Source organism: Lactococcus nasutitermitis (genome assembly GCF_018403765.1).
Taxonomy (GTDB): domain Bacteria; phylum Bacillota; class Bacilli; order Lactobacillales; family Streptococcaceae; genus Lactococcus; species Lactococcus nasutitermitis.
In genome coordinates this window covers 1-57671 of sequence record NZ_BOVQ01000004.1, presented here as the reverse complement: position 1 = coordinate 57671, position 57671 = coordinate 1, and the positions used below count along the sequence as shown (strand labels likewise).

Here is a 57671-nt window from a genome sequence, read left to right as displayed (position 1 = left end):
AAAAAGGAGATAACACCAGTGAAGACTTTTGGCAACGTGCTGAAGGAGTGCTTGCTAGAGCTATCTTAACCTTTCTTTGGATTGATGGGAAAGACAATGATTATATTCCTCACTTGGGAATGGCAGCTGATATGTTTCGTAATATTGAGCGAAAAGATCCAAAAGTCCCTAGTATTGTAGAGGATTGGTTTGAAGAACAAAATATGCTCCATCCCAATAACTATGCTTACAAACAATGGACACTCTTTAATGATTTGTTCAAAGCTGAAACACGTGCGAGTGCTTTGGCGATTGCTGGTACACGTTTTTCTGTTTTTGACCACGATAAAGTGCAAAACATTATTGCAGAAGACACAATGGATATTGAGTCTTGGAATGAAAATAAGACAGCAGTATTCTTAGCTATTCCTGAAACAGATGATAGTTATAACTTTATCGCTTCAATTTTTCTGTCAACTGTTATGGAAAAACTCCGTAAAAAAGTGGATGAAGTATTGCAAGGAACGAGAGAACTTCCTGAAGGAAAAACACTTTTACACGTGCGTTTTATTTTAGATGAGTTTGCAAATATTGGACGTATCCCTAATATTGATAAAGCTCTAGCTACCTTTCGTAGTCGTGAGATGTCGATTGTGATTATTTTACAAGCTTTAGCTCAGCTCAAAGCGATGTATAAAACAGGTTGGGAAACCTTGCTCAATACCTGTGATAGCTTACTATTCTTAGGAGGCGATGAAAAAGAGACAACAAGTTATCTCTCACAGCGCGCAGGAAAGCAAACCATCTCTATTCGTAATCGGACACAGTCGTATGGAAGAAATGGTGGCTCTACTCAATATCAAAAACAAGCACGTGATTTGTTTACTCCTGATGAAATCGGACGTTTAAACGATAATACAGCCCTCTTATTTATCGCAGGTCAATATGTCTTTGAAGACAAAAAATACACAGTCAATGACCACCCCAACGCCTCATTACTGGCCAACGATCCAACAGATAGAAATTGGTATCGTTATCGTCGCTATATGGATGATGTAGAAGAATTTTTAGATAAAGTAGAGCCTGAGCAACTGGTTGATCATGGTGTTGTAGAAAATAAAGTAGCCTAGGAAAGGAGTAAAAATGGTAAATTATAACCGACACGACGGAATTCGTGAAGAAATAAAACAACCACAAGGATTAACAAGTCATGAAGAACGTGAGCGATTGCTGGAGGAAGCAAAAACTGCTGATATTTTTGACGTGGCACAACAACTTGGACTTAAACCAATGAAATCAGGAATGTTTGAGTGGAATGGGCATACCAGTTTTTGGCTTGACCGCAAGAACAATCGCTTCCAATGGTACGGTCAAAATTTGTGGGGAGGGCCGATTGAACTTGTTTCACTTATTCGTAATAATGCACAAACAAAAGAGGAACGTCAAAAATATTTCAGAGAGTCACTTGCGTATCTCACAAATACGGAATTTAAACCCTTTGATACTTCGAAAGTTCCACAAGCCGTTCCTTTTAATTATTATTTAACAGATGCGCCATCAAAGGAGCTTGCAGAAAATTATCTCAAAAATGAGCGGCAACTCTCTAGTAAAACAATAAGATTCTTTGAACAACAAGGTGTTTTAGCTCAATCGGAGTGGCGTAATACATTAGAAGATGATTCAACTTTTACAGAACCTGTCGTCGTTTTTAAACATTTTGAGCGCACAGGTAAAATGCTTGGGGGAAGTGTGCAAGGGATAGGATACTATCCAGAAATTCATACTGATCACAAAAGCGGACATTTGAAACGTGTCATCAAAAACTCAGGTGCTTATAGTGGGCTTGCAGTTAGAATAGGACGTCCTGAACGAATTGTGGTATGTGAAGCTCCGATTGATTTAATGAGCTATTATGAATTGCATCAAGACTCTTTAACTGATGTTTTACTTATTTCTAATGATGGGTATAAACCCAATGTCATTTCAAAATATATGTCAGAAATTCTGGGAAAACCTGAATTATCCATCAAGGAACAAGAAGAATTTTTGAACACTTTTGATAAGCTGACAGAGACGTTAGAAGGTGTCCCTCAAAATCTTATTACATTTGCTTATGATAATGATGAAGGTGGACGAAAATTTGTTAATAATTTCATTCAACAATATCCTAATGCCGTACATTACGCAGTGACAGATTTACCGCCACTTGCAGAAAATCAAGAAAAAAATGACTGGAACGAAATGCTCCAGCAAACAAAGAAGGGACTTTTACAAATGGAAACTACCGAATCTTTTTTTCAAATCTATGATGAAAATTTAAATAATCTTTTTAATCAAGGGATTCCTTATCCTGATGAGCCAACTGAAATTGAAAATGCTAGAGATTATAATGACACCTTCACTACTGATGCTTCACAAGAAGAAAAAGTATCAGAAGAACCAATGGTTAATGCTCAAGTTAGTACGTCAGATTCTAATGAAGTTGAGCAACCAAGAACTTATCTTATCAATGGAAAGCGTGAAAGTTTTGTGGCTAAAACGCCAGTTGTTCCCTTGGTTGAAACTCTCCCTCAACAAATTGAAGAAATTCAAGAAAAAGAGCAGGTCTTTTTAACAAAAGATGAATTAGATAAAGTTTTGTCAGAGCATTTTTCTAAAATTGAAGGACTTATTAGTCAGTTTAAGGAAAATGCTCCAACACTTCCTGTGCAGTCTCCAGAGGATGCTCAACAAGAAGTGCGAGGCCTTATAGTTCAAATTCGAGAACTCTTTGCTCAAATGCTTCATGTAGTTCAAGTAAAAGTAGAAGAAAAGAAGGGGCAAGTATCATCTTCTCTAAATGATGCTCGAATTAGTGTTAAAAACACTCTCCATGCCCCATTACTTAAAGTTGCAAATGAACTTAAAGAAGTTGGCGAACAAATGGAACAACGATTTGCTTTAGAAGAACACTCTAAGGTTAATATTAACCCTAACCCTAGGGTTAAGTTGGGAGAAAGCTCCCGTGCCCCAGAAGTACCAGTATCTGATCAAGTGGAAAGTGAGACTCCTAAAGTACGGGAAACTTCGGAAAAAGCGATGACTTCGCAAGAGACAAAACCTTCTTCAAAACCGTCTGTAATGAAACCAAAAGGGCAGGCTAATTTTTACAATCGTTTAGAACAGTCGAAAGCCGAACAAAAAGCAAAAATAGAAGCCGCTGCTGCAACTACGGAAACATCTATCGTTAAAGGAAAGGCTATTTAGGGAAAAGTGAGGTAAAACAAATGGAAAAATATATTGCAAAAATGAACGATGGTGCAGACTTTGATTATTCCCTTGAAGCAAAAGACTTATTTGAGGCAGATAGCCGCGCACAGCATTTAGCAGAACAACAAGGTTGGAAATATAGAGAAATAACAGTTGCTCATCAAACTGACGTACAACATCTAACAAGTCAATCCCCATTGGGAAAAGAAAGAACTGAAAAAATAGGCTCTGCTAAAGCTAAAAGACAAGTAAATTTTTATAATCGCTTAGACCAAGCAAAAGTCGAACAAAAAGGGAAACTACAAGCAGCTGCTATAACAACTAAAGAGCTACCTATCATTAAAGGAAAGGCAATTTAATAGGTAAATGATATGAAAACAAAAGAAAAACGAATTAGCTACTCTCAAAAAGGAAATAATGCCATTATCTATGCGGAAGGTATCATTGACACCGTCGACATTAGCTATCAAGAACTTGATTATTTTGAACGAGATGTTTTATTGCAATTTGACTTACCAGCATTGTCAGAGCGTGAATTGGTCGCTCTAACACTCAATCTTATCAATCAAATTGAAGCAACAACAGGAACACTTAAAGAGCTGGATTGGGACGATGATGACTTAAATTATTATCTCGAAGATTATGAAAATGAAAAAACAAGTTATCAGGTATTAGTCAATGAATGGGCGAGACGTGAGATTATTGTCCCTCGAAATGCAGAAGAATTTGATAGTGTCCAAATAGAACGAAAACAAAGTGATGCTCAGTTATTTAAACTATTGCTTATAGCAAGTTTAAAAGAAAAATCTGTTAACTTTAAAGCAGAACGGATTCAAGAAGAACAAGAAAAAGAAGCATCATCTTCGGCCTCTATCGGAAAAATTTAAGAAAATAAGGTTAGGGTTAATATTAACCTTAACCTTATTGTTTTTTTTGAAAGGATTTCATACGTCATGAAAAAAACAAAAGAAGAAATTATCAATTATCGCAACTATTTTATTGCTCATTTTCTTGAACTAGAACAACGTGAAAAAATAGCATTTATCGCTTTTAATCGTAAACATTTTGAACATCATGCTGATGCCGTTATTCAGGCTTACTTTCAAACTCCTTATGCCACATGGCTTCAAGAATACGATACTTGGAAAAAGGTTGCTCCCTACTCATCAGTTATCCAAGGTACGGAAGCAATAACCTTAATAATTAAAAATCAACCTCGTTCGTTTTACGATGTTTCACAAACTAATCTTATAGATTACCCTCTTCATCCAGTAAAATTGTCTTCACCTGAATTTCTGGATACATTAAGCAGTATTGTAAATGAAGAGTATTACGTGGAAGATTTGTTATTGGAAGCTCAGCAAAGAATTGAGCAATTTATTGCGCCTTTTCTACCCAAACTTAATCGTTTTACAGACGAAGAAAAGAAATTTGCGGTAAAAATTACATTATATAATCTGCTTGAACAGTATGGTTTGTTTGAAGATAATCAGAATTTAGAAAATCAAGTCAATAGCCAGACTTTGACAGAAATGGAAAAATTTCAAAGTTCCCCTCGACTTCTTGAAGCACTAAATTTAGGCAATAGCTTCGCTCGTGGTTTAAATGAGCAAATACTTAAAAAATGGAAAAAAATACTTCAAGAAGAAGCTGCTCAAACAGCTTTAAAAAATGAAGTTAAGGTTAAGGTTAATATTAACCTTAACCCTAACCCTAACCCTAGCCAAGAAATACAAGCAGAAAAAACGGATGAAATTATTATAAATAGTGAGTCTGAGTTTTCTGAAATGCTGGATATAGCTTATACAAAGCTTTATAACAGTTACTATGAAGCACAAAAACAAAAGAGAGCTGGAACTGATATTTCAGGAAGTTACGATGTTTTTGATTTTCGTACTCCTGCAGGTACAGCTCAACTTGGATGGAATATGATTGGACGTCGTTTGGGGACATCCGATGATTCAAAAGTAGAATTTTGGTTATCATCAACTGATCATACTTATAATACTAATCCTGCAACACTTCCTATTCGTTCTACGATAATGGATGTCTGGAAAGAGTTTTTGAGTGAGCAACCATTTAATGCAATAGAGGAAGTTTCCTCAACAACTGAAGAAAATGAACGCTCAATTATTACAGGGAACGAAACCCAATCTACACTCATCTCTAAAAATCTCCAGTCAGACTTTACAGCTACAGATGATAGTCAAGCTATATTGAGTATCAAAAAAGAGAATGATGAAAAGGAGCTTAGAGAGCAGCAAATTATCAATGCTGTCAAACAACTTCCGCAAGAAATGCTAGATTACTTAAATTTAAATCCAGATAATCGTTCAGAGTTTTTAATTACTGCTCATAGTGATTGGCAAAATGATGATAGGTTAACTATTTATGATTTTGATATTCAAGATAAAGAAGATCAGTATGAAAGCACGCCCTTGTTTGCTGTTGACTTTGATACAAGAAATTTAGAGATAACTAATCCCTGGCTATCGAGTTCTCGACTTAAAAATCTAGACCGTCTCTTACGTTCAGCATTGGGTAAAGAATTTGAATTAGAAGCTGATGAAAAGCCAGTTGTTGAACGATCTGCAGCACAAAATCAAAGTCCTATGGTTGAGCGCCTAAAAGCAGACTATATCAAACATTGGCGCTCACAAAATGAAGGAACAGCGGTTAAAGTCTATCTTGAAATTTTGGCAGAAATTGCTAGGGCTGATGGTTTGGGAGTAGATGTTGAAATGTTTCCTAGTTATCGGACGTTACCCCAATCTGAGCAGGAACATTTAATTCAGCTCGTTCAAGCTGCTTACGATGAGGTAGGCTATAAAACACTTGACAATCCGAACGGTTTAGACTGGGAAAGTTTTCAAGATTGGCGTGAACAATATGTCGAAGACAGGAATCAGCAATCTAAAAAGGTTGAAATTGCAGAAGAAGCAGAGCAGGAACTCGCTGTAGCTGCACAAGTTTATCAGCCTGGAAGCTCATCAGCTGAGCTAGGTCACCTTGAATCTCGTCTTTCTGATGGCATTTTTGATTTTATTGCCGCTGACAGCGATTGGTTTGAGTCGTTTGGCTCTTCATTTGTGGATATTCAAGTTTCTATCAAAGAGAAATATCAAACCTTTACTGTCTATCGACTGACGGACAAGGGAGGTTCGCTTCCGTTAGTTAAGATGAATTTGACTACGGGTGTCTTTAACCTTTCGGGCGATGATTTTAAAAATGAAAAACAAACTTCTGAGCTGCTCCGATACATTCGTTCAGAGTTGAAAGAAGCGGGGTATTTACAACAAATGGAGTCTGATAAATCTCTCCCAAAAGAAGCTGTGTCAGACGAAATAAAAGTAACCTCAGAAATCCGTTCTGAAATCGAAATTTTGAAAGAACATCCGCAGGCTTTAGATAGGTTCTATCCATACCTTTCAGAAATGATAACAGATGCGAATATCAAAATTTTACCTTACAAAGAATTAACTCTTGCTCAACAAGAAAATTTACGACTGAGTCTGCCATTTTTCGATGAAAAAGAAGATACAGCTGATGATAAATTTTACTACCAGATAGGGTTCGACTATGTCGTTTATTTTGAACTCTCAGATGCCTTGCTTCGCTGGTACAGCGATGAAGATTTAGCAAGTGGCACAATTTATGATGAAATTCCCAATGGGGGAATACTGAATGATTTGTACCTCAAAGGCTATCCAACTGCTTATGTTGAGGGACTACGCTCAGTTTTGCAGCTGGCTGAAAGAGATGGACGCCTGACGACGGAGCAAATTACCAACCTTGGCATTGCTGTCAATCACCATGAAATTCATGAGCAAGTGCATGAAAAAAATCAAGCTAGTCGATTTTTCAATGATTATCTGAAATTCAGGAATCGTGAGGGCTATGAAGTCATCACTACTGCTGAGGGGACAATTCTATCCCTGCAGATTGAAGAAAAGCCAGATCGTGATGAGGTTGCCACAATCGTAGATGGTAAATTAAATGTCTCATTCAATGCTGAGTTTTTGACTTCCATTCCTGATTTTAAAGAAAAACTTGAAAAAGGCTGGGAACGTTTCAATGTTAAGCGCCCAAAAATCCAACCACCTGTTCTTACAATGCACAACACTTTCAGCTCCCCTGCTTATGACTTTTTGGCAGAGTCTCACGATGATGTAGTGCTAAACGCTGAAAATATGCCTCGCTTGATTCGTGATGCAGCACACGCAAGAACGCTCGGAGAGGATGAGCAAATTCAGCTATCATTCTTTGTAGATAATAAACGTTATGATACCTTTTTTACAGACGAACGAGATATTCAATTTTATCGCACCCTAGCCGAGTTAGGAGATATTGAATTGAATGTTGAGTTTGATTTCAATGACGATAAAACTGTTAACAACAAGGATGAAAATGAGGAAGAAGTACAAGCAGAGTTAACACCAAGCACTTTCTTAGAAACTCTTAAAGAAGATTTTCAGTTAAGTGATGAGTTTGAAATCCTAGAGGACAATCAAGTTCTACGATTAGTTAAACAGCATTTCTGGGGCATGGAAACATTGATAACTGCCGAAAATAATGAATTTGAACTCTCTAGTGCATCCGATGGTATTTCTGGAGTCAAAGATTTTAGGGCAAAATTTGAAATTTTCCGTACAGAGTATGAACAAAAATTAAACCAGAATATACCGACTTCTATATCTCATGAGGTTAACCCTAACCCTAACCAAACAGAAAGCACCAATGTTCCAATAGATGAACCATTAGACTTATTTTCTTTTGCAACTGCTGATAGTTCAGACAATGATGCTGCGAATCAATTAAATAAACCTATAAGCTCGCAGGAAGCATCTTTAGAAAAACTAAAAGCATCTTATTTAAACGCGCTATCCATTCTTGATTATCATAAAATGATGGATAGCGGACAAATATTTTATGACCAAGAATATCTTCAATACTATGAATATGCTGCGAATCAACTTTTACAAGCTGATAATCATACGGAAATAAATGAGCCTTATGTTTTTGAATGGCTAAATAAAAACGATAAACAAGAAATTGAATCAATTATTCAATCTGCCTATAAAAAACATGGTTATTTAGCATTAACCTTTGATCAATGGAAAGAGGAGTTTAACACAGAAAATCAAGAAAAAGTTGACCAGGATAAAGCATCACAACACAAAAATTCCTCCAAAAATAAACAATCTGATGATATAGAAGTATCAACTTCTCACAAAGTCACTGTCCCATCAGAAGTTCAAACTGATAGTGCATCTAAAAAGGAAAGATTAGACTTCTCTTTTCCAGAAAATCTTGTTACTTTTTATCCTGGAACAGTTCAAGCAAAAATTGAAGGAAATATTGCTGCGCTTCGTCTCATCAACATTCTTAATTCAGAAATACGTTTAGCAACTGCCGAGGAACAGACAATTCTTGCCCATTATGTTGGTTGGGGAGGCAGAGGTGTTGTTGATGTGTTTGATGAAAACAATCCAAAATATGCTACGTACCGAGAAGAACTCAAGCAGCTCATTTCAGAAAAGGATTATCAAGCAATACGCCGTTCAGCGCTGACTGCTTATTATACTTCGCCAGAAATTATAAAAGCAATTTATGCCAGTTTGTCAGAACTAGGCTTTAAAGAAGGACGTATTTTAGATCCCTCTATGGGGACAGGGAATTTCTTTAGTGCAATGCCAAAAGAATTAAAGAAAAATTCTGAGCTTTTTGGGGTAGAAATTGATCCTATGACGGCCACAATCGCAAAGCAACTCCAACAAACAGTATCCATTCAAGAAAAAGGATTTGAAGACACCCGTTTTGCCAATAATTCTATGGATGTTGTAATAACAAATGTCCCATTTTCAGATAAAATTCATCCTTCGGATACTCATTATAATCGTCCGTATGTCATTCATGACTACTTTATCAAGAAGGCACTTGACCTTGTTCATGACGGAGGAATTGTGGCGGTCATTACTTCCAAGGGAACAATGGATAAAAGAGACTCCAGATTTCGAGAAGAGTTGGCTCAACAAGCGCATTTATTAAAAGCCGTTCGCCTCCCAGATACGGCTTTTTCAAAAATTGCTGGGACAGCTGTCACTTCAGATATTCTCATCTTTCAAAAGGATAGTTCGCTTCAATTCTCAAATCATAGACCAGAATGGCTTGAAACAGTTCCTTTAGCTGATGGTAAAGGAAATAAAATCTACTATAATTGTTATTTTGAACGTCATCCAGAACAAGTTTTAGGCGACTTTAAAATTGAGACTTATAATGGTGGCACATTATCTATCAAAGCAACGGTTGCAGCTGAGGACTTAGCACAAGAAGTACAAACAGCGCTTCATTTTGAGGAGGGAGAACACTTTGAAAGTGCTGCCAACGACCGTCCACTTTATGAGCTTGAAGAAAAATCAGAGACGAATGTTCCAGAACAAGTTTTAAAACAGATTGTGCCTTATACAATAATGATATTTGAGGGAAAACCTTATTATCATAACGGAGAATTTGTAGAGTTGATGCAAAAAACTTCGAGTGTCACTCTCAATATCAATGAAACACGTCAAAATCAATTAACACGATACAAGAATAATAAAGAACGTATCTACAAAGAGGAAGCGAATAAAAAAACAAACGACTATCTTGTTGAAGTCGTTGATAAAAGTCTCTTTTCTGATAATCCAGAATTTGACTCACTTGACCTATCACAAAAGGAAATAGAGCATTTAATTGAACATTCGACACTTGATAAGGGAAATGAAAGTTATCAGCTCATTAGCACTGATAAAAGGAATATTGCGTTGCTGAAGCAAAGTGTTGCACTGAGTACAAAATATTCTTATCACTTTGATTACTCCAAAGATGAAGTTAAGGCAATGTCCAAAATGATTGAACTTCGTTATACCTTACAAGATCTCCTTGCTTTACAGCATAAAGCAGACTATTCAACAACAGAATATGAAGCCCTACGTCTTCAATTAAATGAACAATATGATACCTTTATTAAAGATTTTGGGCCACTTTCTAATCAAAAAAACAGTTTATTGATGCGTCAAGATGATTACTACCAATTCCTAGCTTCTATAGAATTAGATGTTGAAGATGAAATTACAAAACAGCCTAAAAAAGCAAAGAGTGCTGTTTTTTTGAACCTACAATTCAGTCACAACATCCAGTCATTGAGGTTAAAAATGCAGAGGATGCACTTCTTGCCTCTTTAAATCACAAAGGACAGCTTGATTTTGATTATATGATAGCTCTCTATCCAAAGACGAAAGAAGCCATTGTTCAAGAACTGGGAGAACGCCTTTTTTATGTTGGAAAAGGAGAATATAAAACACGAGAAGATTATCTTTCTGGAGATGTCAAAACAAAGCTCTCAGAAGTGACAGTAAAACAAGAATTTTCAGCTGAAGGTAGAAATTGGAAGAAAAACATCGAAGCTCTCGAAGCTGTTCAACCCAAAGATATTACAATCAGTCAACTTAACTATAAATTTGGTACTCGTTTTATTCCAACTCATATCTATGAAGCCTTCTTAGTTGAAGCGTTGGGACAATCCCCCAATTTTTCTGATGCAGTAAACGTAGAGTATGACTCTCTAAGCGACAGTTATCAAGTGAGTATTCGTTATCGACAATCAGATGCCAATGCACATCAATACGCTGTAGGAAAAGTTGAAGGTGTTCAACTTGCACAGAATTTACTTAATCAAAAAACACTTGAAATAAAGGTACCCGATCCGACAGCTCCAGAAGGAACAAAACCTAAAATGGTTGTTGATCACGAGGCTACGACAGAACTTCAAGCAAAAGGAGAACAATTATCCAATGCTTTTAAAGAATGGGTGCTTAAAAATTCTCCGATGCAAGAAGAAATCATCTCTCTTTATAATGAAAAGATGAACCGTATTGTGCCAAAACAATATGATGGAAGCAGTCTAACAGTCAATGGACTTTCTAAACAATTTACGCTACGTCCCCATCAAAAGAATGCTATTATGCGTATTGTTCAGGATCAGCGTGCTGGTATTTTTCATGAAGTGGGTTCAGGTAAGACTTTAACCTTGCTTGCAGCCAATATAAAACTCAAAGAATTAGGGATTATCCAAAAGCCTATGTTTGTTGTTCCTAAACCTCTCATTGATCAATTCGGACGGGAGATTTATCAGTATTTCCCTGAAAGCAAAGTCTTGATTGCTCAATCCGAGGACTTTGACAAAGAACATCGCAAACGTTTTGTTAGTCGTATTGCCACAGGAAATTATGACTTTATCGTGATTGCGGACTCTCAATTTGGAAAAGTTGGTATGTCCAAAGCTTATCAAGAGCGCTATATCCAACAAGAAATCAATAAAGCTGATCTTCAAATGGCACAAGCCAAAGACAACGGACAAAAATATACTGTCAAAAAGGCAGAACAATTCCGAGCTGCTTGCCAGGAAAGACTGAAAAAACTTCAAAAAAGTGATACAGATACTTTTATTGATTTTGAAAGTCTAGGAATTGATATGCTTAATGTTGACGAAGCACAGGGATATAAAAATCTTGCTCCTCAAACTCAGCTCGAAGGAGTCAAAGGAATTTCTGATGCTCGTTCTCAAAAAGCAATGGATATGGATCAAAAAGTCCAGTATCTTCACAGTCAATACAATAATCGACGGGTTGTTTTTTCTACTGGGACACCGATTTCAAACTCTGTTGTTGAGCTTTATACTATGATGAAATACCTTTCCCCTGAAATATTAGAAAAGCATGGTGTGGCAAGCTTTGATAGCTGGACTTCTGATTTTGGTACGATTGAGTCTGTGTTTGAGTTAAACGTCGCTGGGAATTATAAGGTGAAACGACGTTTTACAAAATTTGGAAATATGCCCGAATTACGTAATCTCTTTCTTGAAGTTGCGGATATTCAGACAGCTGAGGATTTGGATTTACCTGTCCCAGAAGCGGAAACTATTATCCACCAATCCTCTACAACACCTGCTCAAGTGAATTATATAGAAAGTTTAGTGAAGCGCGCAGAAGCGATTGAAGCAGGAGAAGTAAAGCCTTGGGAAGATAATATGCTCAAGATTTTAAGTGAAAATAAAAAATTAACGATTGATATGAGAATGCTTGATGATGTTCAATTCTCTGAGGAAGATTCGGAAAAAATCAATCAAGTCGTTGAAAGTGTCTATAAAATTTGGGAAGAAACGAAAGCCCAACGCTCTACACAAATGATTTTCTCTGATTCTGGTGTTCCGCTAAAATACAAAAATAAATCATCTAAAAATTTAGATAAGAGTCAGAATAATTTTTCTGCTTATGATGAAATTAAGCGACAGCTAGTTGCTAAAGGTGTTCCTGATTCAGAAGTCCGTTTCATTCATGAAGCTACGGATGCGACAAGAGAGCAGATGATGCGTGATATGCGCTCTGGTAAGATTAGAATTCTTCTGGCAAGCACAAGTAAAGGGGGAACAGGTCGTAATGTCCAGGATAAATTAAAGGCTGTTCATCATCTTGATGTTCCTTGGAAACCAAGTGATAGTACCCAACGGAATGGACGCATTATTCGTCAAGGAAATGAAAATGACGACGTTCAAATTCATATTTATATTACCAAAGGTTCAATGGATTCATTCATGTGGCAAACACAAGAAAATAAAAAATATGTGGTTGACCAGTTGATGAGTGGACACTCTGATGTTCGAGAAATTGATGAAATGGATAATGCTTTTGGCCCTTCAGTGTATAAAGCTATTGCAACAGATGATCCTGTCAAAGCAGAATATATGCAATTAGAAATGCAAGTGGATGCTCTTTTTTCAGCTCGCAATCGTTTCTATGAAAGTAAAGCCGCTGAAGAAAAACGGATTGAAAAAGAGCGAGAAAAGCTCCCTGCTTTAGAGCAACGTGTGCCACTGGTTAAACAAGATATTGAGAGATTGGCTCAGAATAAAGATGCTGATTTTGAAATGACTTTGTTCCAAAATGGACGAGAAAAGCACTATGATTCGGAAGACAAGAAAAAAGAAGTTGCTGAGTTATTCAATCGGCTCGTCACGCAAAATGCGACAGAAGAAGTACAACTAACAAAAATTGCGGAATATCGTGGCTTTGAAATTTTTCATCAGAGTCATGGACGTTCTTCACAGGGAGAACTTTTTGAATTGGGAGGCGAAGAATTTCTTTTCAAAGGCGCTACAAGTTATCATGCTCAATTGACACTCACGAGTCTTCTTGGAACATTAGCAAAAATCAATCATTACTTGGATAAATTAAGAGATGATTTATATAAAACAACACAAGAAATTGAACGTATTCAAACAGGTATTACTCGGATTGAACAAGAAAGAAAAGTACCATTTCCACGTGAAAAAGAATTCATTGAAAAAAAGCAACGTCTTCAAGAATTGCGCAGACAATTAAATGATATCCCTGAATTGACTCCAGATGAAAAGTCAGAAACAAGTTTTTCTCTACATAATGATTTTCATAAAATAAGTGGTACAGTTCAAGGACAAGAACTGGAAGAATTGGAGGGCTATGACTCTGACTTTTTGAAAAACTTTGATTTGTCACTTCTTTCTGATTCTGAATTGGCTGTCCTTACTTTCAATCTTATTATTGATTATCAATCAAGTCTTGCAAGTCAATCAAACATTTTACCTGAGGATTGGAATGCACTTAAAGATGAATTTGAATACGAGACACAAGCGTATCTCCAGCTTCGTAATGAATGGAAACAACGAGGAAAAGATGTCCCGATTCGACTAAAAGGTGTCACTCAAGAGCCATTGGAACAATTTAAACGGCAGGTTTATGATTTTCTTAAAGAAGGAAAAGTTCTTCCTGCGATACAAGACTCTCAAGAAAAAGAGAGACAAAGAAATTACTCATTATAAAAATGAAAGGAGAGCTCTATGGTTGAAAATGAATTGACAAAAAATGATTCATTACTCTATTTAGAACTAGAACATTTTACTCATTACCTCTCATTTATTTCAGAAAATCTGCTCTATTCAGAAATAAATGTTCGCTTGATTCTTGCTCAACTCCCTACTGCTAAAAAAGTTCTTACCTTTGAGCGGTGGAGTAAAATGGGAAATGGAATAAAAGCAAAAAGTCAACCACTTAAAATTTTAACGCCTCGGTATATTGTAAAAAGAGATGAAAATAATCATTATTTGGCGACAGAAGATGGCGAAAAGATGATTGAAAAAATTGAAATTTTAAATCCCTGCTTATTCGATATTAGTCAAACGCTTCATCCCGAACAACAGAAATTTCCATTGTTTAATCTTCCCGAAGAAAGAAAATTGATGGAACGTGATGCTAAATTATACAGTGGGCTGAAAAAAATCATTCCTCAAAAAATAGTCTTTGAGCAATTAGAACGAGATGAATTTTCTATTTTTCTACCTGAAAATAACCGTCTTATTATCAAACAAGGTCTTGGTAAAGAGCGCACCCTACAAGAACTTTTTACTTGGCTCGCACAGTGCGAATTACTCTCACAAAAATCTCAACAAGATGATGAGATTCAACAATTTGAAGCACAAGCCATCGCCTATTCCCTATCACAACATTTCTTTATTTCATGTTCTGAATTTCGTTCTTTTGAAATATTAGAGCAATGGAAAAAATCGTCAATGAGCGCAGAAGACTTTCAAAAAATTCTTGAAATCATCACAACGACGACGCACGTTCTCGTTAAAAAACTGGATAAAACTTTTTCAGTTACCTTTGATGTTACTGCAGGTAAAAATCCATTTGAGACACGATTGATTGCGGCAAGAAATGAACGTTTAGGCATTATCAATCTTCCTGTTTCTTCTGTTATTCAACCTCCAGCTTCTTCCTCCATTTCATCATCAAGTGAGCCTATTAGTTCTAGTGCTGGTCTAAAACAACGTTTGTCTGTAGGAAATAAAACACTTGGTCAGAATGTAAAATCTCAAAGAAAGGAAGCAAATGGAACGAATGACGAATGATGAATTACAACTAATTGTTTCTGAAATAATGCTTAGAAATCCAGCAAGTGAAAAACCACGTTTGGAACTCCATGCAAAACAAATAACAAGAAGAAAACTCCTTGGAAAACTTCAATCTAAAATTAAAATGTTGGAAAAACAAAAACTTGATCTCAATTTAGAACAGTTAAAAATGGCTAAAACCATCTTACAAAAAATGTCTGAACAAGATATTACCATTCTTTTAGAGGATATTTTATTGGCTTATTCTGTGACCTAAAAAGGGGATTGGGGGAACCCCAAAAATTATAAGAAGCGCCGAATTCATTTTCGGCGTTTTTTATAAATTGTGTGTTATGATATCATAACACTATGCTTGCAAGTAGTGAGCCCTGTTTTTAGGCGAGGAGACAGCGTAGCGTTTATGGTCTCCTTAAAGGGGTGCAGGGGGAATTTGTCCCCCTGCCTATTGAAAGATATCATTACATTTTCAGAATACCATTTTGTGATATTGTCCCTCCCTATTCACTCAATAAAAAATAGAATATCTTATTAAATAGTGATATAATTATTTAACATGAACAATAATTAAGTAACTCTTCACTATTAAAAATTAATTCCTATAGGAGAAAATATATGAACATAAACAGAGTTATTGAATTAATAAAATACTATTTTAACTTTCGTGAACGTAGTAATATTGCAAGTAAAGAAAAAAGAAATTACTATCGTTCATTAGATAAAGATGATTTAGAAACTGAATATGATAGAGTTAAAACTAAATATAGATGGCATGAAGGACTTCTAAAATTATTTAAGGCTGTCATTGTTTTTATCGTTGGAGCTTCTTTTGTTACTGGATTATTTAGATTTACATTAGCCTTTGGTCACACCTTACCTCAGATACAGCATTTGACAAATGAAGAAATGCAAACGGCTCTTGGGGTTTTACTAATATTTATTATACTTATTATTGCAAGTTTAACTCTAGGAGTAGTTTGGTATAGTCGATACGTCAATAACTTGAGAACAAAGTTAGAATCAATTGAAAAAATTCAAAAAGAAAATGAGGAACGTGTAGATTGAGCGATGAGTGGATTGTAAGTTTAGGAAGTAAAATTTTCTTTCAGCTTTCGTATGTTGGATTAACAATATATTATTTATTTAGATTAAATGATTTAAATAATCAGTTGAAAAATAATGTAGATGTGAGCGATCCATTTAATGTTGTTACATACAATGGAGAGGCTGCAATTTGGTTTACAGTTGAAGCATTGATACTAGTTGCAATTGCTATTGGGTTAACAATTTGGTATTTTAAAACAGCTTCCAATACAGAAGGTTGGCAATTTGGAGTTCTTGCTTTAGTAAGTGCTATTCTAAATTTGGCTGCTATCTTCTTTATCTGGAATTTTATAAATAATCCTATTTTGAGAGCAGTTATAATTGTATTGGTAGCAGGTGCTGTTACCCTTGCAGCTTTAAATAACAAGTAAAAATTTTATAAGCGAAAAAAGTTTCCTCAGATGGAAACTTTTTTATTTGGAGAAAAATGAATAAACAAAACTTAAACCGTCCAATTCAAAGACTGGTAAGATTTAATAAAGATGAGAATGAGTATATAAAAGAAAAAATAAAAGCAAGTCCTTTTAATAATTTTCAAAATTTTGCTCGCATTCTCTTGATTACTGGGGAAGTCAAAATGGTAGATTATTCCGAACTCTCAAAGTTGAATTATGAGGTCAATAGAATTGGAAATAATATTAACCAAATGGCAAAACTGGCACATCAGTTTGATGAAATTTCTCCAGCTGATATTGAAAATTTACTTCATCAAGTCGAAGAATTAAAAGCAATGGTTTCAATAGAACTCAAAAAAGAAAAATTAAATGAAAGGAAATTTTAATGGTTTACACCAAGCATTTTGCAATTCATACTGTAAATAAATTGGGACAGCTTAAAGATTATGTAGAGGATGCCACAAAAACTTTAGTCGATAATAAAGAGAAAAATCATCTGGAAAATATTTTCCCTTACATGATGAATGATGATAAAACTTTGAGTAAACAATTGGTTTCTGGCTATCATATTTCTAATATCTACCAAGCTTCCGATGAATTTATTGATACGAAAAAACTGGCTGCAAAAGCAAGAGGGATAAATTATATTTTTAATCCTAAAACAAAAAAGCTAGAATTTCAGATGAGCAGTTTAGAAAAAGCAAAAAATGGAAAAAAAGCTGTCCTCGCTCATCACTTGGTTCAATCTTTTTCGCCAGAGGATGGACTATCTCCTGAAGAAATTCATGAAATTGGAAGGCAAACAGTATTAGAATTGACAGGAGGCGAGTATGAGTTTGTGGTTGCCACTCATGTGGACAAGAAACATATCCATAACCACCTTGTCTTTAATTCAACGAACAGTATTAGTGGGAAACAATTCGACTGGAAAATTACCGAAGTGAACGGCAAGCATAAGGATATGAGTAAAAAAGCTTTTGAAGAAATTTCTGATCGAATTGCTTCTGCACATGGGGCTAAGATAATTGAAAAATCTCCGAAAACGTCTCACGCTAAGTACACGCAATGGCAAACAGAGAATATTTTTAAGAGTAAGATTAAATCACGATTAGATTTTTTATTAGAACATTCTTATGACTTAGATGATTTTAAGAAGAAAGCTGATGCACTTCATCTTCACATGAACTTTTCTGGCAAGTGGGCAACGTATCGGTTGCTTGACGAACCACAAATTAACGTGACCAGATCTCGTGTCATGGATAAAAGCAAGGACGGGGAAAAGCCCCAATTAAATCGTTATAATTTAGAGCAAATTGTAGAGCGCCTCAAAATAAACACAGGCTACTTTTCGATTGAAGATATTATCGAAAAATATGAGGAAAAAGTAGAAACAGCAAAAAATGATTTTGATTTTCAAGCTGTTATTGAACCTTGGCAAATTGACCATGTGACAAATAAAGGACTTTATCTTAATGTGGATTTTGGTATTGGTCAACATGGCATTGTCTTTGTTGGAGGTTATAAAACAGACCTCTTAGAAAATGGAAATTACAACCTTTATGTGAGACGAAACGACTATTTTTATTTTATGGATCAAGAGGGAGCAGTGAATAATCGTTATATGATGGGCAGCACATTGATTCGTCAGTTAAGCTTATATAATGGGACAATCCCGGTAAAAAAAGAACGTGTCATTTCTACAATCAATGAATTAACGGATGCTATAAACTTCTTGGCAAGTCGTGGGGTAGATCAGGGAGGAGAACAATTAACCAGCCTTGAAAATCAGTTGATAGAGGCGGTCAATGAAGCAAAAGATAAATTGAATGAATTAGACGAGAAAATTTTTGAATTAGAAAATTTAGCCAAGCAGATTATGGAAAGAGAAAATTCAAATGAGAATTCAAAGGATGTTTCTGATTTGAACTTAGAACAGATTGAAACTCAACTTGCTTCTGTAAAATTGAGTCGTAGTATTTTGAAAGAAAAGCTTGACGAAATCGTCAAAGAAATTAACGCTTATCAAGAAATTTTGTATGCGGCAAATACAAATAAAGGCACACAAAATAATATTTAACAAGAGTATTATTTTAAAAAATTCATTGACCGTATTATTTTTTGTTTTTTCTGATAAATGATTGTAAAACTAAAGTGATAGTGGTAAAATGAAAGCATATTTATTTGCTTAAATGAAGCATAATTCTAGCGAAGTTTTCAATTAAATATCTTTATTCTAAAAAACAAGTTAATAAATAATGTTTTGGAAATAAAAATTAAGAGGTGTTATAAATGATGAACCCCAACGAAAATATTTCTGTTAAAATATCAGAAATGATAGAACAGCTTAATCAAAAAATGAATAAAACGGATGAAGACTTTATCATCATTGTTAAAAGCAATCTCAAGATTTTAAATTCTAAAAAGCTATATTTACTCGAACTTCTGGAACAAGACAAATTAAAATATAAGTCGGTATATGAGGATCGTCATCAATATGATGAGGGGATAAAATCTCTTGAAGCGACAGATCATCTTATCAAACAATATAGGGCTTCTTCTGATTATTCGGAAGACTTTCTTACTCAGCAACTTGGAATGACGGTTCAAAAATTCTATAAAAATAAAAAAGAAATTACAACACAATTTGCTTATATAGATGGGCAACTTGCCAATCTTCAAAATGATATTGACAAAGCAAATTACATGATTTCAAAAATGGAAGATATGGAAAATGAAATGCTCAATCTTTTTTCAGATGAGAAAAGTCTTGATGTGAAAAAAATCAAAGAAGCACTTGCGGACATTCAAAAGTTGTTAAAAGATGATAAATTGCCAGAGTGATGGAGGAGACGATGAAAAAACGAACGAAAGTAGTGCTAGGAATTTCTATTCCACTCGTTTTAATTATAGGAGGAATTACGATGACACAGATGAAAACGCCTTTTGATATTTTTTTGATAAAAGACTTTACAGCACAATCAAAAGAAAACACCAAGCAAATGCAAATTGACTATCTTAAAAAGCACGAAAAAGAGATGACGACATTTGTTATGAATCAAAACCAAAATCAAAGTCCTGACCATCAAATTAGAAGTGTTCAGTGGGATTGGAAAAGCGTAGAAGTACATGATGATAAAACAATGTTTGGAACGGACATTTATTTGACTGTAGAGGGGAAATTTAATGAGATTCAAAGTTCGAGTTTTGCGCTAGATTTCACTTTGGATAATGCTAACGATATACCTAGTATGAAAGCCGTTGATTTATCTCAAGCTTTTACAATAGACGGGGGACAGAAAGGCTATGAGTAATTTACAAGACTTTAATAATATATATGCAGATTTGGCAGAATCCGCATATACAGGTAAAAGACCTAACAATTTCCCTCCAAAAAGCAATAAAAACACTTCACAATATTTTAATTTTTCTAAACCTGTAACTAAAAATATTGGTACAGAGAAAAAACCTGTCTATCAGACTACCCAAGGTGGAACAACTCTTCCTAACAAAGGTGTCGTTTACCTCCAACCAGCTATCAAAGACCCTGATGCCAAAAATGTTTATACAGGTCAAGGGGGAGCAGTGGATGCGTTAGCCAAAAATATGGAAGCTAAAAGTGTTTTCGATAATACATCCACAGGCTTTCAGTCTTATTTTGTAACAGATACGGCAAAGCCAAAAGATGCAACTCAAGCTTATCTTGCCATTCGTGGGAGTGATGCGGCAAGTTTACAAAATATGAATGATTGGACTGGAAATAACCTTCCTTTTGCTGTAGGAAGTAAGGAAATGCCCCAAGCTAAAGATGCGACAAAGGCAATGAAAGCTGTCCTTAAAGAACTTCCAAAAAATACTAAATTAGAGATTACAGGACATTCTCTTGGTACAATGGTCTCTGTACAAGGTGTTGCTCAATTAGTCAAAGATGACCCCAGCGCACTCAAGCGTATCGGAAAACTTGTTCTTTTTGATGGGCCAGATTGTACACAAAGTTTAAAAAAGATGGGGTTATCTGAAGATCAAATCAAAAAAATAGGAAAGCTAGTGACTTACTATGTGAATCCTTTAGATATTGTCAGTATGCTCAATCGTACAGCTCCTATCAAAGAACAATTTGGAACCGTTCAGTATGTTGTTCCTCTTGATTTTGGAACCACTTTTGATAAAATAAGTGCGCACGATTTTGGGGAATTTCAATTAGATGCTAATGGCAATCCATTAGTTGCTTCAAAAGATTTCCACCCAGAATTTCTTGAAGCAGGAGAAAAACTTGCAACACTTGAAAGTACTGCATTAAAACAACTAAAAGCTCTAGGGTTAAGCGATAGTGCTGCTTCGACGTTGCTTTCTCTTGCTACCAGTGGACACCCACTTCGTAAGGGAACGGAAGGTTATGCGATTATCGCACAGTTTCAAAGCGATTATGCTGATTTAATAAAAAACACCAGACGTCAATCAAAAAATTGGGATACCGCACACATTCCAGACCTCCAACGTCAAATTAGTCATGCTACAACAAGTGGACAAAGAATATCTTTGCGTGCTGAACTCTTAGACACGGTAGCCCAGGATGCGGTCTTTCAAGCAGAAGATTATCGTTCAAAAGTAAAAGACCTTGTTTCAAAGGCAAAAGAGGATATCAAACAAGAAATACAAAGTACACGTGAAGCGGCTTATGATATTGCTGCTTATCTCTCCCCTTATGAAATTGATGAATTACTAAATACTTTTCAATTTTCAGATGTTTGGAGTGATGCAATAGAAGATGAGACAAAAAAAGCAGCTGATAATTACCAAAAAGAGGTTGAACAATTTTCTGCTACCTTATTAAAGGTTTCTCAAAATATTCAAGACACAGATAAAGAAAAAGCCTCAGATTTTACAAAGAACTTAAAAAACGTCCAGCAGGATTGGGGGAAATAAAATGCAAGAAGCAGTCACAGGGGGAAATTATGGAAACAATCCTTATCTCAATATCAATTTCCTTAATGATCAATTCACAGAAGCTATGAAGGCTCAAGAAAAAACAGCTATTCTAGCGGTTATTTCTGCTAAGAGAGCAACGATTGCAAGTAAAGGAAATACACTTAGAACAGCCTTACACCAACAGTCTACAGAGATGAAAAACTTGACTTCTAACACATTAACTGCAGGAATAAAAGAAGGACTATTAGGGAAAGCTGCAGATGCAGCAGACGAGTATCTGACACACACGATTAAAAAGCCTGATTTACAAAGTCCTATCAAAGGAGGGTAAAGGATGGATAATAACAAGAGATGGCAACTAGAAGAGGAACATGATGAGACCATTCGTTTTCTTGATAAAGCCGAAGAAGCCTTAAATGATTACCGTCAACAATTTTACAGAAAAACCAATGATTTAGTGGATAAAGTTTCAAGCTTTTATCGAGAGCTTCCTTATGGTACATCTAGTGACGTCAATAGTCGTTTCCAACAAGGTATTGAAGAATATAATTGGGAAATTAGAAAGAAAGAATCTGAGATTGAGGAAGCTCGTGACAATGAAAGACGAGATTTCAACCGAAAAATGGATAGTGAGTAAAATAGTACTTTTTACAAAAAAATCTTCTCATGAGAGTAAGGTTTTTTTATTGCTCATTTAATCACAAAAAATGCTAAGATATAAAAAAATAAAGCTATTTAGGAGATAAAAATGAATCAGAAACAATTACAATTTAAAGCCAAAGCTGAAAAAATCAAAACTCAACTTCCGTGGTTTGTCGGGGAATACTATGAATCAAAATTGATTGCTTCCTACAGTACGGCAACCCTGTATGATTATTTGCTTGAATTTCGTCGTTTCTTTGCTTGGCTGATAGAGAGAAAAATAAGCCAAGCAAGTTGTATCCAAAAGATTTCTCTCAAAGATTTAGAGGTTCTACCAAAGAAAAGCGTTGAAGCCTTTCTTATTGAGCTGAGAGAAGTTTTAAATACAGAAAGTACAACAAACCACGAAAACAGTTTACATCGCTCCTTAGCCGCATTAAAGGCTCTCTATCGTTATCTCACAGAGGAAAGTGAGGATGAGAATGGGAATCCTTATTTTGAACGCAACGTAATGTCTCGTATTCATTTACGAAAAAAAGAGGAAACATTGTCTTATAGAGCGTCACAGCTGAGCGGAAAACTTTTTCTAGGCAATGAAACACAAGCTTTTCTTAATTTTATTGACAATGATTATGAAAAATCTCTAACTAATAAACAAGCTCAGAAATGTTTCGTAAGAAATAAATCACGAGATTTGGCGATCGTTGCTTTATTTCTCGCTTCGGGTATTAGAAATGCTGAGTTGGTTGCTCTGGATCGGAAAGACTTGAACATAGAAACGATGAAAGTCCATGTCTGGCGTAAAGAAGGGAAAGCGGACAGTGTTCGTATCGCCAAATTTGCTAAACCTTATCTTGAAAATTACATAAAAATAAGAGAAGTGAATGAAGAAGCACTGTTCTTAACACACTATCAGCATCAGTTTCTAAGAATTTCAAGTGCGAGTATCAATCATCTTGTGTCTAAATATTCACAAGCTTTCAAAGTTCGTGTGACTCCCCATATGTTAAGGCATACACTTGCGACACGTCTCTATGAGCTTACAGGTTCTCAAGTGCTTGTGAGTCAACAACTCGGTCATGCTTCAACACAAGTGACTGACCTTTATACGCACATCGTTGATAGTAGCTACCGAGATGCCCTTGATAGCTTATAAACAAATATGCTATAATGTCCCCTAGGAGGAGATTTTCATGAGACTTGTTCAAGGTGTACATATTAACGGTACAGATAAGCATAAACGGCTATGGCGTGTCCCAGATGAATTGGATCACATCAAGATAAAAAAGAACGATGAAGCGGTCGTGCAGACTGAACGAGGCTTAGGACGTATTCGTATTACAAATGTTATTTCAACGACAAACAATATCTTTTATTGGCATGATGATAAAGAGGGACGTTCAGGAAAGATTGAAGTTACCCAGGATGTGGTGTTAGTTTACGATAGATGAAAAAAAGAATAAAAAGATTGAAAAAGCGTAAAAACTTTGTTGATTTTACGTTTTCGTTATGCTATAATTAAGGCAAATCAAAAAGCCAGAAAGTTTTAAACCAAACTCCCTGGCTACCGATTAAGAAATTCAGACCTTCTCAATCGACTCATTGTTTATAATTATAAATAATTATGCAGAATAAGTCAAGAGAAGGGATTGAAATTCAATCCTTTTTTCGTATTTGGAATTGCTAGGTGCTTACATCTTTCCGAAAAACTGTAATTTTCTTGACTTTTTTATAAACTTCTGTTATACTAAAAATTATGAAACGTGAACAATTAATACAAAATATTGGAAAACTCAAAGCAATCATGCCTTCTTATGTTTTAGAATATTATCAATCCAAACTTTCCATCCCATACAGTCTCAGTACCTTGTATGAATACTTTAAAGAATATGATCGTTTTTTTAGTTGGCTAATTGATTCTGGAATTGTTGAAGTTGAAAAAATATCAGAAATTCCTCTTTCTGTACTTGAAAAACTTTCTAAAAAGGATATGGAAGCCTTTATTCTTTACTTACGCGAACGTCCTCGCTTAAATACTCGTTCAACTCATTATGGAGTCAGTCAAGCAACAATTAATCGGACGATTTCAGCTCTTTCTAGTCTTTATAAATATTTAACTGAGGAGGTTGAAAATGCTGATGGAGAGCCTTATTTTTATAGAAACGTTATGAAAAAAGTTCAGACGAAAAAAAATAGTGAGACTTTATCTGCACGTGCGGAAAATATTAAAGGAAAACTTTTTTTGGGAGATGAAACACAGGGATTTTTAGATTATATTGATAAAGAATATGAAAAAAAATTGTCCAATCGTGCACTATCCTCTTTTAATAAAAATAAAGAACGTGATCTTGCTATTATTGCAATTATGCTTGCTTCTGGTATTCGCCTTTCTGAGGCTGTCAATACTGATTTACGCGATTTAAATTTGCAAACAATGATGGTTGATGTAACTCGTAAAGGAGGAAAACGAGATGCAGTAAATATTGCTAAATTTGCTCAACCGTATCTTACTCAATATCTTGCTATCCGCGAAAATCGTTATCATGTAGAACAAACCACTACTGCTCTTTTTCTTACGTCCTATAAAGGAAAAGCAGGACGTATAGATAATTCAAGTATTGAAAAAATGGTAAGTAAATATTCCCAGGCGTTCAAAATAAGAGTCACTCCTCACAAACTTCGTCATACTTTGGCAACACGTCTCTATGCGCAAACAAATTCTCAAGTACTTGTTAGCCACCAGCTCGGTCATGCTTCTACTCAAGTAACTGACCTTTATACTCATATTATTGATGAAGAACAAAAAAATGCTCTTGATGAATTATAATTTTTCCATTTATATAAATATAAAAAAATTCACTTTATTTAAAAAGTGAATTTTTTTATTAACGTGTACTGGGAATTATTTCAGCTAATACGGTTAAAGCACGTTCAGCAACTTTTGTATAACGTTCTTTTTTATCACGAATTCTTGGTCCTTCAAGTTCTTTCATGATGCCGAAAGTCACATTCATCGGCTGGAAATGTTTGCTGTCAGTGTGTGTAATATAGTAAGGAAGACTACCGATTGCAGTCGTTTCTGGAAAAACAACTTCTTCTTCATCGTTAAATAAATGTGCAGCATTAATCCCAGCAACTAATCCACTCGCTGCAGATTCAACATAACCTTCAACGCCTGTCATTTGTCCAGCAAAGAATAGATTTTCTTGTTGTTTAGACTGAAAGGTCTGTTTTAAAAGATTGGGAGAATCCATATAAGAATTACGGTGCATCACGCCGTATCGGACAAATTCAGCATTTTCAAGTCCAGGAATCATTCGAAAAACTCGTTTTTGCTCACCCCATTTGAGATGTGTCTGAAAACCAACGATATTGTAAAGACTGGCTGCTGCATCATCTTGACGGAGTTGGACGACAGCATAAGGTGTTTTAAACTCACCATCGCGTGGTCCCGTGTATTCATCAGGATATTCGAGTCCAACGGGCTTCATTGGTCCAAATAACATGGTTTTATAGCCACGTTTTGCCATTTCTTCAATTGGCATACAGCCCTCAAAGACTTTAAGTTTATCTTCAAAGTTATTGAGGGGAGCAGATTCAGCTTGGATAAGCGCTTCTTGAAAAGCCTTAAATTCAGCTTTAGTCATTGGACAGTTGATATAAGCGGCTTCGCCTTTATCATAGCGAGATTTGAGATAAACTTTTGAACTGTCAACGCTTGAAATATCAATGATTGGAGCCGCAGCATCATAGAAATAAAAACCATCTCCACCGTTAAATTCATGAATTTTTTTAGCTAAAGTATCTGAGGTTAAGGGACCTGTCGCAATAATTGTGATTTCATCTGTTGATAAGTCTGTAATTTCATCACGAATGACTTCAATTAGTGGATTTTCTAAAATAGTTTGGGTAACAAAGTCAGAAAATCCATCACGGTCAACAGCGAGAGCGCCACCAGCAGGAACGCTTGTAGTTTCTGCTGCTTTTATAATGACTGAATCAAGTCGTTTCATTTCCTCTTTAAGTAAACCCACAGCATTGGTTAACGATGCACCACGTAAAGAGTTGGAACAAACTAATTCAGCAAATTTATCTGTTTTATGCTGAGGCGTAGATTTAACACCTCGCATTTCATAAAGTTTTACCGGAATTCCACGCTTTGCAATCTGGTAAGCAGCTTCAGAACCAGCTAAGCCTGCTCCTATAACATTAATATGTGTTTTTTTCATAAATTCCTTAATTTTATTTATATAGTTACATAATTAAATATATGTAATCATTTTTGCTTTTCTTCTTCATAATCACATTCAGCATCACTACATACAACTTGCTTGCCCCCTCCTCGTACTTTCTTTTCTATGAGGAAATGTCCGGACTTTGGACAATCACGTCCAACAGGTTTGTCCCAACTTGTAAAATCGCAGTCTGGATAGCGGTCACAGCCGTAAAATAGGCGATTTTTTTTAGTTTTGCGCTCTATTACATGACCCTCGTGACACTTAGGACACATAACTCCAATGTCCTTTACAATCGCTTTTGTATTGCGACAATCTGGGAAATTACTACAAGCATAGAATTTACCATAACGTCCCAGCTTTATAACCATTGGATGTCCGCAGACATCACAATCAAAACCAGCTGGTTCATCTTTAATAATAATTTTTTCCATTTCACCTTCTGCTTTTGTTAGTTCTTTTTCAAAAGGCTTATAGAATTGGTCAACAACACTTACCCATTTACGTTTACCATCTTCAACTTCATCAAGATCTTTCTCCATTTCAGCTGTAAATTCTGTATTTACGATATTAGGGAAGAACTCAACAACAAGTTTATTAACGATTTCGCCTAATTCAGTAGGCTCAAATCTTTTGCTGACAAGACGTGCATAATAACGTTTTTGTATTGTTTCTAATGTTGGAGCATAAGTTGATGGACGTCCAACACCGATTTCTTCTAGCGTTTTTACAAGTGTTGCTTCGGAATATCGTGCGGGTGGCTGGGTAAAATGCTGTTCAGGTTTGAGATTTACTTTTTTAACACTTTCCCCCTGTAACATTTCAGGTAAAACGTTATTTTTATCAGAATCATTGTAAATCACAAGATATCCGTCAAACTTGATTTGACTTCCGTTTGCTATGAAAATAACTCCATTTTGAGAAAGGGTTACTTTTACCGTGTCAAAAATAGCTGCGGTCATCTGAGAGGCAACAAAACGATTCCAAATTAACGTATAAAGTTTTAGTTGATCTTTATCAAGGTATTTCGCAATGGCTTCTGGTGTATTAAACACATTTGACGGACGAATTGCTTCATGGGCATCTTGTGCTCCAGCAGAATTTTTTACTTTACTTCCATGTTTACTATATTTTTCACCAAATTTATCAACAATAAAATTAGCGGCAGCTCCTTGAGCAACTGGAGAAATACGAGTAGAATCTGTACGCATATATGTAATAAGACCTTGGTGTCCCTGACTCCCCAATGTCAACCCTTCGTAAAGCTGTTGTGCTACCATCATCGTTTTTCTCGTGCGGAAATTTATTTTATTAGCAGCATCTTGTTGAAGTGAGCTTGTTGTGTATGGTAAAGGAGAGTTACGACGACGTTCTTTCTTTTCTACCTTATCAACATTGAAATCAGGACCAGAAAGTCGTTCCATTACTTCAATAACATCTTCGTTATTATTTAGAGCTTTTTTCTTACCATCTACTCCCCAGAAAGCAGCTTTAAATTTTTTAGTTCCTTTTTTAAATTCGCCATCAATGCTCCAATATTCTTGGGGAACAAAAGCATTGATTTCATTTTCTCTATCAACAATGAGTTTTAGGGCAATAGATTGAACACGTCCTGCGGATAGACCTTTTTTAACTTTTTTCCAAAGAATAGGGCTGATAGAATACCCAACAAGACGGTCAAGGATACGTCTTGCTTGCTGAGCATCAACAAGATCAACATCAATACTTCGTGGTTCTTTAAAAGCGTTTTTTACTGCATCTTTAGTGATTTCATTAAAAACAACACGGTTTTTTTCTTCTATAGGTAAGTTGAGGATATGGGCAAGATGCCAAGAAATCGCTTCTCCCTCTCGGTCTGGGTCACTTGCAAGATAAACAGCTTTTGCCGCTTTCGCTTCTTTCTTCAAAGAATTAATCAGTGGTGCTTTGCCTCGAATATTAATATATTGAGGTTCGTAGTCATTTTCAATATCTACAGACATTGAAGATTTTTTTAAATCTCGAATATGTCCGACAGATGCTACGACTTTATAGTTACGTCCAAGATATTTTTCAATCGTTTTTGCTTTTGCAGGAGATTCTACAATGACAAGATTTTTTCCTGAAACAATCTTGGATTTCTTTTTTTTAGTTTTCGCTTTAGTTTTAGTTGTTGTAGGCATAATTTCCTTCTGGTGAATTTTAGGTAAAGTCTATTTTCACACTTTTGTATTTTATAAGCGCCCATACTACTTAATTGCTGAGCATTTATTTTTTATACTTCACCATGATAGAAGCTTTTTAACAATATGTCAAGTAATAAAGTTTTCTTATAGGAACAAGCTATTATTTTTATAACTAAAAAAAACCAGATTTGCCTACTATTTCATGGCTTTTATAGCTTTTTAAATACAAAAATAATCTTCTAAAATATCTTGACCTTGATAAACGAGTTTTGCTCCTTGTTGGATAAGATGATTGCAGCCATCGGAAAAGCCATCGCTAATATTTCCAGGAATTGCAAAAACGTCCCTTCCTTCTTCTAAAGCACGTTCTGCAGTGATAAGACTTCCTGAACGAATTTTTGCTTCAACAACAACAACTCCTCGTGAAAGACCTGCAATAATTCTATTACGCTCAGGAAAATGGAATTTTAAAGGTTTATCACCAGGGATATATTCCGAAAGAATAAGTTCTTTTTTTGCCATGTATTCTTGAATTTTACGATTGTCTAATGGATAGTAAACATCAAGCCCTGTGCCAATAACTGCAATAGTTGGACTATCATTTTTTATAGCTGCAATATGGCTAGTGGCATCAATTCCTCGTGCAAGACCACTTACTATAACAAAAGTTCCTTTAAGCTCTTTGATAATTTTCTGAGTTGCTTTAATACCATTTTCACTAGAATTACGACTTCCTACAAAAGCTATTTTGGGCTTTTTTAATAAATTTAAATTTCCTTGATAGAAAATTAGAGTTGGCGGGTTATAAATTTCTTTCAGACGCTCAGGATAAATATCTTCTAATATTGAAAAAGAAGGAAACTTTTTATAGCTTTCTCTTAATTTTGTTACGTCTTGCGCCTTATAGCGTTCAATAAAATCAGGAATTGATTTTATTGAAGCAACTTGTGCCATCTGACGTAAGTTAATTTTTCTTTCATATTTTCGATAAAATTTAAGAAGTTTATTTACTCCTAAATTTGTCATTCCAGCATTTTTCCAACGGTATATATCAAAATTTGTAATCATTTTTTCCTCCAAAATTGTTCTTACTCTTTTATACGAGAAAAAAGTTGAAATGTAACTGTAAATCATGAGAAAAATATAAAAAATAGAGCTTATTTTTTTATAAACACTATTTTTTATATTTATTCAGCAATATCAATATCTTTTTTTAATTCGTCAACGTTGAGCTTTGCGAAGAGATATTTACGGTCTTGTACTGGAAATGATTGTTCTAATTGATCAATCGCGCCAATTTCAATTTCTCCATCATTAATGGTAAAATCTAAAACGTGACCTCCAAAAGTAAAATCATCTGTAATATAATGAAGATGATAACCAGCAACGCTCACACCATGAAACATCTCAGGTGTCCAAATTCCCACAATAGTTCCTGTTGTATTTTCAATCTCGTACTCGGGTTGATTTTGAGAAACTTCTACAAAACGTGTTCCCTCTTTTGCTCGTGGAATCATACGAACGTGCATTTTAGAAAAAGTAGCGTGAATTTTAATAGAGCGAAATAGATTTTGTCCATCAAAATAACTTTCCATTCTCTCTTTTAATTCACTATCAGTAGCTGAGAAACGTTGTTTGAAGACTACTTCTGCTTGATGAGGAACAACCGCTGCATAAGGAACTTTTATATCATCAGAAAGTTCTGTAATGGTCTTATCTCCCTTTGCTTGATAAGCTTTACCATCAAGCACAATTAACTCACCGTCAATAGAATCTAAAGTGCCAACACCTAAATCTCCATGCGTAAGAAGCTCTCCAATGGTCATTGTTCCCTCATATAATCCAGCCATCAAAGCTCCGAGAGTGTTATACTGGAAAAGTTTTATAGTATTTGTCATGTTTAATCCTTTTTACATAATTTTTATTATGTGATTTTAGTAAAACTCATTTGCTGCCTAGAATATGTTTCTGAGTGTACTATGAACAAAGTTTATTTTAAATGCTCTTTATAATTCTATCATAATATGACAAGAAATTCTAAAATCAAATCCTATTAAATAAGTTTTCATCAAACAGTTGTCCTCACTTTTGAAAGATGTCATCTGATGTTTTTAACCCTTGTTTGTTTTCTGCCAATCTTTTAATTCTAATAAATCTAGAGAATTTCTTCTGCTGTTCTAATAGCTTGATAATTTTTCTTTGTATTCTCTTATATTTATATTAGCGGGTAGCTCCCCCGCCAGTATAAATCCTTTCTATAATTGTTTTATACTTAGTTTGTAGTGCTGTGGATTTGTGTGTGTTCTCAATCGCTTTGACGATTTAGAAAAGAGTCTAACCACAGCTCTTTGTTTAATTGGTAATGAGAATGAGAATGATAACGCTAAACATTTTATCTCGTGTAAGAATACAAGGCAAAAAGTACGTGGAATTACAAACAGTCGCTAATAAAATCTCTAGGAGAACACTTATGCTTTATGTTGGAATTGATGTCGCTAAGAACAAACATGACCTCGCTGTCATTGATGAAATGGGAACCATTATTGAGAAGAACTTTCGCTTTGAAAACTCGTCTACCGGATTCCATACTATTCAAAAACGCTTATCTTGTTTGGGTGATTCAATGGTCATTGCTCTTGAAGATACCGGACATTATGCCTATAATCTTGTCATCTTCTTACGAAAATTAGGTTATACAGTTCTCACTTACAACGCTTTACTCATCAAAGAATTTGTCAAATCTTTGTCATTACGTAAGACAAAGACCGATGTGAAAGACGCACTTGTTGTCATCGCTCGTAAACTCAAAGCAGACACACACCCTGAACGCTTTGAAGTTGATGAATCAATGCAAGAGTTAAAAGAACTCACACGTTATCAAAATCGACTCATACAGGCACGATCTAAGAACAAAAGCCTTTACGTTCGTCTGCTTGACATCATGTTTCCTGAATTTGCTCGGATAGTGGGTAATGTTCACAATCAATACGTTTACGAACTTCTAACAAGCTATCCAACACCTCAGAAAATCAAGCGGGCAAGATTTGATTCTTTGCTCAAAATCAAGCGCTTGAGCGCTGATAAAGCTAAGCAAATTCAAGAGACCGCACAGTTCACGATTGGCAACTCCTCGCCAGCACTTCAACTTGAACTCAAACAGTTGATTTCAACCATTCAACACTATGATGAACAGATTAATGAAATACAAAATCAAATCAATGAAATCACCGCCCAGACGGAGTCTTCAATCTTCTCAATCACTGGAATTGGGCGACGCTTAGGTGCGATTATTCTCGCCGAAATCAAGAATATTGATAACTTTTCTAGCCCAGCGCAACTTCAAGCTTTCGCAGGATTAGAGCCCTCTATTTACCAATCAGGGCAAATGGATAATTCTGGACGAATGGTCAAACGTGGGTCACATTATCTGCGTTATGCATTGATTTTGGCTGCGCAGTCTATCTGTCGCTATTCACCATGCTTCAAAGCTTATCTTGCCCTCAAACGAAGTCAAGGAAAGCATTACAACGTTGCAGTATCACACGCTGCCAAGAAACTTATACGTGTCATTTATCATCTGCTCAAAACCAATCAAACATTTGATGAAACAAAGTTAAGATAATCTACTTTAAATTTAAAAATAATTTTTAAAACTTGCTTAATTGCAAGATTTTTTGCCTGCTTCAAATTGAAGATATTTGCAAAAAATGATAAGATGGAATTGCATCCTCCAGACGTTTTTATAACTTGGTAAACAAGTCTAACGCAGTGAGGGTGTTTTTTATTTCCTTTAAAAATTACTTTTTTCTTGACTTTTAATATAGAATGTCTTTTCTTCTTCGGGCATATCTTTCTTTGGAGCGTTCATCTTATTTCGCTTATGCTGCCTTTTGAATAATAACCACTCTCCAATCATGATAATGGTATTTGAAAAACTTGCCATTTTTTTAAGTGATATTTGTCCGTTATTCCTAATTTCCCTGACATTTGTCACTCTTTCCTCAAACTTTATTTTACCACCATGCTTCAAAATTTACAATATGTAATTTTGCAGAAAATAAAAGCATTAGTTATCAAAGAAAGTAAAGCTATTATTTAGAAAATTAAAATCAAAACTATTTTAGATATTTCTTGATTCATCTTTTACTCAACATGAACAATAGGACTTGATACGACTGAAAATAATATAACAGTTGAAAGTTAAAAAATTTTTTTCTTTAAATTCATAAATTTTATCTCCTATAAACCAATTTGTTGGCAGCCACTTGTTGTTAATTTTTCTTATTTATTTCTTAATTTAGGTTAATTTTATTACTTTATGATAAATAGTAAAAATGATATACTGATGTTGAACATCAAAACAATTATCTAGTATATATTTAAAAAATAAAAGGAATAAAATACAAACATGGTAAAAACATTGAGCATTATCATTCCGTTTTACGGACAATCTGAAAAGGAATTGGCTATTCCTTTAGGGTCTATCAATAGTCAAGTGGGTATAGATTTTTCTAAAGTGGATGTCCATTTAGTAAATGATGGTGGTAAAGCTATTGATATCGAAGCATTTAATCTTTTATCAAATTTGGAAATACACTATCATGAATTAACCAAAAATATGGGACCTGGATTAGCACGACAATATGGCATTGACAAGAGCGAAGGCGAATACCTAATGTTCATTGATGCTGATGATTCTCTGACAGCATTATCTTTATATTTTATTTTTCAACTTTTGAAAAATAATAACCCACAAATAGTTGTTTCACGTTTTTATACGGAAACTAAAAATGGAGATAATTATTTTTATACTCCTAGTGATATAAAAGATACTGGTGCTATTTATGCAAAATGGTTTAGTAGAAAATATTTAAAGAAAATCGGACTACGTTTTTCTACAGAATTACGCTTTTTTGAAGATAGTTTTTTTGTTGGAACTGCTTTAATTTGTTCAGATGACAACATGGCTATCAACAATGAACCTGCTTATATTTATAGAAATAATCCTCACTCTTTAACAAATAGTTTGACTACTCTTGAGCAAGAGAAAGGTGTTGTAGAATATGTGAAGCAAATGCATCTACGTTTGGAAATGATTCAGCGTATCAAACCTGAACTTCTTGACTTTCAACTAAAAAATTCTATTCTAAATCTTTATTTTGACCAGAAAAAACATCATTACGACAAAAAACTTTTCAATCTTGAATTTCATAAAATGATAAATTCTTTTAAGCCTTTTTTCAAAGGATACACCTCAGAACTTCAATATTTGGCTGATATTAAAACTACAGGTGGAGAATATAAAGGCTTGGATACACATGATTTAAAAGCTATGTTGAATTCTTTTATATACTAAAAGCGCTATCTTTTAAAAATAACAACATTAAACCTCTCCTTAAAAATAGGAGAGGTTTAATGTTGTTATTTGCACTCTATCTTGGTTTATACGATTATTTTTTATTCTACTGTTACAGCTTTTGCTAAATTACGAGGTTTATCAACGTCTAAACCGCGTTGCATAGATGTTTCGTATGCAATGAGTTGTGTTGGAATGACCATTGAAATTGCTGAGAGATATGGGTGAACGGCATTGACGATGATATCATCGCCTTCGCGTTCTTGGCCTTGTTCAACAATTACAATCGCGCTTGAGCCACGCGCTACTGTTTCCATAACATTACCACGTGTGTGAGCTGCTACTTCTGGATTATTAGAAATTAAAGCCAGAACTGGTGTATCTTTTTCAATCAGTGAAATTGTTCCGTGTTTTAATTCGCCTGCTGCGAAGCCTTCACATTGAACGTAAGAGATTTCTTTGAGTTTTAAGCTTGCTTCCATTGCGACAAAATAATCTTGCTTGCGTCCGATATAAAAAGCATTACGTGTTGTCAAAAGGTTTTCTTTTACAATCTGGGCAATTTTTTCTTTTTCAGATAAAGTGGCTTCGATAGATTGGGCAACTAATGATAATTCTTTTACTAGTTCAAATTCTTTTGCTTCTTCTTTACCATCTGCTTCGCCAACTGCTTTTGCTAGGAAGGCAAGTGTTGCAATCTGTCCTGTGTAAGCTTTTGTTGATGCTACGGCAATTTCAGGGCCAGCACCAATTAACATTGTATAAGTTGCTTCACGGGATAAGGTAGAGCCAGGTACGTTTGTAACAGTCAAGCTAGGAAGTCCAAGTTCATTGACTTTTACCAATACTTGACGACTGTCTGCTGTTTCGCCTGATTGTGAGAGGAAGATGAAGAATGGCTTTTTGCTTAAGAGTGGCATTCCGTAGCCCCATTCGCTTGCGACACCGAGTTCAACTGGTGTATTTGTCAAGGCTTCTAGCATGATTTTTGCACCAAATCCAGCATTATAAGATGTACCAGCGGCAATAATGTAAATTCGGTCTGCTTCTTGGACAGCTTTCACAATCTCAGCATCCACTTTCATTGCGCCGTTTTCATCAGCATAAGTGCTGATGAGTTTACGCATAACAGTAGGTTGTTCGTCGATTTCTTTTAACATATAGAAAGGATAAGTGCCTTTGCCGATATCGCTCAAATCAAGTTCTGCTGTATAGCTTGGTCGTTCGATAACATTTCCTGCATAATCTGTGACTGTAACGCTGTCTTTTGTCAAAATAACGAGTTCTTTATCATGAATTTCCATAAATTCAGAAGTTTCACGAATCATTGCCATTGCATCTGAGCAGACCATGTTATAACCATCACCAAGACCGATTAAAAGTGGAGATTTGTTTTTCGCTACATAAATCACATCTGGATTTTTAATATCCATGAGGGCGAAAGCGTAAGAACCTTTAATTAATCCGAGTGCTTTTTTGAAAGCAGCAAGTGTGTCAAGTCCTTCTTCTTCGGCGAATTTGGCAATCAAATGAATGGCAATTTCAGTATCTGTTTGACCTTTGAAAGTGTCATTTGCAAGATATTCTTCGCGTAATTCAACGAAATTTTCAATTACTCCATTGTGAACAAGGACAAAGCGTCCAGAAGTTGAAGTATGTGGATGCGCATTATCTTCGCTTGGTTTACCGTGTGTTGCCCAACGTGTATGTCCAATTCCAGCTGTTCCTGCAACATCAATTCCGATTTTTTCGCGTAAGTCAGCAATGCGTCCAACTGATTTGACAAGTTTTGACCTTCCAGCTTCAGTTGTAACAAAAATACCTGCTGAATCATAACCACGATATTCAAGTTTTTCAAGTCCCTGCATTAAAATATCTGTTGCGTTTCGTGAACCTACAACACCAACAATACCACACATATTTGTTTTCTCCGTTTTTAACTAAATTGGTATAGTTAATTTTCTTTTGTTTTTTAGTACAAAAACATTATAATACTAGAGTTTATTTTTGTCAAGGATTTATTTGTTTGATTTTGGTATATTTGTGTATTTAAAAATTGGTATAGTTTATTTTTTGATATTTAAAGCTTGACGAATGGCTGTAATCTGTGCTTTTGCATAAGCGCTCGGATTGTTTTTTATTGCTTCTTCATCAGCGATTTTTTTCTGTGCTTCTTCTTCCAAGGCTTGTTTAGCTTCTGGAGTAGGAGTTGCTGCGATTGCTGCTTTTAATTGACTTGCTTGTTGCTCTGCTTGAGCATTTGCTGCTTTTTCTAGTTCTGGTGCTTTCTTTTTTAATTCTTTCGCTTGTGTTTCTGTCAACACAAGCCAAGTATTTTCTGGAAGATAAACTGTTGTTGTTTGCTTAAGGAGTTTTTGATTATTATTTCCTAAATTGAATAAAAATTTTGGCAATCCATTAGAGAGTTTGCGATATTTTTTTACCGTTACAACGGTCGCTTGTTTTTGACTTGTCATCTGATAAGTTGCTCGTTTTTTTACTGCTTGAGAAATATTGTTTGTATCAGGTACAAAATGAGCTTTTGCTTTTATTTCGTTTTTATTTGTGCGATAAACAAAAGCGTAATTATGACTGCCTGTTCCGATTTCTTGTTTGATAAGAAGATTGTAAGCGACGTTTGTTTCTCCTGCGGTGTAAATATTGCTTGTTTGACGTGTTGTTATGGTTTTTGTTCCCCAATTTCCTGAAAAATTAGCAACCAATAGTAAAATAGAAGCAACGAGCAAAAGCATGGAAAGAACGCCCAAAGTCCAACGAAGTTTTGTCTTTTTGATATAAAGAAAACAGATGAATGTTGCTACTGTAAATAGTGCAATGATGAGAATAATCATTTTTTCACCTCCAAGTCTTTGTCATCAATGATAATTTTTCCTGCCTGTAAGAAACAGGCAACTACGATACCTAAGATGCTGAAAATAAAAGCCATTGTGAAGGAAACATGAAATCCTTTTAGAGCTGCGTCCATTGTTTGGCTGGCATATTTGAGTGGGTCAATCGCTTTGAGAGCGTGTGCTGGTGCATGATTGTTCGTGACATTTTGGGTAACGCTTGAAAAGAGAGCAACGACAACACTTGAAGCAATTTGTCTGGCGGTGTTACTTGAAGCTGTTCCATGTGCCACTTCATTTTTGGGAAGGGCATTTAAAGCACTTGAAAACATTGACATCATAATCATGGCAACGGCAATCATTCGCACACCATAGACGGTGGTAATAAAGTGTTCAGAAACGCTCAAATTTAGGAACATGAAGGGAAATGTTCCGATTGCCAGGAGGAAAAAGCCAGTTAAAGCAAGGCGTTTCCCACCTATTTTATCAAAAACGCGTCCGGAAACGAGCATAACAATAGTCATCAAAAGTGAACCGGGTAAAAGGACAAGACCTGAGCTGAGTGCTGAGAGTCCCCGAACTTCCTGTAAGTAGATCGGGAGCATCATTTCTACACCCATCATTGCCATTGTGACTACTGCAAGTGTCAATGTTGAAATAGTAAACTGTTTAACTTTAAAGACACGCATATCAAGGAAAGGTTCTTTCATGTGGAGTTGGCGGACAACGAATAAGGCAATCACAATCAAGCCTCCAATTATTGGGGCTAAAACAGTGCTGAATTTTGTCCAGCCATCACTTGCTACATTGGTAAAGCCCCAAAGAAAGAAGCCAAATCCAAGAATAGACATGATGAATGATAGAAAATCGAGATGAACTTGTTCATTTTCCAAGACGTTTTTGATAATAAATGGAGATAAAACAAGACAAATGCCGATGATAACGAGCGGGACGAAGAAAATTGAACGCCAAGTCGCCGCTAATGTGAAGCCGAGAAAATGGTGATTAGCATTGAGTACCCAACCGGCAAAGGTTGGACCAAGTGCTGGTGCGAGTGCCATTGGAAATCCTGCTAAGCCCATCGCTGCGCCTCGTTTTTCAGCTGGAAAAAGCTCGACAAGAACGACTTGCAAAAGTGGCATGGTAATTCCAACGCCGATAGACTGAATAATACGTCCAATGAGAAAAATATTATAGTTGGAAGTGGGGGTGATAAAAACCATCAAAGTCCCTATAAATATCGCAATATAGGCAAAAATATAGAGATGTTTGGTCTTGAACTTTAAGATGAGATAGGCGGTCACAGGAATCATAATCCCATTTCCAAGCAAAAACCAAGTAGAGGCTTGTTGAGCGGTGGACATTGAGATATTGAAGTCTTTTGTCAATGTTGGAACGGCTGTTGCCAATGTGGTTGAGTTGAGCATCCCTGCAAAGGTTGCAATCAAAACAAGAACAATCATTGTATTACGTTGCCAAGCTTTTGTGTTAGGATTGAGTGCCATGTTTATTTTCACTTTCTTTTTGTTGATGCTCTTTTGCATAAAGTGCGCGTGAAACTTGTTTGAATGTTTCAACAGAGTTTATCAGCTGATTGGTTGCTTCTTCACCCATTTCTGCGAAGATTTTTTCCATGCGCCCTAGAGCAATACTTTTCTCATGTAGAGCTTTTTCTTTGCCTGTTTGGGTGATTTCTACTCGGATTTTGCGGCGGTCTTTGAGGTCCATTTCTCGGCTGATATAGTTTTTTTTCTCAAGACTTTTGAGAATGGCGGCAACACGTGCTGGGCTGGTATTTGTCGCTTTGCCAATCTCACTGGGGAGTGACGGTTCTTCTTCGTGGTGCATGAGATAGATGAGTACAACCATCTCACCCTGTGCATAGAGATTAAACTGCTTCATGATTTCTGATTTGTACACTTCTTTGAGGTCATGGATAAAGCTTGCTGCTTCTTTTTCATATGTAGGCATTTTATTTTCCTTCTTAATGTTTTTTTGTTAACACTATATATAATATATACTGTTAATTTATTTTTGTCAAGACTTTTACTGATTTTTTTGATAAAAAAACTTTTTGACAGGTTTGTCAAAAAGTTTTTCTGAGTGAATTGAGTTGTTTCTGGAAAATTTTAGGTGGTTCGATAGTGAATGCCATGAATTTTCCTGTTGTTGGATGAATAAATCCAAGGCTTTCTGCGTGGAGAAATTGTCCATGGTTGGGCGTGAGTGTTTTTTTCGGCCCATAAAGTGGATCTCCGGCAACAGGATGACCGATATATGCCATATGAACACGAATTTGGTGTGTGCGACCTGTTTCAAGCTCACAGGCAATTAAGGTATAATTTGCTTCGGGAAAACGCTCTAGTACTTCAAAATGCGTTATCGCAGGTCTGCCTTCTGCATTGATAGCTTGTTTTTTACGGTCTTTTGAACTTCTGCCAATCGGTGCTTCAATCGTTCCTTTGTCGTTGGGCAGATTTCCATGGACGAGCGCGAGATACCTGCGCTTCGTACTTTTTTCTTTTAATTGTGCGGCGAGGCTTTCATGTGCCTTGTCGTTCTTGGCAATCATCAGTAAGCCTGAGGTGTCTTTATCAATCCGGTGGACAATCCCTGGGCGGATAACTCCATTGATGCTTGAGAGGTCTGTCATCGCGTACATGAGTGCATTGACGAGCGTTCCCGTCGAATGACCTGCTGAAGGATGTACGACCATTCCCTGAGATTTATTGACCACAGCGACATCTGCGTCTTCATAGATGATATCCAGTGGAATATCTTCTGCAAGAATTTCTAATTCTTTGGCAACTGGTGGCTCAAACTCGATATTATCTCCTGTTTTTACTTTATATTTTGCTTTTTTTATTTCGCCATTAACTGTGACCTTATCTGTTCTGATAAGCTCTGTCAACAGTGTTCTTGACAGGTCTGTCAAAACGGATAGTGCTTTGTCAAGACGTTGGTTTTCGTTTTCTTCGCTGATAATTAGCTGTGTCAAATTATATTTTCCTCCCAAGGAATAATGATTAGGTCATTAAAACGTGCCTGCCATTTTGCAACTTTTGCATCATAGAGGGCCTTATTGTTGTCTTTGTGATAGATAGGTCGGATGATTTTTTTGAAAATATCTTCTAATCCAAATGGCGCAAGAATTTTTATATTTTCTGAATTTCCTGAGATTCCGACAGCGTGAACTGTTGCAATCCAACGTGTCATTGCATTTTCACTTGATGTATAAGGTTCAATATTTTGTCCCTGCCACAGGTGCATATAGGCTTCGTTGTGTACGTCAAATTCATAGCCAAATTGCTCTGTCAAAAATTTTTCTAGCTGCTTATCTTTTTTGACAGAACTGTCAAAACTATTTTCTGTGTCAAAATAAGTGATATCAATATCGTGAACAGCTGTCATTACAGGACGATTGTCAATTTCATTCCAGATAGTTTGAAAAACTGCACCTGCTGAAATCCAACAGTCTGGCAAATTCAGCGTGTGGACTGTGTCAAGGATTGTCATCAGTTCTTGATTTTTTTTGACAAGTTCTAAAAACTTTTTTTCATACGCCATCTTCCCTCCAATATTTTTTGACAGGGTACAAACTCACATCTGCGATATGAGTTCCCCCTATCCGAGAAAGGCTGGTGCTAAAGCACCTAGCCCCTACAGTAGTTCTGTCAAAAATTATTTTGCCTCTTTATCCGTCAAAATCGCGATAAATAAGAGTACAAATCCCACTGACAGCAAACTGTCGGCAATATTGAAAATCGGAAAATTGATAAAATCCGTCTGAAACATATCAACGACAAAGCCTTGATGCACGCGGTCAATGAAATTTCCCAAAGCACCAGCGATAATCAATGATAGCCCAAAGAAATACCAATTATTCGTCGCTTTTTTCCACAAAAAATAAGCAGCAGCTAGCACCACAATCGGTGTCAAAATCAGGAAAAACCACTGTTGCCCTTCAAGCGACGACCAAGCAGCACCACGATTTTGCAGGTAAGTCAAACTCAAAACACGAGGCAAAAAATTTCGTACATTTCCCAGCGGAATATGCCCAACAACCCAAGATTTAAAAAACTGGTCTGCGACAATTCCCAACGCAATAATAACAAGTGAAAGATATTTTTTCATCTCTTGATTATACCATAAAAACCGCGAAATCGCGGCTCTCATATTTATCTAATAAAACTCACTTTATGCGCCAATTCATTTGCCATAGCTGCTTCTTCCAAAGTCAAAATGTCATTCGACATCAACAATTCATATTCTTTCGGCAAAGTCGTGTTCTGTAAAATTGGCCCATCCGTATTGATGGTAAAAGGCACGTGATGTTTGAGCAAGGTGTGATAATTCTCGCGCATTTCATCCAAATCTTTGACTGCTTGCGTTTTCAAATTCGACGTTGGACAGGTTTCTAGCACAATTTCATGCTCCGCTAGATAAGTCATCAAATGCTCGTCATGCACCGAAGCAATGCCGTGCCCTATCCGATTGGGTTTGAGCTTTTCAACCACTTCCCACATTTCATTGACATCTGTCGCTTCGCCCGTGTGAATGGTCAAACCCAAACCTTCCGCGTGAATGCGTTTTGACAGACCTGTCAAATCATCAAATGAGAAATTCGGATCAATAGGACCTGCCAAATCAATGCCAATCACACCACGGTCACGGTATTTGATAGCTTTGTCAACAATAATTCGATTAACCTCCGGACTAAAACGGCGGTCCATTGACAAAATCAGTCCCGTCTTCAAACGCGGAAATTTCAAACTCGCCCGTTCCAGTCCCTGCAAGGTATAAACGATGATATGGTCCAAGTCAATTTTTCCCTCACGCGAGCGCAACATTGGGTTCATCCGAATTTCAACCAAGTCAATCTTGTCATGCTGATACAAATTTGTCGGCACTTGCTCTGCCAAATGAAACATCGACTCAGGTGTTGATTGGATTTCCTCCAGCAAATCATACATTTTCAAATAATCATCGTAGCCAACATTGCCCGAAATCTGCACCGATTTTGCAAAATCAAAATAATCGCGTGTCGGCAATTTCATGCCCTGTTCATGTGCCAAATCCCAGAGAATTTCAGGCGTTACACTCGCAGAAATGTGCATATGCAAATCCGCAAGACGGTCAAGTTGAGGTTTTTCAGTATTTTTCATTTTTTTATTATAGCACTTTTTACCGTTACAAGCTCTCAATTTTTTTGACAGAACTGTCAAAAAATTCTAAACACCCCTAGCAACATTTTTGACAGGGTACAAATTCACATCTACGATATAAGTTCATCCTGTCCGAGAAGGCTGGTGCTAAAGCGCCTAGCCCCTTCGGCAATCCTGTCAAAAAATCTAGGCAGAAAATCCACCTAGATTTTTATAAAATTTTAGCATCATTGACACTGTCAATATCTTCCGCAATCGGATGACCATTACTTGTACGCTCAGAAACCGTCAATTCGTCCAAGATAACATCATAAAGTTTGTCATCATTTCCTCTAATCTGCAATACTTGCTGTTGAGAAATATCGCTCTCATCTACTTCCACTGCTGGACTAAATAAATCAAGTTCTGCCAAACTTTCATCTGATTTCTCAGAAGATTGAACCAAACCAGCAGCAAACACAGTATGTGGATTGACTTTCAAAGGACGCAACACTTGTAAGCCGCGATTGGCACGACTTGTCGCAGGAATATCGCTAAATTTCACGCGCTTAATAAAACCACGTTGTGTCAGCAAATACCAGCTTGACGTCGTCACGAACATACAAGCAGAAAGTTGGTCTCCATTTTTCAAATTCATCGCCTTAACACCAGCCGCTTTTGCCCCCAAAACAGGGACTTCCGACAGATTAAAGCGCAAGGCATAACCTTGATGAGAAACAAGCACGATATCGCTATCTAGCTTCGTAATAGGTAAGAGAGTCAGTACCTCATCATCTGCTCCTTTGAGCTTCGCATAAGCCGTCGCTTTTGAACGATAAGTCCGCCAAGGGCTAAATGCTGAACGCTCAACTTGCTTGATTTGTCCTACTTTTGTCGCCACCAAATAGGTCATTGCTCCATCAAAATTATCCAAAATCTCAGCGAAAATGATCTCCTCAGAAGCTTCAAAATTCGTCACATTTTGCGACAAATGCTCACCAATATCTTTCCAACGCACATCCGTCAACTCATGCACAGGTCGATAAATTACATTTCCCAGATTCGTAAATATCAGCAAATGTTGTGTCGTTTTCGCATCAGCTTTCACAAAAATCAAACTATCATCATCGCGTTTACCGATTTCATCCAAGGTTGACGAAGCAAATGAACGTGGAGAAGTCCGTTTGATATAGCCCGAACGTGTCACAGAAACAACTGTTTCCTCCTCAACAATTAATTCGTGCGCTTCAATCTCAATCGTCTGCACATCTGCTTGCAGCTCAGAACGGCGCGCCTTACCAAATTTCTTTTTCACTTCACGCAATTCACGTTTCATCAGATTAAACAATGTTTTCTCATCATTGATAACCGCCCGAAGCTCAAGAATTTTCTCTTGCAAATCAGCCTGTTCCTGCTCCAAAGTAACAATATCCGTATTCGTCAAGCGATAAAGTTGCAAAGTCACGATTGCTTCTGCTTGTTCCTCAGTAAAATCATAAGAAATTTTCAGATTTTCCTTCGCATCTGATTTATTTTCCGATGCACGAATGGTCGCCACCACTTCATCAAGAATTGAAACCATACGAATCAAGCCTTCAACCAAATGAAGCCGTTTTTCCGCCTTCGACAAATCAAAACGTGAACGCTTGACAATCACATCCTCACGGTGCGCAATATAAGCCCTCAAAATCGGCAATACACCGACCTGACAAGGTGTCATATTGTCAATCGCCACCATATTGAAGTTATAATTCACCTGCAAATCCGTGTTTTTATAAAGATAATTCAGCACCAACTGACTATCCGCCTCTTTTTTCAGGTCAATCGCAATCCGCAATCCATCACGGTCAGACTCATCACGCACTTCCGCAATTCCCGGCACCTTTGCATTCACACGAATTTCATCAATCCGCTTAACCAAATTCGCCTTATTCAACTCATAAGGAATTTCACTAACAACAAGCTGCTCACGTCCACCTTTCATTGACTCTACAGTCACTTTTGAACGTACAACAATTCGCCCTTTTCCCGTCTCATAAGCCTTGCGAATTTCAGATTTTCCTTGAATAATTGCTCCCGTTGGAAAATCAGGCCCTGGCAAAAATTCCATGATTTTAGGTACATCAACATTCTGATGGTCAATCATATAAATCGTTGCATCAATCACTTCATTCAGATTATGTGGTGGAATATCCGTCGCATATCCCGCAGAAATCCCTGTTGAACCATTCACCAACAAATTAGGAAATGAGGCTGGCAAAACAGTCGGCTCTTTTTCCGTATCATCGAAATTCCAAGCCGTTGAAACTGTTTCTTTTTCAATATCCTGAAGCAAAAATCCGGCAATTTCCGACAAACGTGCCTCAGTATAACGCATCGCAGCTGGTGGGTCACCATCCATCGAACCATTATTTCCGTGCATCTCAATCAGTGGCTCCATCATCTTCCAATCCTGCGACAAACGAATCATCGCATCATAGATAGAACTGTCGCCATGTGGGTGAAAATTACCCATGACATTTCCGACCGACTTCGCCGACTTCCGATAAGCCTTATCAAAAGTATTCCCATCTTTGTTCATACTGTACAAAATTCGACGTTGTACAGGTTTTAGACCATCGCGAATATCAGGGAGCGCCCGCTCTTGGATAATATATTTTGAATAGCGACCAAAACGGTCGCCCATAATATCCTCAAGAGGTAAAATTTGAATATTTGACATAGTTTTCCTTAGTTTTCTAAAAATCTTATTCTAGTTTAACATATTTTTTTAAAACTGTTAATTTTTTCTTAGCATCTCCACGTGCTTAATCCCATCTTCTAGGAAAGGTTCAGAACATTCTTCAAAACCAAATGATGCATAAAAATTCCGCAAATAATACTGAGCTTCAATTTTAATCGCTCTTTCTTTCTGCTCATTTAACACATCAAGCGCTTTTTGCAATAATTCACGACCAAAATCCTGCTTACGGAAGTTCGGATTGACTAAAACACGACCGATTGATACTTCTTTAAACGATACATTCTGCGGTAAAAGCCGACAATAAGCGATGACTTCCCCTTTTTCATTTGTTAGAAAAAGATGTTGTGCAAGTTTATCTTTATCATCAAGTTCAGGATAAGGACAGTTTTGCTCCACAACGAAAACATCAACACGGACTTTGAGAATGGCATAAAGTTCCTGCACTGAAAGAGTATCAAATGCTTTTAAATTCCAGTTCATCTCACAACTCTTTCATCATTTCAGTAACAAAATTCACTTTTTGCATTTGCGCAAAGAAATCCGAGTGAATGCGCACCTTTTCATTATTATACAAGGTTAATGTCAAACTATAACCAACAGAATATTCCTGTTGCACTTGCAAACCTGTCACATCAAATCTTTCCCAGTTTTTATTATTATCTTTGTGATAATAAACCAAATCTTTTGTGATTGGCAAACCGATTTTACGACGAATTTCCACGGTAATGGTATTATCATCAAAATCTGAAAATAAACTTCCTTGAACATTTTCAACCACTGGTTTTGGATGGTCTATTTCTTGCAAATACTGATATAGTTTTGCTGTAATCAAACAATCATTCAGTGCATCATGACTTCTCAGCTCAATTCCTAAAACATCTTTGAAACGCTCAAGTTTATAGCTCTTCATTTTCAGTAATCTTTTGCTTTCTGCCAATGTATCATACACTTCAAAATGTTCAGCATTACGAATATCCAGCTCAATAATTGCCTGATAGAGAAATCCCATATCAAAAGGTGCATTATGTGCAATTAACAAATTACCATGCAAAAAGTTTAGGAAATCTGGTAAAACATCTGCTAATCTTGGTTCGCTTGCAACATCTTCCCAAGCAATCTGCGTAATTTCAGTGATTTTCTTGGGAATAAAATGTGCTTTAGGCTGAATAAGTTGATTAAAACGTGCAATTTCAACATCATTTTCATCAAACTTTACAGCACCAATCTGTATAATCTCATTTTTCTGAGCATTCAGCCCTGTCGTTTCAAAATCAAAAACAACGTACTTTTCCATTCATTACTCTCCTAACTCCTAATTAAAACACCGTTTCTTCTTCCAATGTGAATTTTACGTTGTGTTCAATCCAGTTACGTCGCGGTTCTACCTTATCTCCCATCAGGACAGAAACACGTTTTTCAGCCTGCGCGGCATCATCAATCTTCACTTGGATAAGTGTGCGCGTTTCAGGGTTCATTGTTGTTTCCCAAAGTTGGTCAGCATTCATTTCACCCAATCCTTTGTAACGTTGCAAATTTGCATGACGTCCAAACTTTTTACGTAGTTTTTCAAGTTCTCCATCTGTCCAAGCATATTCAACTTTTTCTTTTTTCCCTTTTCCTTCACTCATTTTATAAAGTGGTGGGAGAGCAATATAGATATGTCCTGCTTCTAGTAATGGTTTCATGTAGCGATAAAAGAAAGTAAGTAGGAGAACTTGGATATGTGACCCATCATCATCTGCATCGGTCATGATAATGATTTTATCGTAATTGCGGTCTTCCAAGGTAAAATCTACACCAACACCTGCACCAATTGTATAAATCATGGTGTTAATTTCCTCATTTTTGAGAATATCTTGCATTTTTGCTTTTTCAGTATTGATAACTTTCCCGCGAAGTGGTAAAATCGCTTGGAATTTACGGTCGCGTCCTTGTTTTGCTGAGCCTCCAGCGGAATCTCCTTCGACAAGATAGAGTTCATTTTTATTAGGATTTTTTGTTTGCGCTGGGGTTAATTTTCCTGATAATAAACCTTTATCTTTTTTGGATTTTTTCCCTGTGCGACTTTCATCACGCGCTTTACGTGCAGCTTCACGCGCCTCACGCGCTTTAATTGCCTTGCGAATCAGATTTTGCGCAAGTTCGCCATTTTCAAGTAGGTAAAAACTCAATTTTTCAGCAATTACATTATCAACAATTGGACGAGCAAGTGGCGAGCCGAGTTTATCTTTTGTTTGTCCTTCAAATTGCAAATGTTCTTCTGGGACAAGGATAGAAAGAACAGCAGTCAGTCCCTCACGATAATCAGAACCTTCAAGATTTTTATCCTTTTCTTTGAGCAGATTGACTTTGCGTGCATAATCGTTCATGGCTTTAGTAATTGCCGATTTTAAACCGGCTTCGTGTGTACCGCCGTCTTTGGTACGGACATTATTGACAAAGCTGAGAATATTTTCGGAATATCCGTCATTGTACTGGAGAGCTACTTCTACTTGAAATTCATCTTGTTCCCCATTGAAATAGAGAACGGGCGTTAAGCTGTCTTTATCTTCATTGAGATATTTGACGAAATCCTGCACACCATTTTCATAGTGAAAACTTGCTTCTTCATCTGTACGCTTATCTGTCAGTGTCATCGTAACATCTTTAAGTAAAAATGCGGATTCATTCAAGCGTTCAAAGATTGTAGAATATCTAAATTCTGTGGTAGAAAAGATTGTGTCATCTGGCATAAAGGTTACTTTTGTGCCTGTTTTTGACTTGGGGGCTTTACCAATCTTTACAAGCGTTGTTGCCGGATGTCCACCATTTTCAAAGCGCTGACGATAAACAGCACCATCTCTGGTAATTTCAACTTCAAGCCACGTAGAAAGAGCATTGACAACAGATGAACCAACTCCGTGAAGTCCACCAGAAGTTTTATATCCGCCTTGTCCAAACTTTCCTCCTGCGTGAAGCACCGTAAAGATGACTTCGACGGTTGGAATCCCTGTTTTATGAATACCAACGGGCATTCCTCGTCCTTCATCTTCAACTGTGAGCGAGCCGTCTTTATTGATAGTCACTGAAATTTTTTGTCCAAAGCCTGAAAGTGCTTCATCAACTGCGTTGTCAACAATTTCCCAGACGAGATGATGCAAGCCTGTTGTATCTGTTGAGCCAATATACATTCCTGGTCGTTTGCGCACGGCATCCAAGCCTTCAAGGACTTGAATGGCATTATCATCGTAATGTTTTATATCTATAACCATAGTTTTCTGTTTCTCCTAAGTTCATATCAATCTTGATTTAGCTGATACTTCATTGTTTAAAAAGACTAATACAACTATTATCTTTTCTATTGTAACTTGTTCAAAATGTTTTGTCAAAAATCAGTGTAGTTTTTTTGAATACAGCTCTCTGATGAAAACTTCATTAGTTCACGATTTTATGCTATAATTATACAATTAAGAAGCTTACATTTGGAGAAATTATGACTATTGCACTTTTGCTTATTGTTTGTTATTTATTGGGAGCTATCCCTGCTGGTCTTTGGCTTGGAAAGATTTTCTTTAAAAAAAATCTGCATGATTTTGGTTCTGGAAATACGGGTACAACCAATACTTTTCGGGTGTTGGGAGCGAAAGCTGGTGTCGCTGTTTTTATCTTTGACTTACTCAAGGGAACTTTGGCGACTCTTCTCCCCATTTTCTTTCATGTTCATGGAATTTCACCTTTGATTTTTGGTTTATTCGCTGTTATCGGTCATACGATTTCTATTTTTGACCATTTTCATGGGGGAAAAGCTGTAGCAACTTCTGCTGGTGTTGTTCTTGGCTTTAATCCTCTTTTCCTCCTTTATATTTTACTTATTTTTCTGATTGTTCTGTTTTTGTTTAGTATGATTAGTCTTTCAAGTATTTCTGCTGCTGTGGCGGCTTTGATTGGAATTGCGATTTTTCCTGCCTTTCATTTTATATTGCCACATTATGATTTGATTTTTTCTGTGATTATTTTGGTGCTGGCTGGAATTATTATTTTCCGTCATCAATCAAACGTGAAAAGGATTAAAAATCGTAATGAATCCGTTATTCCTTGGGGCTTGAACCTTTCTAAGCAGCACAAGATATAGTATAGTTTATCGTTTTCAAATATTTTCAACCACAATATCTAGTTACAATCACTTGACTAGATATTTTTTTTATAATAAAATGAATGTACAATTTATTTAATCTGAGGAGAGAAAAAATGATTACTGTTTACTCTAAAAACAACTGTATGCAATGCAAAATGGTTAAAAAATGGCTCGATGAGCATTCTGTTGCTTTTAATGAAATCAATATTGAAGAACAACCTGAATATGTACAAACTGTACTTGATATGGGTTATCGCGCTGCGCCTGTTGTCACAAATGGAACAGTCTCATTTTCCGGCTTTCGTCCAAGTGAACTTGCAAAGTTGGTAGAAGTATGAAAGTTGTTTTCTTTAGTCTTACTGGTCAAACGCGCCGTTTTGTGGGAAAACTCCGTAATGTTGAGGCTGTTGAAATTATTCCTAGTGAACCTGAGCTTGAGATGACGGAGCCTTTTGTGTTGATTACGCCAAGTTATGCGGAGGAAACACCGACTGTCCAGCAAAGTCAAGAAGTTATGGACCCTGTGTTTGATTTTATGAGCTGGGGTTTAAATGCTGCTTTTTGTAAAGGAATTATTGGAACTGGAAATAAAAATTTTGCTGGTATTTATATTTTTACGGCAAAAGAACTGTCAGCGCGCTATCAAATTCCTATTCTTTTTGATTTTGAATTTAATGGTACAACGACGGACGTCATTGTGGTTGAGGATTTGCTGACAAGATTGTCAAAAGGTGCGCAAATTAAAACACGAGCTGGTAATTTTCAACAAGAACAGTTGAAACAGTAAGTATCTTTTTTTGACAAAACTGTCAAAAATTTCAGAACTTGATTTTCACATTTTTTTGTTTTGACAGGATGGCACTAAAGTACCTAACCCCTTCGGCAGTTCTGTCAAAAATTTTGAGGAGAAAATATGTCGCTTAAAGACTTAAAAAATATTACTTATTTCGAGTTAAACAATGAAATCAATATCCCTGTCAATGGTGCAATTCCTCTGGCAAAGGATAAGGAAGCGATTTCTGCTTTTTTTAAAGAAAATGTCTTTCCCAACAGTTTTAGTGCTGAGAGTTATGCTGAGAAGTTGGAAATTCTTATTTCTAAAGATTATCTCGAAGAAACTTTCATTCGCAAATACAATAGTGCATTTATTGAGCAATTACACCAAGAATTGCTGGATTTCGGTTTTCGCTTTGATAGTTTCATGGCAGCTTATAAATTTTACAATCAATATGCTATGAAAAATAATGAAGGCACACTTTATCTCGAAAATTTTGAAGACCGTGTACTCATGAATGCGCTTTATATGGCAGACGGCAATGAAGATTTAGCACGAAATCTCGCTTTTTCAATGATTCATCGTCGCTATCAACCTGCAACGCCAACATTTCTCAATGCCGGTCGCAAACGTCGTGGCGAATTTGTCAGTTGTTTCTTACTTCAACTCACAGATGATATGAACTCCATCGGTCGAACGATCAACTCTGCTCTGCAACTTTCCAAAAATGGTGGTGGTGTTGGACTGAATTTGTCAAATCTCCGCTCTGCAGGTGCGCCAATCAAAGGTTATGATGGTGTTGCCGCCGGTGTTGTCCCTGTCATGAAACTTTTTGAAGACAGTTTCTCTTATGCCAATCAACTCGGACAACGTCAAGGTGCTGGTGTGGTTTATCTGTCAATTTTTCACCCAGATATCATGGAATTTCTTTCTACCAAAAAGGAAAATGCCGATGAAAAAATTCGTGTCAAAACACTTTCACTCGGTGTGACTGTGCCAGATAAATTTTACGAACTTGTCAAAAATGGCGAAGATATGTATTTATTTGACCCTTATTTTGTTGAGAAATTTTATGGAAAACCTTTTGCTGAAGTGGATATTACAAAAGAATATGATGCCCTTTTGGCAAATCCAGATATCCGTAAAAAGAAAATCAACGCGCGTGACTTGGAACAAGAACTCTCAAAACTCCAACAAGAATCAGGTTATCCTTACGTTATCAATATTGATACAGCCAATCGTGCCAATCCAGTTGCTGGTGTAATTTCAATGAGTAATCTCTGTTCAGAAATTCTCCAAGTGCAAACCACTTCTGTTCTTAACGACGACCAAACTTACAAAGTTCTTGGGACAGATGTTGCCTGCAATCTCGGATCAACAAATATCATGAACATGATGACTTCTGGTAATCAATTTGCAGGAGCGATTGAGTCAATGGTGCGTGCACTCACTTTCATCTCTGAGACAACAAATCTTGATACTGTCCCAACTGTCCGCAAGGGAAATGACGAAATGCACGCGATTGGACTTGGTGCAATGGGATTGCACAGTTTCTTAGCAAATTCTCACATTCATTATGATAGTAAGGAAGCCGTTGAGTTCACCAGCGTTTATTTCATGCTCCTGAACTACTATACTTTAAAAGCTTCACACCGTTTAGCAGTTGAAAAATCTTCCACGTTTGCTGGCTTTGAAAATTCGGCTTATGCAAATGGCAGTTATTTTGACAAATACCTCACACACGATTATTTCGAGGCTGTCAGTGACAAAGTCAAATCACTTTTTGATGGTATTCCCGTCCCAACTGTTGAAGATTGGACAGTTTTGAAAAAAGCCGTCATGGCAGATGGTATCTACAATTCTTATCGTATGGCAGTTGCGCCAAATGGCTCAATCAGCTATATCAATGACTGTTCTTCTTCTATTCACCCAATCGTCAATCGTATCGAAGAACGTCAAGAAAAGAAAGTCGGTAAGATTTATTATCCTGCAGCTGGACTTGCGACAGACACCATTCCTTATTACAAATCTGCCTATGACACGGATATGCGCGCTGTGATTGACGTTTATGCAGCTGCGACTGAACACGTTGACCAAGGCTTGTCGCTCACACTTTTCATGCGTTCAACCTTGCCAGAAGGACTTTATGAATGGAAATCTACGACAAATAAAATGACTACACGTGATTTATCTATTCTGCGTAATTATGCTTTCAAAAAAGGCTTGAAAACTATCTACTATATCCGCACATTTACAGATGACGAAGACGAAGTTGGTGCCAACCAATGTGAAAGTTGTGTCATTTAATTTTTGACAGAACTGTCAAAAAAATTATCAGTCCTAAAAAAATAAATTTTACAAACAAATCGAGGAAAAAATATGTCCGAACAAGAAAAGCTCATTGTTCCAACTTATTATCACGCAATAAATTGGAACAATGTAGAAGATGCTATTGATAAATACACATGGGAAAAGTTGACCAGCCAGTTTTGGCTAGACACGCGTGTTCCTGTCTCCAACGACTTGGACGACTGGCGCGAAAAACTCTCTCCGCTCGAACGTGATACTTACAGCAAAGTATTTGCAGGCCTCACATTACTTGATACTTTACAATCTCAAGATGGCAATCTATCAATGATTGAAGACAGTCGAACACCGCAAGAACGTGCTTGTTTCAACAATATCATCTTTATGGAAGCTGTTCATGCAAAATCCTATTCTACCGTTTTTTCAACGCTTCTCTCAAAAAGTGAAATAGATACTCTTTTTGATTGGGTAGATACCAATGTTTATATGCAAAAAAAGGCAGAGATTGTCAATCATTATTATCAAAATGGAACAGCGCTCCAAAAGAAAGTTGCTAGCGTCTTTCTCGAAACTTTCCTCTTCTACTCTGGATTTTACACACCACTTTGGTATTTGGGAAATAATCGCATGATTAATGCTGCTGAAATCATCAAACTGATTTTACGCGACGAAAGTGTTCATGGCACTTATATTGGTTACAAATTCCAACTCGGTTTCAACGAACTTTCTGAAAAAGAACAAGAAGATTTCCGTAACTGGATGTATGATTTGCTCTACCAACTTTATGATAATGAAGAAAAATATGTCGAACTTCTTTACGATGAAGTAGGTTGGACAGAGGAGGTCAAAACTTTCTTACGTTACAATGCAAATAAAGCCCTGATGAACCTTGGACAAGACCCACTTTTCCCTGATACAGCAGCTGATGTCAATCCTGTCGTGATGAACGGTATTTCCACTTCATCAAGCAACCACGACTTCTTCAGTCAAGTAGGTAATTCTTATCTCCTCGGCGAAGTTGAAGTCATGTCTGATGATGATTATGATATTTAATTAAAAAAAGAATTTCGATAAGGAAATTCTTTTTTTATTTTCCAAAAAACTCGCACAAGGCGAGTTTTAATTTTATACTTTTAAGAAACGGCGCATAGAAAGCAACGCACCAAATGAACCAATCAATACACCGATAACTACCATAATTCCAATAATCAACGGAATAAATGAATTTGGCGTTAAGATAGATAAATCTTGTGTGTGCAGACTTGGCGTGAAGCTCACATAAGCCAGTCTATACAGCCATATAATCAATGCACTCGGAATAATTGAGCCAAGCAAACCAACCCAAGCACCTTCAAGGAAGAACGGCCAACGAATATAACCATTTCTTGCCCCCACCAAACGCATAATCTGAATTTCACGTTGACGCGACATAATCGTAATTCGGATGGTATTTTGAATTAAGAACACAGCCACCAAAAGCAAGAGAATTGCAGCACCTGTTCCCCACAAACGAATCATCTTAGAAATCTCGAAAATTCGATTGGAATTAGCACCACCATAAGTCGCTCTTTCAATACTTGGAAGCTTAGAAATCGCAGTGGTAATTGGTTTCACATCAGCAGTGGTTTTCGCCTCAACAATATAAGCATCATAGAGCGGATTGGCATCTCCTTTAAAAAGGTCCCAATTTTTTCCCATAACAGCTGTTAATTGTTTGTATTGCGCATCTTTACTTGAAAAAGTAACTTTTTTTACACCAGAAATCTGATTTAACTCATTATAAACCTTACGATAGTCAGGATTATTAATTTGTTTTAATTTATTTTTAGGGTCTGGAATTTTCTCTTGCTGGTCATGGACATCGAGCTTCATATAAGCCACAACGCGCACATTTTCAGCAATATCATTAGCCAATTTTGAGGTGTTCATGATAATTGATAAGAAAATCCCCACCAAAACCAATGTGATTGTGACCGAAGAAACCGCAGCAACAGTCATCCAACCATTCCGTCGCAAGCTTTTCAGTGATTCTCCGATATGTTTGAAGAAATTTCTAATCATCGTAGCCGTAAACTCCTTCCTCTTGGTCGCGGACAATACGTCCATTCTCAATCGCAATAACACGGTGTTTCAGCGTATTAACGATTTGACTATTGTGTGTTGCCATGAGAATTGTTGTGCCTTGAAGATTGATTTTTTCAAGCAAGTTCATGATTTCCCAAGAATTTTCTGGATCCAGATTTCCTGTTGGTTCATCAGCAATCAAAACTTTTGGCGCATTTGCAATCGAGCGCGCAATCGCCACACGTTGCTGTTCCCCTCCAGAAAGTTCATTAGGAAATGAACGAATTTTATGTTTTAAGCCAACAAGGTCAAGTACTTCATTGACCCGACGTTTGATTTCACGGGGATTTTTCCCAATAACTTCCATTGCATAAGCAATATTCTCATAAACAGTTTTCTTTGGCAAGAGTTTGTAGTCCTGAAAGACAACTCCAACCGCACGGCGCAACATAGGCACGTCGTGTTTTCTTAGTCTGGCTAAGTCATATTTTGCAACTTGACCTGTTCCTTTATCAATCTTTATCTCACGATAAAGTAACTTGATAAACGTTGATTTACCAGCTCCGGACGGACCAACAATATAAGCAAATTCACCCGTTTCAATTTCAAGCGAGATATTGCGCAATGCTGTCGTTCCGTTGGAATATTTTTTGGTCACGTTGCTAAGTTTTATAATACTACTCATAGCACCTTTCCTTACATAAGATTTGAAAATTATTTCAATACATGAAATGTCCAATCCTGCTTGAACAGATTTAGATAGTTTTCAAAAATTGTTCTGTACTTTTTACTCTACAGCCTGATTCATTATACCAAAATATCTCATTATTTATACAACAATTCGTGTTTTTTATTGATATTTGTTTTCTAATGAATAACATAAATATTTCTTCGTTGAATTTTTTCACATTTTCCAGCGAAGATAAGCATTGATAAAGCCGTCCAGGTCACCGTCCATCACATTATCAATCTGTCCTGTTTCGTATCCTGTTCGTGTATCTTTCACAAGCTGATAAGGCATGAAAACATAAGAACGGATTTGACTGCCCCAAGAAATATCGGATTGGTCACCACGAAGTTCATCAACTTCTGCTTGTTTCTTTTCTACTTCTACTTGATAAAGACGGGATTTTAAGAGACGCATCGCAATTTCGCGGTTTCCATATTGTGTTCTGTCTTGTGTAGATTGGGTCACAATTCCTGTTGGAATATGGGTTAAACGCACACCTGTTGTGACTTTGTTGACATTTTGTCCACCAGCGCCACCTGAGTGGAAAACGTCCATTTTGACATCTGCCGGCTTGATATCAATCTCAATCGTGTCATCAAGCTCTGGCATCACATCTACAGAAGTAAAACTTGTGTGGCGCCGATTTGCTGAGTCAAAAGGAGAAATACGCACGAGACGATGTACGCCTTTTTCACTTCGTAAGAAACCATAAGCATTGTGTCCTGCAAAACGGATTGTTACTGACTTTAAACCAGCGACATCACCATCTTGATAGTCAAGGATTTCCACTTTGAAACCGTGTGCTTCTCCCCAACGTGTGTACATTCGCATGAGCATACTGCCCCAGTCTTGTGACTCTGTACCTCCAGAACCGGGGTGAATTTCAAGAATTGCATTCATATGGTCGTAAGGCTGATTGAGTAAAATTTCAAGCTCATAACTTTCAATTCTTTTTGCTAAGCTATCAACATTTTCCTCAAGTTCTGCCTGCATGTCTTCGTCTGGTTCTTCTTGAAGCATTTCAAGCATTGTATCTGCTTCTTCAAGCATACTACTCATTGCCATGTAGTTATCGTATTTTGCTTTTAAAGCGTTGGATTCGTCTATGACTTTTTGCGCTGCGGCTTGGTCATTCCAAAAGTTTGGGTCTGCCATGTCGTTGTCCAAAAGCGCAATGTCTTCTTCGAGACGTTCAAGGTCAAGCGACTCGTGAAAATCATCGATTTTACTTCGATGATTTTCTAATAAATTTCTGATTTCAGATAGTTCCATAGTTCTTATTTTATCATATTTTGAACAAAAAAGGAGATGCTAGAATTTTTTGTCTTCTTGTGTTGCTTTATTTTTCGGGCGAAATTTATTTTTATTACCAATCCTTGAAATTGCCCATTCAGCAGCATCTACCATGTCTTCTCGAGGATTATTTTTGATGATTTCTTGAAGTTTTGGAATGGCTGATTTGTCATTGCTATTTGCCAAAGCGTAGATAGCATTGCGTTGGAGTGGATTTTTCCCTCGCCAACTTCCTGCCATTGTTCCAAATTTTTGTTTAAACTGTTTATTCGTCAGCTCTAACAAGGGAATAAGCTCAGGATTGGTAAGTTCTGGGTCAGCTTCCATTTCTGGATGGAAATGGCTGTTAATACCTTTGTTATAGGGGCAAACGATTTGGCAGATGTCACAGCCGTAGATGACTGTTTTGATTTTTTCACGAAATTCTTCAGGCATCATTCCTTTTGTTTGTGTTTGAAAACTTAGACAACGCTTGGCATTCAGTCGTCCATCTCCTAAAAGGGCATTTGTCGGACAAAAGTCGATACAGCGCCCACAATCACCACAGTCATAATCAACGGGACTGTCCGGCTCAATATCGAGATTAGTCACCAATTCGCCAAGGAAAATCCAACTGCCGTATTCTTTGCTGATGAGAAGGCCATTTTTGCCAATAAATCCAAGTCCAGCACGAGCTGCGACTGCGACATCTACTAACGCACCAGTATCTACCATCGCTTTATAATTAAAATCTCCTGCGAGTTTTTCAATTCCTTTGGCAAGTTCTTGCATTTTGCGATTGAGGACATTGTGATAGTCTTCTCCCCAACTTCCGCGCGAAAAATGCCCACGTTTGAAAGTGGTCTTTGCTGGTTTTTCTGTGCTTTTATTTGGGTAAGCAATAGCTATCGAAATAATCGTTTTTGCATCTTGTACAGCAAGTTTTGGTTGGAGACGTTCATCGAGATTTTGATGCTCAAAACCACTCGTATGCTCCGCATTTTTCTGCTCAGTCAGGGATTTTCTGAGGTATTCAAAGTCATCGGCACTTGTAAAACCGATTTTTTGAATGTTTAATTCTTGGGCGAGTTTTTGGATTGCAGTTTTGAGGTTCATGAGTTTATTTTAACATATCTGGATTTTTTTGGAATTTTAAAAAGCTATCTTTTGGAAAGATAGCTTCTTTTTTTACTGTTTGTAAAAGACGTTTTTTACATTTGCTTTGTTTAAAAGAGCAGTTGTTGGTGTGTCAGTATACATCACGATACGGTCTTTGCTTGCATCACTTCCTGGTACGCCAACAACACCTTTAGGGATGAAAACGTAACTGTGATCTACTATAGTCATTCCAAGTTGTGCGGGTGCGAGTTGGTCTAAAAGTCCGCTCACATAGTAAGTACCATTGCTCAATGTAGCTGTGTTGTAGGTACTTGTGTACTGCTCACCTCTTGAACCCTGATAAGTACCAGAGGTAAAATAAGCTTTGTAACCATTGGATTTGCGACTTTCCATGATGTAACTTGGATGTGTTTTCCCTGTTAAAGTATAATTTGTGGCACTTGTGCTGATATGAATGATATCATTTGTTGAGGCTTGTTTCCAGTTTCCTGCGACACTTGCGAAATTTCCTTTTAAGATT

Annotated in this window: 48 protein-coding genes and 1 pseudogene (1 of these 49 running past the window's edge); 27 read left to right on the top strand and 22 right to left on the bottom strand. The window is 36.6% G+C overall.

The features are described from left to right. From KJS36_RS04620 to xerS (KJS36_RS04525), 20 genes and pseudogenes are all read left to right on the top strand, one after another. A pseudogene (locus KJS36_RS04620) lies at window positions 1-1109 on the top strand (VirD4-like conjugal transfer protein, CD1115 family); it begins 753 nt to the left of the window's first position. A 13-nt stretch (window positions 1110-1122) separates the two neighbouring features. After that, window positions 1123-3225: a toprim domain-containing protein gene (locus tag KJS36_RS04615; protein ID WP_213534839.1), complete on the top strand. Its 2103-nt coding sequence runs from the start codon at window positions 1123-1125 to the stop codon at window positions 3223-3225. 20 nt (window positions 3226-3245) lie between these two features. Beyond that, window positions 3246-3587, top strand: coding sequence for a hypothetical protein (locus KJS36_RS04610; RefSeq protein ID WP_213534838.1), 342 nt, complete (start codon window positions 3246-3248; stop codon window positions 3585-3587). Between the two features lie 12 nt (window positions 3588-3599). After that, complete coding sequence (locus KJS36_RS04605; protein WP_213534837.1) at window positions 3600-4115, top strand: hypothetical protein; 516 nt, start codon at window positions 3600-3602, stop codon at window positions 4113-4115. A 66-nt stretch (window positions 4116-4181) separates the two neighbouring features. Beyond that, window positions 4182-10451 (top strand): Eco57I restriction-modification methylase domain-containing protein, encoded by a 6270-nt coding sequence (locus KJS36_RS04600; protein WP_213534834.1) that lies wholly within the window; start codon window positions 4182-4184, stop codon window positions 10449-10451. Then, window positions 10388-14122, top strand: a complete 3735-nt coding sequence (locus KJS36_RS04595) for a helicase-like domain-containing protein (RefSeq protein ID WP_505744195.1) — start codon at window positions 10388-10390, stop codon at window positions 14120-14122. Before KJS36_RS04600 ends, KJS36_RS04595 begins: the two co-directional genes overlap by 64 nt. An 18-nt stretch (window positions 14123-14140) precedes the next feature. After that, window positions 14141-15211, top strand: a complete 1071-nt coding sequence (locus KJS36_RS04590; RefSeq protein ID WP_213534830.1) for a hypothetical protein — start codon at window positions 14141-14143, stop codon at window positions 15209-15211. Beyond that, complete coding sequence (locus KJS36_RS04585) at window positions 15201-15470, top strand: hypothetical protein (RefSeq protein ID WP_213534828.1); 270 nt, start codon at window positions 15201-15203, stop codon at window positions 15468-15470. Before KJS36_RS04590 ends, KJS36_RS04585 begins: the two co-directional genes overlap by 11 nt. 356 nt (window positions 15471-15826) lie before the next feature. Beyond that, complete coding sequence (locus KJS36_RS04580; protein ID WP_213534826.1) at window positions 15827-16276, top strand: hypothetical protein; 450 nt, start codon at window positions 15827-15829, stop codon at window positions 16274-16276. Then, the gene (locus KJS36_RS04575; RefSeq protein WP_213534824.1) at window positions 16273-16686 is read left to right on the top strand and encodes a hypothetical protein; all 414 of its coding nucleotides are present in this window, start codon (window positions 16273-16275) and stop codon (window positions 16684-16686) included. Before KJS36_RS04580 ends, KJS36_RS04575 begins: the two co-directional genes overlap by 4 nt. A 56-nt stretch (window positions 16687-16742) precedes the next feature. Then, on the top strand, window positions 16743-17096 hold the full coding sequence (locus KJS36_RS04570; protein WP_213534822.1) for a plasmid mobilization protein: 354 nt from the start codon (window positions 16743-16745) through the stop codon (window positions 17094-17096). Continuing rightward, entirely contained in the window at window positions 17096-18787 is a 1692-nt protein-coding gene (locus tag KJS36_RS04565; RefSeq protein ID WP_213534820.1) for a relaxase/mobilization nuclease domain-containing protein, read from the top strand. Before KJS36_RS04570 ends, KJS36_RS04565 begins: the two co-directional genes overlap by 1 nt. Before the next feature lie 212 nt (window positions 18788-18999). Further along, on the top strand, window positions 19000-19551 hold the full coding sequence (locus KJS36_RS04560; RefSeq protein ID WP_213534818.1) for a hypothetical protein: 552 nt from the start codon (window positions 19000-19002) through the stop codon (window positions 19549-19551). Window positions 19552-19562: 11 nt separating this feature from the next. After that, on the top strand, window positions 19563-20021 hold the full coding sequence (locus tag KJS36_RS04555) for a hypothetical protein (protein ID WP_213534816.1): 459 nt from the start codon (window positions 19563-19565) through the stop codon (window positions 20019-20021). After that, a complete protein-coding gene (locus KJS36_RS04550) occupies window positions 20014-21633 on the top strand; it encodes an Mbeg1-like protein (RefSeq protein WP_213534814.1) in 1620 nt (539 codons plus the stop codon). The genes KJS36_RS04555 and KJS36_RS04550 overlap by 8 nt, the downstream gene beginning before the upstream one ends. Window position 21634: 1 nt before the next feature. After that, window positions 21635-21967, top strand: a complete 333-nt coding sequence (locus KJS36_RS04545) for a hypothetical protein (RefSeq protein WP_213534812.1) — start codon at window positions 21635-21637, stop codon at window positions 21965-21967. 3 nt (window positions 21968-21970) lie between these two features. Beyond that, window positions 21971-22273 carry a hypothetical protein gene (locus KJS36_RS04540; RefSeq protein ID WP_213534810.1) on the top strand — a complete coding sequence of 101 codons (303 nt, stop codon included), beginning with the start codon at window positions 21971-21973 and terminating at the stop codon, window positions 22271-22273. A gap of 111 nt (window positions 22274-22384) precedes the next feature. Next, window positions 22385-23434: a tyrosine recombinase XerS gene (xerS, locus tag KJS36_RS04535; RefSeq protein WP_213534807.1), complete on the top strand. Its 1050-nt coding sequence runs from the start codon at window positions 22385-22387 to the stop codon at window positions 23432-23434. Window positions 23435-23471: 37 nt separating this feature from the next. Then, the gene (locus tag KJS36_RS04530) at window positions 23472-23729 is read left to right on the top strand and encodes a hypothetical protein (protein WP_213534805.1); all 258 of its coding nucleotides are present in this window, start codon (window positions 23472-23474) and stop codon (window positions 23727-23729) included. A 305-nt stretch (window positions 23730-24034) separates the two neighbouring features. Beyond that, a complete protein-coding gene (xerS, locus tag KJS36_RS04525; protein ID WP_213534803.1) occupies window positions 24035-25105 on the top strand; it encodes a tyrosine recombinase XerS in 1071 nt (356 codons plus the stop codon). 58 nt (window positions 25106-25163) lie between these two features. On the opposite strand, the gene trmFO is transcribed toward xerS (KJS36_RS04525), so the two are convergent. The 4 genes from trmFO to budA all read right to left on the bottom strand — a co-directional run bounded on the left by trmFO (window position 25164) and on the right by budA (window position 30576). Then, complete coding sequence (trmFO, locus tag KJS36_RS04520) at window positions 25164-26507, bottom strand: methylenetetrahydrofolate--tRNA-(uracil(54)-C(5))-methyltransferase (FADH(2)-oxidizing) TrmFO (protein WP_213534801.1); 1344 nt, start codon at window positions 26505-26507, stop codon at window positions 25164-25166. Between the two features lie 47 nt (window positions 26508-26554). Next, the gene (gene topA / locus KJS36_RS04515; RefSeq protein WP_213534799.1) at window positions 26555-28675 is read right to left on the bottom strand and encodes a type I DNA topoisomerase; all 2121 of its coding nucleotides are present in this window, start codon (window positions 28673-28675) and stop codon (window positions 26555-26557) included. Between the two features lie 222 nt (window positions 28676-28897). Beyond that, window positions 28898-29746, bottom strand: coding sequence for a DNA-processing protein DprA (gene dprA / locus KJS36_RS04510; RefSeq protein WP_213534797.1), 849 nt, complete (start codon window positions 29744-29746; stop codon window positions 28898-28900). Window positions 29747-29865: 119 nt separating this feature from the next. Then, the gene (gene budA, locus KJS36_RS04505; protein WP_213534796.1) at window positions 29866-30576 is read right to left on the bottom strand and encodes an acetolactate decarboxylase; all 711 of its coding nucleotides are present in this window, start codon (window positions 30574-30576) and stop codon (window positions 29866-29868) included. A gap of 572 nt (window positions 30577-31148) precedes the next feature. Here budA and KJS36_RS04500 point away from each other — a divergent pair. Beyond that, window positions 31149-32300 (top strand): IS110 family RNA-guided transposase, encoded by a 1152-nt coding sequence (locus KJS36_RS04500; protein WP_213534794.1) that lies wholly within the window; start codon window positions 31149-31151, stop codon window positions 32298-32300. A gap of 168 nt (window positions 32301-32468) precedes the next feature. Here KJS36_RS04500 and KJS36_RS04495 read toward each other — a convergent pair whose 3' ends face one another. Beyond that, the gene (locus KJS36_RS04495; RefSeq protein WP_213534792.1) at window positions 32469-32708 is read right to left on the bottom strand and encodes a hypothetical protein; all 240 of its coding nucleotides are present in this window, start codon (window positions 32706-32708) and stop codon (window positions 32469-32471) included. A gap of 378 nt (window positions 32709-33086) precedes the next feature. On the opposite strand from KJS36_RS04495, the gene KJS36_RS04490 reads away from it, so the two are divergent. Then, window positions 33087-34034, top strand: a complete 948-nt coding sequence (locus KJS36_RS04490) for a glycosyltransferase family 2 protein (RefSeq protein ID WP_213534790.1) — start codon at window positions 33087-33089, stop codon at window positions 34032-34034. Window positions 34035-34135: 101 nt separating this feature from the next. On the opposite strand, the gene glmS is transcribed toward KJS36_RS04490, so the two are convergent. The 12 genes from glmS to parE form a co-directional block, all read right to left on the bottom strand. Continuing rightward, window positions 34136-35953 carry a glutamine--fructose-6-phosphate transaminase (isomerizing) gene (gene glmS, locus KJS36_RS04485; RefSeq protein WP_213534788.1) on the bottom strand — a complete coding sequence of 606 codons (1818 nt, stop codon included), beginning with the start codon at window positions 35951-35953 and terminating at the stop codon, window positions 34136-34138. Window positions 35954-36100: 147 nt separating this feature from the next. Further along, on the bottom strand, window positions 36101-36886 hold the full coding sequence (locus tag KJS36_RS04480; protein ID WP_213534785.1) for a DUF4811 domain-containing protein: 786 nt from the start codon (window positions 36884-36886) through the stop codon (window positions 36101-36103). Continuing rightward, window positions 36883-38388, bottom strand: coding sequence for an MDR family MFS transporter (locus KJS36_RS04475; protein ID WP_244842745.1), 1506 nt, complete (start codon window positions 38386-38388; stop codon window positions 36883-36885). Before KJS36_RS04475 ends, KJS36_RS04480 begins: the two co-directional genes overlap by 4 nt. Next, window positions 38372-38854: a MarR family winged helix-turn-helix transcriptional regulator gene (locus tag KJS36_RS04470; protein WP_213534781.1), complete on the bottom strand. Its 483-nt coding sequence runs from the start codon at window positions 38852-38854 to the stop codon at window positions 38372-38374. The genes KJS36_RS04475 and KJS36_RS04470 overlap by 17 nt, the downstream gene beginning before the upstream one ends. A 115-nt stretch (window positions 38855-38969) precedes the next feature. Further along, window positions 38970-39881: an RluA family pseudouridine synthase gene (locus tag KJS36_RS04465; RefSeq protein ID WP_213534779.1), complete on the bottom strand. Its 912-nt coding sequence runs from the start codon at window positions 39879-39881 to the stop codon at window positions 38970-38972. Then, window positions 39878-40450, bottom strand: coding sequence for a nucleotidyltransferase family protein (locus KJS36_RS04460; RefSeq protein ID WP_213534777.1), 573 nt, complete (start codon window positions 40448-40450; stop codon window positions 39878-39880). The genes KJS36_RS04465 and KJS36_RS04460 overlap by 4 nt, the downstream gene beginning before the upstream one ends. 114 nt (window positions 40451-40564) lie before the next feature. Next, window positions 40565-41017: a signal peptidase II gene (lspA, locus tag KJS36_RS04455; RefSeq protein ID WP_213534775.1), complete on the bottom strand. Its 453-nt coding sequence runs from the start codon at window positions 41015-41017 to the stop codon at window positions 40565-40567. Window positions 41018-41061: 44 nt separating this feature from the next. Beyond that, window positions 41062-42048: an adenosine deaminase family protein gene (locus KJS36_RS04450; RefSeq protein WP_213534772.1), complete on the bottom strand. Its 987-nt coding sequence runs from the start codon at window positions 42046-42048 to the stop codon at window positions 41062-41064. 211 nt (window positions 42049-42259) lie between these two features. Next, window positions 42260-44749: a DNA topoisomerase IV subunit A gene (parC, locus tag KJS36_RS04445; protein ID WP_213534770.1), complete on the bottom strand. Its 2490-nt coding sequence runs from the start codon at window positions 44747-44749 to the stop codon at window positions 42260-42262. Between the two features lie 57 nt (window positions 44750-44806). After that, on the bottom strand, window positions 44807-45250 hold the full coding sequence (locus tag KJS36_RS04440) for a GNAT family N-acetyltransferase (protein ID WP_213534768.1): 444 nt from the start codon (window positions 45248-45250) through the stop codon (window positions 44807-44809). Window position 45251: 1 nt separating this feature from the next. Continuing rightward, a complete protein-coding gene (locus KJS36_RS04435) occupies window positions 45252-46064 on the bottom strand; it encodes a 3'-5' exonuclease (protein WP_213534766.1) in 813 nt (270 codons plus the stop codon). A gap of 22 nt (window positions 46065-46086) precedes the next feature. Then, window positions 46087-48021 carry a DNA topoisomerase IV subunit B gene (gene parE, locus KJS36_RS04430; protein ID WP_213534764.1) on the bottom strand — a complete coding sequence of 645 codons (1935 nt, stop codon included), beginning with the start codon at window positions 48019-48021 and terminating at the stop codon, window positions 46087-46089. Window positions 48022-48242: 221 nt separating this feature from the next. On the opposite strand from parE, the gene plsY reads away from it, so the two are divergent. The 5 genes from plsY to nrdF all read left to right on the top strand — a co-directional run bounded on the left by plsY (window position 48243) and on the right by nrdF (window position 53019). After that, complete coding sequence (plsY, locus tag KJS36_RS04425) at window positions 48243-48881, top strand: glycerol-3-phosphate 1-O-acyltransferase PlsY (RefSeq protein WP_213534762.1); 639 nt, start codon at window positions 48243-48245, stop codon at window positions 48879-48881. Window positions 48882-48997: 116 nt separating this feature from the next. Next, the gene (gene nrdH, locus KJS36_RS04420) at window positions 48998-49222 is read left to right on the top strand and encodes a glutaredoxin-like protein NrdH (protein WP_213534759.1); all 225 of its coding nucleotides are present in this window, start codon (window positions 48998-49000) and stop codon (window positions 49220-49222) included. Next, on the top strand, window positions 49219-49671 hold the full coding sequence (nrdI, locus tag KJS36_RS04415; RefSeq protein WP_213534757.1) for a class Ib ribonucleoside-diphosphate reductase assembly flavoprotein NrdI: 453 nt from the start codon (window positions 49219-49221) through the stop codon (window positions 49669-49671). The genes nrdH and nrdI overlap by 4 nt, the downstream gene beginning before the upstream one ends. A gap of 126 nt (window positions 49672-49797) precedes the next feature. Then, on the top strand, window positions 49798-51966 hold the full coding sequence (gene nrdE / locus KJS36_RS04410; RefSeq protein ID WP_213534755.1) for a class 1b ribonucleoside-diphosphate reductase subunit alpha: 2169 nt from the start codon (window positions 49798-49800) through the stop codon (window positions 51964-51966). A 72-nt stretch (window positions 51967-52038) separates the two neighbouring features. Then, window positions 52039-53019: a class 1b ribonucleoside-diphosphate reductase subunit beta gene (nrdF, locus tag KJS36_RS04405; protein ID WP_213534753.1), complete on the top strand. Its 981-nt coding sequence runs from the start codon at window positions 52039-52041 to the stop codon at window positions 53017-53019. Window positions 53020-53091: 72 nt separating this feature from the next. Here nrdF and ftsX read toward each other — a convergent pair whose 3' ends face one another. The 5 genes from ftsX to KJS36_RS04380 all read right to left on the bottom strand — a co-directional run. Continuing rightward, a complete protein-coding gene (gene ftsX, locus KJS36_RS04400) occupies window positions 53092-54027 on the bottom strand; it encodes a permease-like cell division protein FtsX (RefSeq protein WP_213534751.1) in 936 nt (311 codons plus the stop codon). After that, a complete protein-coding gene (gene ftsE / locus KJS36_RS04395; RefSeq protein ID WP_213534749.1) occupies window positions 54020-54715 on the bottom strand; it encodes a cell division ATP-binding protein FtsE in 696 nt (231 codons plus the stop codon). Before ftsE ends, ftsX begins: the two co-directional genes overlap by 8 nt. 219 nt (window positions 54716-54934) lie before the next feature. Beyond that, complete coding sequence (gene prfB, locus KJS36_RS04390) at window positions 54935-56032, bottom strand: peptide chain release factor 2 (protein WP_213534747.1); 1098 nt, start codon at window positions 56030-56032, stop codon at window positions 54935-54937. Between the two features lie 39 nt (window positions 56033-56071). Beyond that, entirely contained in the window at window positions 56072-57148 is a 1077-nt protein-coding gene (gene queG, locus KJS36_RS04385; RefSeq protein ID WP_213534745.1) for a tRNA epoxyqueuosine(34) reductase QueG, read from the bottom strand. 72 nt (window positions 57149-57220) lie between these two features. Next, window positions 57221-57671 (bottom strand): hypothetical protein (locus KJS36_RS04380; protein ID WP_213534743.1); only part of this gene is annotated, 451 nt, incomplete at its 5' end.

What these genes read in the sequence shown, in the direction of transcription:
- KJS36_RS04615 (WP_213534839.1), top strand. Translation starts at nt 1,123, where the DNA reads ATGGTAAATTATAACCGACACGACGGAATTCGTGAAGAAATAAAACAA.
- KJS36_RS04610 (WP_213534838.1), top strand. Translation starts at nt 3,246, where the DNA reads ATGGAAAAATATATTGCAAAAATGAACGATGGTGCAGACTTTGATTAT.
- KJS36_RS04605 (WP_213534837.1), top strand. Translation starts at nt 3,600, where the DNA reads ATGAAAACAAAAGAAAAACGAATTAGCTACTCTCAAAAAGGAAATAAT.
- KJS36_RS04600 (WP_213534834.1), top strand. Translation starts at nt 4,182, where the DNA reads ATGAAAAAAACAAAAGAAGAAATTATCAATTATCGCAACTATTTTATT.
- KJS36_RS04590 (WP_213534830.1), top strand. Translation starts at nt 14,141, where the DNA reads ATGGTTGAAAATGAATTGACAAAAAATGATTCATTACTCTATTTAGAA.
- KJS36_RS04585 (WP_213534828.1), top strand. Translation starts at nt 15,201, where the DNA reads ATGACGAATGATGAATTACAACTAATTGTTTCTGAAATAATGCTTAGA.
- KJS36_RS04580 (WP_213534826.1), top strand. Translation starts at nt 15,827, where the DNA reads ATGAACATAAACAGAGTTATTGAATTAATAAAATACTATTTTAACTTT.
- KJS36_RS04570 (WP_213534822.1), top strand. Translation starts at nt 16,743, where the DNA reads ATGAATAAACAAAACTTAAACCGTCCAATTCAAAGACTGGTAAGATTT.
- KJS36_RS04565 (WP_213534820.1), top strand. Translation starts at nt 17,096, where the DNA reads ATGGTTTACACCAAGCATTTTGCAATTCATACTGTAAATAAATTGGGA.
- KJS36_RS04560 (WP_213534818.1), top strand. Translation starts at nt 19,000, where the DNA reads ATGATGAACCCCAACGAAAATATTTCTGTTAAAATATCAGAAATGATA.
- KJS36_RS04555 (WP_213534816.1), top strand. Translation starts at nt 19,563, where the DNA reads ATGAAAAAACGAACGAAAGTAGTGCTAGGAATTTCTATTCCACTCGTT.
- KJS36_RS04550 (WP_213534814.1), top strand. Translation starts at nt 20,014, where the DNA reads ATGAGTAATTTACAAGACTTTAATAATATATATGCAGATTTGGCAGAA.
- KJS36_RS04545 (WP_213534812.1), top strand. Translation starts at nt 21,635, where the DNA reads ATGCAAGAAGCAGTCACAGGGGGAAATTATGGAAACAATCCTTATCTC.
- KJS36_RS04540 (WP_213534810.1), top strand. Translation starts at nt 21,971, where the DNA reads ATGGATAATAACAAGAGATGGCAACTAGAAGAGGAACATGATGAGACC.
- xerS (WP_213534807.1), top strand. Translation starts at nt 22,385, where the DNA reads ATGAATCAGAAACAATTACAATTTAAAGCCAAAGCTGAAAAAATCAAA.
- KJS36_RS04530 (WP_213534805.1), top strand. Translation starts at nt 23,472, where the DNA reads ATGAGACTTGTTCAAGGTGTACATATTAACGGTACAGATAAGCATAAA.
- xerS (WP_213534803.1), top strand. Translation starts at nt 24,035, where the DNA reads ATGAAACGTGAACAATTAATACAAAATATTGGAAAACTCAAAGCAATC.
- trmFO (WP_213534801.1), bottom strand. Translation starts at nt 26,507, where the DNA reads ATGAAAAAAACACATATTAATGTTATAGGAGCAGGCTTAGCTGGTTCT.
- topA (WP_213534799.1), bottom strand. Translation starts at nt 28,675, where the DNA reads ATGCCTACAACAACTAAAACTAAAGCGAAAACTAAAAAAAAGAAATCC.
- dprA (WP_213534797.1), bottom strand. Translation starts at nt 29,746, where the DNA reads ATGATTACAAATTTTGATATATACCGTTGGAAAAATGCTGGAATGACA.
- budA (WP_213534796.1), bottom strand. Translation starts at nt 30,576, where the DNA reads ATGACAAATACTATAAAACTTTTCCAGTATAACACTCTCGGAGCTTTG.
- KJS36_RS04500 (WP_213534794.1), top strand. Translation starts at nt 31,149, where the DNA reads ATGCTTTATGTTGGAATTGATGTCGCTAAGAACAAACATGACCTCGCT.
- KJS36_RS04490 (WP_213534790.1), top strand. Translation starts at nt 33,087, where the DNA reads ATGGTAAAAACATTGAGCATTATCATTCCGTTTTACGGACAATCTGAA.
- glmS (WP_213534788.1), bottom strand. Translation starts at nt 35,953, where the DNA reads ATGTGTGGTATTGTTGGTGTTGTAGGTTCACGAAACGCAACAGATATT.
- KJS36_RS04480 (WP_213534785.1), bottom strand. Translation starts at nt 36,886, where the DNA reads ATGATTATTCTCATCATTGCACTATTTACAGTAGCAACATTCATCTGT.
- KJS36_RS04475 (WP_244842745.1), bottom strand. Translation starts at nt 38,388, where the DNA reads ATGGCACTCAATCCTAACACAAAAGCTTGGCAACGTAATACAATGATT.
- KJS36_RS04470 (WP_213534781.1), bottom strand. Translation starts at nt 38,854, where the DNA reads ATGCCTACATATGAAAAAGAAGCAGCAAGCTTTATCCATGACCTCAAA.
- KJS36_RS04460 (WP_213534777.1), bottom strand. Translation starts at nt 40,450, where the DNA reads ATGGCGTATGAAAAAAAGTTTTTAGAACTTGTCAAAAAAAATCAAGAA.
- lspA (WP_213534775.1), bottom strand. Translation starts at nt 41,017, where the DNA reads ATGAAAAAATATCTTTCACTTGTTATTATTGCGTTGGGAATTGTCGCA.
- KJS36_RS04450 (WP_213534772.1), bottom strand. Translation starts at nt 42,048, where the DNA reads ATGAAAAATACTGAAAAACCTCAACTTGACCGTCTTGCGGATTTGCAT.
- parC (WP_213534770.1), bottom strand. Translation starts at nt 44,749, where the DNA reads ATGTCAAATATTCAAATTTTACCTCTTGAGGATATTATGGGCGACCGT.
- KJS36_RS04440 (WP_213534768.1), bottom strand. Translation starts at nt 45,250, where the DNA reads ATGAACTGGAATTTAAAAGCATTTGATACTCTTTCAGTGCAGGAACTT.
- KJS36_RS04435 (WP_213534766.1), bottom strand. Translation starts at nt 46,064, where the DNA reads ATGGAAAAGTACGTTGTTTTTGATTTTGAAACGACAGGGCTGAATGCT.
- parE (WP_213534764.1), bottom strand. Translation starts at nt 48,021, where the DNA reads ATGGTTATAGATATAAAACATTACGATGATAATGCCATTCAAGTCCTT.
- plsY (WP_213534762.1), top strand. Translation starts at nt 48,243, where the DNA reads ATGACTATTGCACTTTTGCTTATTGTTTGTTATTTATTGGGAGCTATC.
- nrdH (WP_213534759.1), top strand. Translation starts at nt 48,998, where the DNA reads ATGATTACTGTTTACTCTAAAAACAACTGTATGCAATGCAAAATGGTT.
- nrdI (WP_213534757.1), top strand. Translation starts at nt 49,219, where the DNA reads ATGAAAGTTGTTTTCTTTAGTCTTACTGGTCAAACGCGCCGTTTTGTG.
- nrdE (WP_213534755.1), top strand. Translation starts at nt 49,798, where the DNA reads ATGTCGCTTAAAGACTTAAAAAATATTACTTATTTCGAGTTAAACAAT.
- nrdF (WP_213534753.1), top strand. Translation starts at nt 52,039, where the DNA reads ATGTCCGAACAAGAAAAGCTCATTGTTCCAACTTATTATCACGCAATA.
- ftsX (WP_213534751.1), bottom strand. Translation starts at nt 54,027, where the DNA reads ATGATTAGAAATTTCTTCAAACATATCGGAGAATCACTGAAAAGCTTG.
- ftsE (WP_213534749.1), bottom strand. Translation starts at nt 54,715, where the DNA reads ATGAGTAGTATTATAAAACTTAGCAACGTGACCAAAAAATATTCCAAC.
- prfB (WP_213534747.1), bottom strand. Translation starts at nt 56,032, where the DNA reads ATGGAACTATCTGAAATCAGAAATTTATTAGAAAATCATCGAAGTAAA.
- queG (WP_213534745.1), bottom strand. Translation starts at nt 57,148, where the DNA reads ATGAACCTCAAAACTGCAATCCAAAAACTCGCCCAAGAATTAAACATT.